Source organism: Pseudomonas sp. Irchel s3a12, assembly GCF_900187485.1.
In the GTDB taxonomy this organism is placed as follows: Bacteria; Pseudomonadota; Gammaproteobacteria; order Pseudomonadales; family Pseudomonadaceae; genus Aquipseudomonas; species Aquipseudomonas neuropathica.
Window position 1 is genome coordinate 1 of sequence record NZ_FYDN01000024.1, and the last position, 55,064, is coordinate 55,064.

The window sequence follows — 55,064 nt, forward strand, 5'->3', positions numbered from 1 at the left end:
ACCACGCAGGCGTTGGTGATGCTGGCTCGCAAACTTGCTCGGGTGGTATTCGCCTTGCTGAAAGGGCAAAGCGAATACCAGACAAAAGTCAGTTGAGGGCTTCCCCTCAACCATAGAATCTCCCACAAGGACAATACTGTACCTGTGGGAGCGAGCCTGCTCGCGAAGGGGCCAGATGATTCAGGCAAAAATCAGGAATACTGAACCTCGATCTCATCCAACTGATGATCAAAGCTTTTGAGCCGCGCGGTCCAGGTGTACACCAGCACTTCAAAGTCCCGATCGATCACCGCCCCGCCCGGCCCCTCGGCGCGCGGGTCGCAGAAATCCAGTTGATAACGCTCGCGGGCCATGGCTGTAGCGACATCGGACAATTCGCGGGCATTGTTGAGCCAGTGCCAGCCCTCGTCATCGATCTGCTTGTCGAGTTCCAGGCACTGCTTTTTCAGCGCTTCGAGACTTTTTTCCAGCGGCGTGCCGGTGAGTTCGCCCATGACTTCGGCGAAGGTGCGCCCCGGCTGCCAGTAACTGCCCCAGAAATACCGGTCGAACACGGTTTCGACCCGGCGCAGGGCGACTTTGGTGTCCCAGATCAGCACCAGGGTCTTGCCCTGTTCAAGCTGCCGCTTCTTCACGCGTTGCACCTGAACCGACGCCCAGGCGACCACGACGATGGCCATGACCGCAATCAGCGCGACGGCGCTGTCGAGGAAAACCATGGCCTTGTCGATCTGGTGGGCCAGCATGATGCCGTAGAAATAGGTCGCCGAGAGCAGCACCAGCGCTGCGATGGCGCACCAGAAGCCGAGAGCGTAAGGGTTTTTCATTATTGGTTTCCCCTAGACCAGCGCTAGCAATGTGCGCTGAAAGGGCGCCTTGCTCGGGGCGCCCCTCCAACACTTCAAAGCATAGCAACGGCCTCAGGGTTTGCTGGGGCTTGCAGCGTGCGTTCGTCCGCTTTCCCAACCGCCGCCGAGGGCGAGGAACAAATCGATCTGGCTCATGGCGACCTGGGTGTTGGCGGCGGCCAGTTGCGCGGTGACATCGGTGTAGGTGCGCGTTGCTTGCAGGTCGGCGAGGAACGACTCGCGGCCGGCCTGGAAGAAGCGGTGGGTTTGGTCCGCGGCCAGTTTCGCCGACTGCTCGGCATCGGCCAGCGCATCGCGGCGTTGCAGCAGCGCGCTGTACTGGGCCAGACCGGTCTGGGTTTCAAGAATGGCGTTGAGCACCACGCCATCGAAGTGCGCCAGTGCGCCTTGGGTCGCCGCTTCTGCCTCGCGGATTCGAGCGCGGGCGCCGTTGGTCGGCACCTTCCAGCTCAGCGACGGGCCAAAGCCCCAGCGGTTGGTCGACGGATCACCCAAGTCATCGATGAGACCAACAGTGCCGATGGTCGCGCCGATACTGATGTCCGGATACAACTCGCCCGTGGCGACGCCGATCCCGGCGGTCGAAGCGGCCAGACGACGTTCGGCCTGGCGAATGTCCGGGCGACGTTTGAGCAGCGCAGCGCCATCGCCGACTGGCACCAGTTGAGCGATTTTCGGCAGTTCTGCGCAGGTGGCGGTACCGGCCGGCAATTGATCGACCGGTTTTGCCAGCAGCATCGACAGACGGAACAGCCCGGCCTGACGCGCCGCTTCATAGCGCGGCAGGTCGGCGCGCAGGGATTTGAATTGGGTTTGCGAACGGGTGACCTGGGTTTCGTCGCCACGTCCGGCGTCACGCAAACGCTGAATCAGCGTGGTGCTTTGCGATTGCAGGTCGAGGGAGTGCTGGGCAATTTCCCGTTCTTCGTTGGCCGCGCAGACTTGGGTGTAAGCGCGAACCACGTCCGCCACCAAGGTGATACGCGCCGTATCCGCTGCGGCTTGGGTCGCATCGGCATTGGCCTTTGCGCCTTCGATGCCGCGTTGCAAAGTGCCCCACAGATCGAACTGATAAGAAGCGCTGATGCCGATGTCGCCGACGTTATCGACCGGGACTTTTTCCGGCAGCAAGAATGCCTGACCAGACTCTTGCAAACGCTGCGCGCCCATCTTCACACCTGCGCTCCAGCCGCCCGCTGCTTCGGCCTCATCGACCTGAGCTCGAGCCCGTTGCAGGTTCGCCGCCGCGACGCGCAAATCGGTGTTGGAGGCCATGGCCTGCTGTACCAGTTGATCCAGCCGCGCATCCTTATAAAGACGCCACCAATCCGCTGGCACCGGCGCCGAGACGACCGGTTTTCCGGCAACCGCCAGTTCGCCCTGAAAATCCTTGCGCTGAACCGCTGCATCCTCAGGCACCTGATAGTCCGGCCCGACCATCTGACAGGCCGAGAGCATCACGCCCAACCCGGCGATCATCAGCGCCCTGCTCATTGCGCGGGCTCCTGCTTTTTATCGTCGACCTTTGAGTCTTCGATGATCGAAACGGTGGCAGTGCGCCCGGCAATCATGCGGAAATCTTCAGGCACATCATCAAAGGCGATCCGCACTGGAATCCGCTGCGCCAGCCGCACCCAGCTGAACGCCGGGTTGACGTTCGGCAACAGATTGCTGCCGCTGGTACGGTCGCGGTCTTCGATACCGGCGACGATGCTTTCAACATGCCCGCGCAGTTTGGCGCGGTCGCCGATCACACGAATATCCACCGACTGGCCAACATGAATGCCGTCGAGTTTGGTCTCTTCGAAATAGCCGTCGATGTGAAACGAATTGCTGTCGACCACCGACAACACCGGACGCCCGGCCGTGACGAACTCCTGCGGACGCGGCGCACGGTCGTTGACGTAGCCGTCCACCGGGCTGCGGATCACCGAGCGGTCGAGGTTGAGTTGGGCGCTGTCCACGGTGACCATGGCTTCGGCCAGCGCTGATTGCGCGCGGGCGACCTTCGACTGGCTTTCTTCCAGTTGCTCGGCCGGCACGAGGTTGCCGAGGCCACGGTTACGCTTGGCTTCGCGCTGGGCTTGAGCGAGGGTTTCTTCGCGATCAGCGACAGCCGCTTTGGCCTGACGCAGAGCCAGTTTGAAACGGTCCTGATCGATGCTGAACAGCACCTGGCCGCGTTTGATCAACTGGTTGTCTTTCACCTCAACCTGCTGGATCAACCCGGACACGTCCGGAGCGATCTGGATGATGTCGGCGCGAATGTGGCCGTCACGGGTCCACGGCGCAAACATGTAATACATCACCATGCGCCAGACGAGGACAACGGCAAAAGTCACGATCAGCAGGGTCAGTACCACGCGACCGATGGTCAAAAACGGTTTTTTCATGTCATCAGGTATCGACTGAGTGAGTCCACGCCGTACAGCAGTACCGCGTAGAGGGCCACGTTGAACAATGCCCGGTGCCAGACCAGACGGTAAAAGTGCACACGCGTAAGCACGGCATGCACCAGCAAAAACAGCACATAAGTGATGCCCATCAACACCAGCAGGGTCGGCAGGAAAATGCCGCTGATGTCCAGATCACCGATCATAGGGGCGCTCCATCGGGCAGCGGTTCTTCGGAGTCGGCACTGGCGACGAATTCGACGCCGGGCAACAGCGCCAGACGCAAACCGCTCAAGGCGTGCAGCAGGTTCAGACGGGTTTCATCGTCGCCGTGGCCATTGAGTGCGCGACGAGTGCGATCGAGGGTCATCAACAGCGGCGCTGGCGCCGGCAAGCGTTCGCCAGCCTTGAGGCAGGCGCGGAAATACTCGCCGACTTCACTGACCACTTGCTGCAACAGCGCGTTCGGCGCGCCGGTCACCCGTGGGGTGTAGGCGAGCAAATCGAGCAGGTTCAGGCCCACCCGCACTTCGCGCATGGCGATGCCGGTGTCCTGGCCGGTGAGGGCCAGACGCGGCAGGTGCTGCATCAGTCGATCGAGCAACTGCACGCCCAATTTGCGGTGTTCGGCAAGGTTGGCCGGTTCGGTCATGTCGACGATGTCTTTCCAGCTGAAGCGGGTCAGGCGTTTGGCCGCCAGTTCGGCGCCGAACGGGCGTGCAACCAGCGTCCATATAAACGCGAACAACAGCCCTAACGGACCCGCCAGGTTGGAGTTCACGAAGGCAAAAAAGTCCGCGTCGTAAGCCCCCTGAATACTGATGAATGAGGAGGTGTTAACCAGCGTCAGCAGCATGCCGAGGAAGAACCGCGGCTGCACCGTCAGGGTGCCGACGCAGATGAACGGGATGGAAAACGCCAGCACCAGCATCGGGAAGTCATGCAGGTTGGGCAGAATCAAAAACAGATAAAGGCTGGCGAACAATACCGACATGCCGGTCCAGAAAAAGAACCGGTAAATCTGCGGTGCCGGGTCGTCCATCGAAGCGAAGAAGCTACAGGCCACCGCGGCGAGAATCACCGCGCTGCCGCCGTCCGGCCAGCCGAGCAGAATCCACAGCACCGAGGCGGTAATGATCGCCAGAACGGTCGAGGCCGCCGAGTAGAGCATCAGCCCACGATCAATGAACGGCGTCAGACGACCGAGGCGCCAGTGACGGTAGACCGCGCGCCAGCTGTCCTGGCGCTCGCAGAGAATCGCGTCCTGCAGACTGCGGCAGTCCTGCCATAAATCGATGAATTCGCCGAGGCGATAAATCGAGTTGGAGAACAGCAGTTGTTTGCGGTCTTGCAGTGCTTCGGCACTCGGTTGCAGGGCTTCGAGTTGATCTTTCAGCGCTTGCCAGCGGTCGAGATCGGCGTCCTGATGAGCGAGCCATTCGCGGGTTGCGGCCAGCAGCGGTTCGAACTTTTCCACCAGTTCCGGCGTGCGCCGTTCGAGGGCGTAGAGCGAATCTTCCAGCGCATCGATCACCGGTAATAGATGAATCATGCGCCCGCGCAATTCCTTGGTGTTGCGCACGGTTTGCGGTCGCGCGCCTTCGTGGGGCAACTGGCCGATCATCAATTCGAGGCTGTTGAAGTTGGCAACCATGGCCATGCGCAGCGCAGTGACTTCTTCGGGCTGCACATCGCGGCTGAGGAATTTCAGGCTATAGGTCGTTGCGTCGGCGAACCACTTGCTCACGGCATCGTTGAACACCGGGGCCAGACGACGCGGCCAGAACATCGCACCAACCACGGCGGCTACAGCGATGCCGAGGAAAATCTCTTCGGTGCGCGCCTCTGCTACGTCCCACACCGCAAGCGGGTTATCCACCACCGGCAAGGCAATCAGCGGCAGGGTGTAACCGGCGAGCATCAATGCATAGTTGTTGGCCGTGCGCAGTTGCAGGGACAGGAACAACAAAATGCCCGTCCACAGCGCGATGACTACCACCAGCACATACGGGCTCTGCACGAACATCGGCACGAAAAAAACCGCCGCCGCGGCACCGAGAAAAGTCCCGATGGCGCGGTATAAGGCCTTGGAACTGGTCGGCCCGAGAAACGGGCTGGAAACGATATACACCGTGGCCATCGCCCAATACGGACGCGGCATTTGCATGAGCAAGGCGATGTACAGCGCGATCATCGACGCTGCAAAAGTTCGCACCCCATAAAACCAGTCACGGGCCGGCGGGATGCCAGAGAAAAAACCGTTCAAGAATTGACCACCAAAGGCGGGCTGGCCGCCTCAAAAGCTCTGAGTACCCGAAGCGTAGCTTCCAGATCGCTTTGCTCGATGCCTTCGAGCACCTCATGACGCAAGCGCACCAGTTCGATCTCGACAGCCTGCACCAGTTCACGCCCGGTGTCGGTCAGGCTCAGGCATTTGGCCCGGCGATCCTGGGCATCTTCGGTGCGGCAGACGTAGCCGGAATGGCAGAGCTGATCGAGCAGACGCACCAGCGACGGACTCTCCATCCCGGCCGCCTGCGCCACTCGCACCTGGCGCACGCCCTCGCCCAAGCGGCCGATCATCAACAGCGGCACGGCGCAGGCTTCGGAGATTCCATAGTTGACCAGCGTGGTCTGGCAGATCTTCCGCCAATGCCTGGCGGCTACCACCATGGCACTGCTGATGTTCATCTGGAGAGCGTCGAGATCGTTCGGCAAGGGGAGATGCACACTGTTAGTTTGCTAACTATCAATATCGCATTGGAGGGGAATTTCAGTCAAGTTTTGAAACAAATTGCCTGTTCAGGGTTAGCCTACCGAATCGAAATCACCCGCTATCTGCTCAATGAAATCGAAAACCTCCTCCGGCACGCTGAACTGGAACTGCTTACGTCGATGCTTTGAAACTTTGTTACCGTTATCCAGACACATCATTACCAGTTTCGAGAGGTCGCTCCCCCGTACGTCAAAACGCCCATTCACCTCTTTGATGACGTAGTCGTATTTTTCAAGAAACTCGGTCTCCTCGCGCAGCTCCACTTCCAATGCTCGCAAGGCCATCTGCAAGGTAAATTCTGCACATTGAGTCCCGTCCCAGAATCGATAGATTGAGTCGTGCCCAATAAAATCGAAAGCCATCTGATCAGCGTCCAGCCAAGTGACATTCCAGAACTCTCTTGCTGGTTTCGAGAACTCCTTTAACGCTTCGAGATAGCCAGACTCTTCGTGTTTCATCGCTACGGAAACCGGTAACAACAAACCATTTTTTAGAGCGCCAGAGTGGCAAAGCGTCTGGTGAATCAGGAAACGTGAAAGTCGACCATTGCCATCCATGAACGGGTGAAGAAAGACAAACCCGAAAGCCACAACCGCTGCAGCTATCAACGGATCAACCTGCTTGGCTGAGTGATTGGCAAAACTCATCAACTCGTCCATCAACTCCCTGCACAATTGCGGTGGAGGCGGGACATAGCTGACGCCAGCTGCGCCTCTCAAGCCGTTGTGTAAATGGTTCTGTTCATGACGGAAAAGCACAGCTTTATCGAAAGGATTGGAAACCGTACTGTTCTGCAACTCGACCAAATAGTCTTCGCTCAACTCTGTTCGCTCATGGGCTTGGCGGAGAAGCCGAACAAAACGGCGCGACTTTTCTTCGTTGGGCTCTTCTTTCTCAATGGCGAAAGAATCGCGGGTCTCATGCAGATAGGCCCAATTGATTGCCCGATCCATCATTTCCGGCGGCAACGTCGCCATAAAAGCCTGGACTCGACCAAGGATGTCCAGATCAAGCAGCGCCTGCAGCTCCGTCGTACGCTCGACTGTGGCGCAGTAACGCATTGACCCCAACCCGTTAAAATCTACCCGCCAACGACTATTTCGAATTGCAGGCCCGGTGACATAACGCTTGGGATCAAACAAAGCGACAACGTTGCCCCGAACCGGTACGGAATATTCCAGCTGTTTGCCCGTGAAACTTTCCCAAAGAAAACAGGCCTTGCGGATAAATACCCCGTTAGGTGATCGGCTCAACTCACCTAGCAACTCGTCCGCTTCAACGGTTTCAAGCGCCTGAGCAAGAATGCACAGGTTTATTCCCTCATGCTTCAGAGCAAACAAGATGTGCTCAAGTGTCGAACCCTGTGCCGGCGCGACGCCGTTTGGAACCGCTAGACACTCACCGATCAAGGTAATCCGGGTAACCGGTTTGATCATCGCAATGCGCTTGGGGGCAAATGCATTAAGCTTCAGCGCATCACGCAGGTGGGCATATCCAACAGTTGGCATCGTCATCGTCCACATAAAAAATTCACTGGGACGATTAAAGCCCAGTTTTTTTTACATCGCGCATGTTTTTTTTACATTTCAGCCTTTTCCTGCAATTTTTTTTACACACTTCTGCCCTTACGCAACAACACATCCAACTGATCCACCACCTCCGCCCAGTCGGCGTCATCCAGAATCTCGTCCCGTAAAAACTCCGCTTGGCTCTTCGTCCAGAAAAACGCATCAGCCAAATGCAGTTCGGGTTTGAGCGGGGAATGGGTGGTGATGAATTGGTCGATGCTGGTCGGGTCGTTGTCCAGGCCGAGTTGTTTGAACAGGGATGGGAGGCTATGGGTTGGTTGCTCCATTGCTGAGTTCCTTCAAAAATGGGGTGTTTGGAAGATTATTCGCGAGCAGGCTCGCTCCCACAGGGGAATGCGATCAACCTGTGGGAGCGAGCCTGCTCGCGAAGGCGTCAGTGCCGGCGCCACAAAACCTAATCACTCAACTCCCGCACCTCGGCATGCGGCACCATTTTCAGAAACTCCGGCATGCTCATGTGCAGCAAGTAGTTGTGGTTGCCCGCCTCCAGATAAATATCCTTCTGCCGCGTCATCAACGGGTCGATAACCATGTCCAGCCCGTAGGAATCACCCAGCGGCGGCACCGCGCCGCGCTCACAGTCGTCGAAGATGTGCGCCAGATTGCTTTCGCGGGTCAGTTGCCATTCGCCGCTGGTGCGCACCTTGCTCAGGTCCAAGTGACGGCTGGCCGGTAGCACGGCCATCAGGTAATGCCCGTGGTGGTCGTCGAGGATGATCGATTTGGCCACGCGCTCGGCGGGCACCCCGGCGACCCGTGCGGTTTCCAGGCTGCTGGACGAGTGTCGATGGGCGACGATGTCGTATTCGCAGTGCGCCCGGTTCAGGCTGCTCTGCACCTTTTTTGCCATACGCATGATGCACCTCGGTGTTGCGCTGAACGGTGGTTGCCGTGTCTTTGAGTCTAGTTCGGCGGGTGTCTGGCGCAGGGAAATCCGCTCACCGGACATATCTGCACATTGATCAAAATTCATACAGAACAACCCTCAACTAGACTGAAAGAACCAGCCCATGACGCTCGCGGAGGGTCACGTGAACAGCCGATGTTGTGCGTTTGCCTTGCTCCTGCTGATTAGCGGCTCAGCCCTGGCTGCCGACACCCCGTTGCCGCCGATGAGTCCGGCCGGTTTGTGGCTGATTACCTTGGGCATCGTCTTTCTGATCGCCGAAGCGGCGCTGCCCAATTACGGAGTGATCGGGCTGGGCGGCATCATCATGTTCGTCATCGGTGCGCTGATTCTGAGCAACGCCGAGTTGCCAGTGCCAATGATGATCGGCCTCGGTCTGATCAGCGCCCTGCTGTTGATCGGACTGCTGATCCGCGCCCTGAAAACCCGCCCGCGCCACGCCGTCAGTGGCGACGCCGGCCTGCTCGGCAGCGTGACCGCGATCACCACGGTGCAACCGGGCGATGCCCGCAATGGTTGGGTGCAACTGCAAGGTGAACGCTGGCAAGTGCTCAGCGCCACGCCGCTGCACACCGGGCAACCGGTACGCGTGGTGGCGCGCAAGGGATTGTTGCTGCAAGTGGCCGCGACTGACGCGGCACCGCTCGGAGAGTGATCATGGGTCTGCAAATCGGTTTTGTTGCGCTGCTGTTACTGGTCATTGCCTTGGCCGGCTCGACGTTTCGCATCCTGCGCGAGTACGAACGCGGCGTGGTGTTCCAGCTCGGCCGCTTTTGGCAGGTCAAAGGCCCTGGCCTGATCCTGCTGATCCCGGTGGTGCAGCAAATGGTCCGGGTCGACCTGCGCACGGTGGTGCTCGACGTGCCGCCGCAGGACGTGATCACCCGCGACAACGTCTCGGTCAAGGTCAACGCCGTGCTGTATTTCCGCGTGCTCGATCCGCAGAAGGCGATTATTCAGGTTGAGGATTATCTTTCTGCCACCAGCCAACTGGCGCAAACCACCCTGCGCGCGGTCCTCGGCAAGCATGAACTGGATGAGCTGCTGGCCGAGCGCGAGCAGTTGAACATCGACATTCAGCAGGTGCTCGATGCTCAAACCGATGCCTGGGGCATCAAGGTCGCCAACGTCGAGATCAAGCACGTCGACCTCAACGAGTCGATGGTGCGCGCCATCGCCAAACAGGCAGAAGCCGAACGCGAGCGGCGCGCCAAAGTGATTCACGCCGAAGGCGAATTGCAGGCCTCGGAAAAACTCATGCAGGCAGCGGAAATGCTCGGTCGCCAGCCTGGCGCAATGCAGTTGCGCTATATGCAAACCTTGAGTTCGATTGCCGGGGACAAGAGTTCGACGATTGTCTTTCCGTTGCCGATTGAGTTGCTCAAGGGCATGGCGGATTTGTCCGGCAAATCCTGACCCGCCTATCCACCCGCAGGTTTGGCCACGAACAAGCGTGCTTGCATCCCGCCCGCGTGGACTTCAGCGCTGGCCTGCCAGGTTGCGGGTAGCGGTGAGAACTCTTGTGGCTCGTCGACGGTTCCGACCAGCCAGACCCGGCCTCCGGCTGAGAGCTCCGTCAGGCTGTTCAGATAGACATCACTCGTCACCAGCGTGCCGAACCCGTACTCATTTGGCCGCGTCGATTGGCCATCGGCTTTCGGTGGGGTGAAGAGGCGCACCTGCGCCCCGGTGCGATCGTAGTAGACGTAGCTCAGATACCAGAGCATGTCGCTGGTGACGATGCGGTCACCGGCAAGGAAATGCTGGTTGACGTACTTCACGACCGTGTCGAGTTGATCATGAGTGTCGACCGTGGTGTTGTTGTTTACGCCGACCAGTTCCACCGCGATCAGCGACACCAGCACCGCCAATGCCAACATCCGCACGCGGCTGTACAAACGGTCGATGGCCAACGCCGTCAGCATCGGCAGGCCGAGGGCGTAAGCCGTCAGATAACGTTCGATGAACACTGGCGTAATGAACGACACCAGATACACCAGCAACAGCGGCAGGCCGGTGTACAGCGCCAGCAGGATGCTACCGCGCGACACGCTGCGATCGCGCATCACAGCAATGACTGCCAGCCCCAGCATCGCCAGCGGCAACGCCGCGAAAATCAGCCACGGCAAACTTTCACCGTCATCCTGAATCAGCCATGACCAGATCATCGACGGCAGCGAACTCAACGTTACGGCAGGCTCCCAACCGACATCGCCACCGGCCTCGAGCTGCTGCATGTGTTGCACCAAATCAAGCAGATTGGGCAGCCAAGGCAGATACAAAGCAACGATGGCCAGGTTCGCCAGCCACCAGTTCCAGCGCTGGATATGCCGGAATCGATAACCTCGTTGTACGCGGATCGCGATCAGATAAAGCCAGTGACACAGCGCCGCGAGCACGGCGAAATAGTGGGTGTAGAGCGCGGCGCTCATCAGCAGCACGTAATACACCAGATATCGCTGGCGTTGCGGGCGCCGGATCCAGTAGGCCAGCGCTAGGCTCGCGGCAAGCAGCAGCGCCCCGAGCAGCGCGTACATGCGCACTTCCTGGCTGTAACGCACCGCAGTCGGCAGCAGCGCCAGCAACACACCGGCGATGAATGCGGCGCGGCGAGTGGCCAGGCGATCCACCAGCCACACGCCCAGCCCGACCGCCGCAATGCCGGCCAGCGCACTGAGAGAGCGGACCGCCAGAATGCCGTCCCCGAACAGTTCGACCCAGCCATGCAGCAGCATGAAGTACAGCGGCGGATGCACATCGAATGCCGCGTGCTGCCAGATTTCACTCAGCGAATAGCGCGCCAGCAGCAGACTGGAACCTTCATCGCCCCATATCGCTGCCGCGGTCAGATCATAAAAACGCACGAATGCGGCCAGCGCCAGGATCGGCCATAGCCAGTGATTTTTTATCCAGCGCACCCAGCGCAAGCTGCCGAACCAGGAGCCGGGCGCGGCAAACGGATCTTGCGTGTCGCCCATTGGCGTGACTCTGTTCGCCGCCATTGCTGCCTCTTGCCGCGCCGCAGCGCCACGAGAGTATGACGCGCCAACCTGCCCATCACTTTAGGTCAGCCACGGCAGAACCGTCGATGCCGGTTGGTGCTTTCACGACACCCGGCAACCCGACGGCGACTTTTGCCTCTGGATACACCGACTCCCAACCGCCGCCCAACGCCTTGTACAACCCGACCATCGCCAGCGAAACACCGGTCGAACTCTCCACCCACTGCTCCTGCGTCGCCAGCAGCGCGCTTTGCACGGTGAGGACGTTGACGAAATCGACCACGCCTTCGACGTATTGCTGTTGCGCAGTGCGCAGGGCGATCTGGTTCTGGCGTACGGCTTCGGCGAGGCTGTCGCGGCGGCGTTGACTGGCGTTGTAGGCGGTCAGTTGATCGTCGATTTCGTGCCAGGCACGCAGTACGGTTTGCTGGTAGGCAACGGCCGCTTCCTGCTGTTGCGCTTCGCGCAGTTGCAGCACGCCGCGCAGGCGTCCGCCGTCGAATAACGGCAAACTGAATTGCGGGCCGATGCCGAAGGCCCGCGAACCCCACGAGCCAAAGTCGCTGAGCTGCATGGCTTGCGAGCCGAGGTTGCCGGACAGGGTGATGCGCGGATAGAAATCGCCCTTGGCCACGCCGATATTGGCAGTGGCAGCGTGCAGGCGCGCTTCGGCCTGGCGGATGTCAGGGCGGCGATCGGCCAGTTGCGACGGCAGGCCGATGCCGACTTGCAGCGGCGACTGCGGCACGGCGGCGTCTGTGGATAACTCCTTGGCCAATGCCTGTGGCGGTTCGCCCATCAACAGGCTGATCGCGTTGATCAGTTGCGATTGGCGCTGTTCCAGCGCGGGCAGGCGCGACTCGATCGCGGCGACTTGCGCGGCGGCTTCGGCAACGTCGAGGTCAGTCGCCACGCCGTCGGCCAGGCGCAGTTGCGAGAGCTTGAGGCTGTGCCGGGCAACATCGAGGTTTTGCTCGGTGACCGCGCGAGTGTTCTGCACGCCGCGCAGCTGAATGTAGTTTTGTGCGGTATCGGCGAGCACGGCCAGCAACACGCCGCGACGGTCGTTTTCGGCGACTTCGAGGTTAGCATCGGCAGCTTCGGTTTCGCGGCGCACGCGGCCCCAGAAATCCAGTTCCCATGAGGCGGAGAAACCGGCGTCCCACAGGTTGAACGCGGAATCGCCGTTGCGTCCGGACGGGTCGTTCAGGCCTTCGCCGCTGTTGCGTTTGCGCGCGTAGCTGCCAGTGGCGGCGGTGTTCGGATAACGGTCGGCGGTGATCACCTGGCGAGCGGCGCGGCTTTGTTGCAGGCGGCTGCTGGCCAGTTGCAGGTCGAGGTTGCTCTTCACCGCACGTTGAGTGAGCGCGGAGAGTTGCGGGTCATTGAAGACTTCCCACCAGCGTTCGTTGAGAGGTTCGCTGACGGCTTGGCTGGGGGCGGACTTGGCGGGTTTGCTCCAGTCAGCGATTTGCGTGGTTTCGGGCTTGTGGAAGTCCGGGCCTACGGTGCAAGCAGTGAGGCTTACTGCGAGCAAGGCACTGAAGGTGAGTGGCTGCCACAGACCCCATCGCTGGCAAGCCAGCTCCCACAGGGATTGTGCAGGTTGTCCAAATTGTTGAGCCCTACCGACGGAACCTGTGGGAGCTGGCTTGCCAGCGATGAGGCCAGTCGAATTACCACCCATCATCGCTGGGTCACCTCTCGCACGGATTTCTCTGAACTGCCCGTATCAATACTCGCCTCCACCGACATCCCCACGCGCAAGCGCTCGGCCAATGGCTGACCCGGTTCCAGCATGATCTTCACCGGAATCCGCTGCACCACCTTGGTGAAATTACCCGTCGCGTTGTCCGGTTTCACCGCCGCAAAGGTCACGCCAGTTGCTGGAGCAATACTTTCGACGCGACCGCTCAATGTCTCACCGCCGAGGCTGTCGACACGCACTTGCACTTCCTGCCCAGGCTGCACGTCCGTCAGTTGCGTCTCCTGAAAATTCGCCACGACATACGCCTGCTGCAACGGCACCACCGCCAGCAGCTTGCTGCCCGGCGTCACATAGGCGCCGACGCGCACGGCGCGCTCGCCGATCATGCCGTCCTGCGGTGCGGTGATGCGCGTGTAGGAGAGTTCGAAACTGGCGATTTCCAGTGCCGCTTGTGCGTGTTTCAAACTGCCTTCGGCCGCATCTCGTTGAGCGGTAAGAATGTCGACTTGCTTGCGCTCTGCCGCCAGTTTCGCCGTGGCGGTGTCGAGATGAGCCGTGGCCTGATCGATGCGAGTGCGCGCCTGTTGCGCGTTTTGCACGGTGCCGGCGCCGACGCCCGCCAAGTGGTTGTAGCGGTTCAATTCCTGCTGGGCAAAGGCCATTTCAGCCTTGGCAGACACCACCGAGGCTTGCGCCTGGGCGATCACCGAAGTCTGGCGCTCCAGCGTCGCTTTGGCATTCTGCAACTGCGCCCGCGCGACCAGGGTTTGCGCGTCCGCTGCCTCAGCTGAAGCGCGCAAGTCGCGATCATCGATAAGCGCCAGCAACTGGCCCGCCTTCACTTGCTGGTTGTCCTCCACCAAGACTTCCTTGATAAACCCGGCCACGCGCGGCACGACGAGCGTGTAGTCGGCAGAGACAAAGGCGTCGTTGGTGTTTTGCTGGGTGCGTTTACCAAACACACCGGGGAATGCCAGGTATACCAGCACGCCGACAGCCAGCGCGGCCGCTACAGCCACTGCGAGTTTTTGCTTTGCTTGAGTCGTCATAAAAACCTTCATTGTTCAGTGCAGCAATCAGGTCGGTGCGCGGGGCGGAAAGATCCGCGTCGGCAGCCAGAAAATCAGCAGGATCAACGCCACCGCGACGCCGGCCATGCACACGTAGAGATCGGAAGAGGTCAGCACCACGGCCTGCTCGTGCAGGCGATGGGCGAGGCCCGGATCGCTGCGGTCGGCCAGCGGCGAATTGCCGAGGCTGTCGACCAACATGGTCGAGTGAAAATGCAGGCGCGCCGTGGTCAGCGCCTCAAGCGCCCCGGTGGCGACCACCGCTGCCAGACCTTTCACGGTGTTGAACCACGCCGAGGCAAACGGACCGTCCGTTGGCTGGATGCTGCCGGTCGAGAGCATCAACAGCGGCAACACTGACATCGGTTGACCAAAGATCTGCAGCCATTGCAGGACGTAGAAATTGTCGCGAATCCATTCCGCGGTCAGCAGCGAGCCACCGAGGCAGGACAGCACCAGCATGCTCAAACCGATCCCGAGCACCCAGCGGCAATCGACCCAGCGCAGGTTGCACAACGCTGCCACCAACGGCAGCGCAATCAGTTGCGGCAACGCGGCGATCAGCATGATCGGTGCGGTCTGCGCCGGGCGATAACCCTGCACCTGTGCCAGATAACTCGACGGAATCAACACCACCGCCTGCAGAACGACCAGCACACCGGCCAACGTCATCAAGGCGAACGACAGGTTACGAATACCGAGCATCTGCAATTTGAAAAACGGGATCGGCTGCGACCACTCGTTGATCAGGAACGCCACCAGCAGCAGCGAGCCGGCGCCGAGCAATCCACAGATCAGGCTCGACTCGAACCAGTCCAGCCGATTGCCCTGCAACAAACCGATCACCAACATGCAGATCGCCGGAAAGCCCAGCAGCAGGCCCTTCCAGTTGAACGATTTGAGGCGTTCCAAACGCAGCGAGTCCTGCGGAATACCCCACGCGACCATCGCCATGGCGATCAGGCACGGCACGATGATCTGCCAGAACGTCCATTGCCAACCGACGTATTCGGTCCACAAACCGGCCAGCGGCGTGCCGAGACCCGGGCCGAATGTCGCCGTCAGTGCGTAGCCGGCCAAACCGTAAAGCTTGATGTTCGCCGGCAAAAAGCGCAGGGCGACGGTCATCAGCATCGGCGGTAACGCACCGCCGGCGAGCCCCTGCAAAGTGCGCATCAGCAGCAGACTTTCGTAGTTCGGTGCAAACGGGCACAGCACGCCAAGCAAGGTGAACAGGCTGATCGTGCAGAGGGTGAAGCGGCGCAACGAGAAGGTCACCGAACACCACGGCGCGAAGGCCATGGCTGCGACCGAGGTGGCGGTGTAGCTGGCGACCAGCCAGGTGCCTTCGTCGTAACCGATGTGCAACCCGCCACGGATGTCGGCCAGGGCCACCTTGGTGACCATCTCGTTGAGGCCCGACACCAGCACCGCCAGCAGCACGCCGACCAGGCCAATGATGATCCGCGCCCCGAACACCGGTGGCGCGGCCGCCGTCGCCGGGCTGGCCGCAGCGATGGGCACCGCAGCCGACAGGGATGTCATGAATACACACTCCGGAGGGAAAAATACCGGAGCATCTTAGTCGGGCTTAGCAATGACGAAAATTGACTTATTGGCAGCTTATAAGTGCGCCGGACGCAATCATTAACCTCTGTAGGAGTGAGCCTGCTCGCGATAGCGTTGGGTCAGCCAATGTATGTGTTGACTGACACACCGCTATCGCGAGCAGGCTCACTCCTACAAGGGTTTTGTGTGGGTTCGCAGATTAAGGCTGGGCAGCCAGCCACGTTTCATCACAACAAGCCTTGAGGGTTTCGCGCAGCCAGCGGTGCGCCGGATCTTTGTCGAAACGCGGGTGCCAGGCTTGGGTCAGCATCAAGGTCGGCAATGGGATCGGCAGGTCGAACGAGCGCAGTTTCAAACCGAGCCGGCGCACGCTGAGCAACGCTTCTTTGGGCACCGGCAGGATCAGGTCGGAATCCGGCAAGGCAAACATCGCCGCATGAAAACTCGGCGCAATCACTGCCACACGGCGCTCCAGCCCCAAGGCATTCAGCGCCGTATCGATCGGGCCGCGCGCGATGCCGCGTCGCGACATGCTGATATGGGAAAACCCGGCGTAGCGCTCGGCGGTGATTTCACCGTCGAGCAATGGATGATCTTCGCGCACCAGTCCCACGAAGTGCGTCGAGAACAGGTTCTGCACTTTGACTTCCGGGGTGACGGGCCGGGTGTTGCTGACGCTCAGATCGATGCGGCCCTCGCGCAGTGCCTCATCGTCGCCATCGCCTTCCGGGACGAAACGCAATTCGCAGTGCGGCGCCAGTTGATCGAGGGTGTCGAATAGCTTGCCGCCGTAAACACCGATGAAGAAGTCATTGGCACGGATGCTGAAGCGCCGGCGCAGCGTGCCCAGTTCCACCGAGTCGGCGGAGCGGAACAGCAGCGCGGCCTGCTCGACCACATCGCGAACTTGCTCGCGTAATTCCAGGGCTTTGGGGGTTGGCACCAGGCCTCGGCCGGCACGCACCAGAATCGGATCACCGATGGCCTCGCGGATCCGCGTCAGGGTGCGACTCATGGCTGCCGGACTGAGATTCATCCGCCGAGCGGCGCCGACCACACTGCCCTCATCGAGCAAGGCGTCGAGGGCGACCAGAAGGTTCATGTCCGGGAGCTGCATACTGAGCACTCATGGCTGATCAGGATTGATCTGCGCGCAATGCTAGCAAACATCCTTTAGGTATGGAGGCGCCGGACAGGACGCCATCGCTGGCAAGCCAGCTCCCACAGTGGTTGAGGCGTTCACAACATCTGAAAACACCAAAAAACCTGTGGGAGCTGGCTTGCCAGCGATGGGGCCAGCCGTCACGCCAGAAATTACCGCTGCATCCCCCACCGCTTAACGGTCACCCGCTCCAGCGTATCGAACACCAGATTCTCCACCAGCAACCCGATCAGAATCACCACCGCCAACCCGGCAAACACCTTGTCGGTATACAGCTCATTGCGATTCTGAAAGATGTACCAACCCAGCCCACCCTTGCCGCTGGTCGCGCCAAACACTAGTTCCGCCGCGATCAACGTGCGCCAGGCAAACGCCCAGCCGATCTTCAGCCCGGCCAGAATCGACGGCAGCGCCGCCGGGATCAGGATGAACAGCACCAGCCGCAAGCCCTTCAAACCGTAATTGCGCCCGGCCATGCGCAGCGTTTCAGAAACTCCGAGAAACCCCGCGTAAGTGTTCAGTGCCAAAGCCCACAACACCGAATGCACCAGCACAAAAATCAGGCTGTTCTGCCCTAGGCCAAACCACAGCAGCGCCAGCGGCAACAGGGCAATCGCCGGCAACGGGTTGAACATCGAGGTCATCGTGCTCAGCAGATCGCGCCCCAACTGCGTCGACACCGCCAGCGTGGTCAGGGCAAACGCCAGAACGATGCCGATCAGGTAGCCCTTGATCAGGACCACCAGCGATATCCACACCTTGGCCAGCAGCTCACCACTGAGCAGCCCCTCGAACAGCGCGTGGCTGGTCTGCAAGAAACTCGGCAGCATCAGGTCATTGTTCTGGATCCGTGCGACCACTTCCCAAAGCACCGCCAGCACAATCAGGATCAGGCCTTTACGCAACCAGCCCTGTTGCCACAGCCGCGTGCCGAGCGACAACTCCCGCTCGACCGGCACTTCAGTCAGCGGCTCCAGAACAACTTCAAACTCTTCACGCACGGATGATGAATGGCTCATCGGGTAGTCCTCCTGGCCGCTCAATAGGCAATGCGAATGTCGTTGAAGTCGTGATCACGCTCGGTTTCCGGCGACTGGCCTTCGTCGAACAGCAGTCGATGAATGCGCCGCGCCGACTCCTGAAACGCCACGCCACCCAAGCTGTGCAAGTCGTATTGATGGCTGTGCACTTCGGCGCGCACTCGGCCGGGATGCGGCGACAGCAGCAGGATACGATTGCCGACCACCAACGCCTCTTCAATCGAGTGGGTGACGAACAGCAGAGTGAAGCGCACCTCTTCCCAGAGCAGCAGCAGTTCTTCCTGCATCTTGCGCCGGGTCAGCGCATCGAGTGCGGCGAATGGCTCGTCCATCAGCAGGATTTTCGGCTGCATCGCCAACGCCCGGGCAATCGCTACGCGCGCTTTCATGCCACCAGACAAAGTGTGCGGATAGGCATCGGCGAACGCCGCCAGTCCGACCTTTTCCAGATAGTGCAGCGCACGTTCTTCGGCTTCTTTTTTCTTCAGGGTGCGCGAGGCAAGCAGCGGAAACATCACGTTCTGTTTTACGGTTTTCCACGGCGGCAGCTGATCGAATTCCTGAAACACCACAATCCGGTCCGGACCCGGCGCATCGACGCGCTGACCTTGCAGACGGATCTCGCCTTCGCACGGTTGAATGAACCCGGCGACCGCTTTGAGCAAGGTGGATTTGCCGCAACCGGACGGCCCGAGCAACACGTAGCGATCGGCCGGATCGATTTCGAAACTGACCTGGTGAGTGGCGCGCACCACGCGTTGCGGGGTGCGGTATTCGAGGCTGACATGATCGACCGCCAGCAGCGCTTCGCTGCGAGCGATCGGGTTGCTGGCCGCGTGGCCTGGCAAGGGAGCGTTCATTTTTTGATCAATCTCCGGCGAATCAGAAAGGCGCATCGCCCTGAATGGTCGTGCGATACAGCTTGCGGCGCAGGTGCGCCGGGCAGCCGGCGGCGAGATGGATCAGCGAACGGTTGTCCCAGAACACCAGGTCGTGGGGCTGCCACTGATGGCGGTAGATGTTTTGCGGCAGCACGCTGTGGGCGTAAAGCTCGGTCAGCAACTGCTGGCTCTCGTCATCCGGCAGGCCGACGATGCGCGTGGTGAAACCTTCGCTGACGAACAACGCCTTGCGGCCGTTTTCCGGGTGCGTGCGCACCACCGGGTGCACCACTTCCGCGACTTGAGCCAGTTGCTCCGGGGTCAGGGTCGGGCGCCAGTTGCCTTCGAATTTGGTTTCGCTATAGCGGGCGGTGTAGGAATGCGCGGCACTGCGGCCTTCGACCGCTTTGCGCAACGCTTCGGGCAAGCTGTCCCAGGCTTTGTGCATGTCGGCGAACAGCGTGTCGCCGCCCTCCTCTGGCAACTCCTGTGCATGGAGCATCGAGCCGAGACTTGGCAACTCTTTATAGGAGAGATCGGAGTGCCAGAACTTGCCAGCATCGCCGAGGCCGATGTTCTGGCCGTTTTCGATGATGTTGGAAACAATGAGGATTTCCGGGTGATTGGCCAGCAGGAACTGCTTGAGCACGTGGATCTGCAACACGCCGAAGCGGCGGCTGAAGTCGATCTGTTGCTGTGGGGTGATTTGCTGGTCGCGGAACACCACGACGTGGTGATCCAGGTGCGCGCGATGAATGCGTGCGAAGTCCTGATCATTGATCGGCCGGGTGAGGTCAAGGCCGATGATTTCGGCGCCGACGGCACCGCTGAACGGGCGGATTTCAAAGGATTGCGGCGCGGCGGTCGCGGCGCTTGGGGAAGCAGTAGCTGCGGACATCTTTCCATCTCCCACGCACGGCGCGCTCACGGGCGCGCTCGTCGATCAGACACTCACGCTGGATTGCGTGTTGGTTCAGGTCGTGCGGCGCGCCGATTGGTCGGCAGGTACGCAGGGGGATGACTTTATAGCTATAAGAAGTGGAGATTAAATACCGTTAATGAATAACGATATGGCGATTGGTGAGGAATGGACTGGATGGTGAGTGACGGTTTTTGTCACTTACTGACAGGCATGTGGTGTTTTGGCTGCCGCCATCGCTGGCAAGCCAGCTCCCACAGGGTTCTCGGCTGGAACATCAATATGTGTCCGACACAGAAACCTGTGGGAGCTGGCTTGCCAGCGATGAGGCCGGCAAGGCCACTAGAGAATCAACGCTCGTGCAACGCCTCAGCCCGCGCGCGAATGATCGGCTTGAGCAGATAACTCAACACCGACTTCTTGCCGGTAATGATATCCACCGACGCCACCATCCCCGGGATGATCAGCAACGGTTTTTCATCCGTACCCAAGTGGCTGCGCTCAGTGCGCACCTTGATGATGTAGTAGGTGGTTTTCTTGTCTTCGTCGGTGATGGTGTCGGCACCGATCTGCTCAAGCTTGGCTTTGAGCCCGCCGTAAATGGTGTAGTCGTACGCGGTGAATTTGACGATCGCTTCCTGCCCCGGGTGCAGGAAGGCAATGTCCTGTGGACGGATCTTCGCTTCGACGAGCAAGGTGTCGTCCAGCGGTACGATTTCGACCATGTCGCTGCCCGGCTGAATAACGCCGCCGATGGTGTTGACCAGCAACTTGTTGACGATGCCGCGCACCGGCGATGTCACCAGCGTGCGGCTGACGCGGTCTTCCAGCGCCTTGCCGGTAGCGCTGGCCTTGTTCAGGTCGGTGCGCGCCTCGTTGAGTTGGGTCAGCGCTTCGCTGCGGAATTTACCGCGCGTCTCGTCGATCTTGCGCTGCACTTCCTTGATCGCCGATTCAGCGCGCGGAATCGCCAGCGTCGTTGCATCCAGCTGACCACGGGTTTCCACCTCGGCACGCTTCAGACGCAAGACCTCCACCGGGGACACCGCGCCCTGCGCCACCAGCGGCTCGGACATATTGATTTCCTGCCGCTGCAAGCCGAGCTGCTGCCGATACTGCGCTTGCTTGGAGGCGAATTCGCGCAGCTCTTGCTGACGCTGAATCAACTGCTCCTGCAAACCACCAATTTCGTCATGCAATTGCTGACGGCGGCTGATGTACAGCGATTCCTCACTTTTCGCCTGGCCCGGCACGGCCTTGAGCACGTCCTCGGGGAAATTCAGCGGACGGTCATCCACTTCGGCGCTCAGGCGCTCGACCCGCAGCAACATCGACAGGCGATCGGCTTCGGTTTCGCCGACGTTGGAGGCAAATCGCGTGTCATCGAGACGAATCAGCGGCGCACCCGCCTCGACGATCTGGCCTTCCTTGACGAACAGTTCGGAGATGATCCCGCCCTCAAGGTTCTGGATTTTCTGGATCTTCGACGACGGAATCGCTTTGCCGTCGCCCTTGGTCACTTCGTCGATCACGGCGAAGTTGGCCCACAGCAGCAGGAAGATAAAGAAGCCGATGATCGCCCAGATGGTCAGGCGCACGACGCGCGGGGCGTCTTCGATCAGCGCTTTGTTGACCTCTGGGAGGGGCTGGCCCTGCAGTGATGCCGAGCCTTTGAAGTAGCGACGGATCGAATCCTTGAAACCCGACTTAAGCAACACTGATCTGCCCCTTCTTCAACGCTTCCATCACGGCGGCTTTCGGGCCATCGGCGAGAATCTGTCCACGGTCAACCACCAGCAGGCGATCGACCAGCGACAGCAGCGACGCCCGGTGCGTCACCAGCACCACAGTCTTGTTTTCAATCACGGCGGCGAGGCGTTGCTTGAGGCGTTCTTCACCGGTGTTGTCCATGGCGCTGGTCGGCTCATCCATCAGCAGGATCGGCGGATTGAGCAACAAGGCCCGGGCCAGCGCAACGTTCTGCCGTTGACCGCCGGAGAGGTTCTGCCCGCGCTCGCCAACTTGCAGCTCATAGCCTTGCGGGTGCAGGCGGGCGAATTCGTGGACGCCGGCCAGTTCGGCCGCCTGCAGGACCAGCTCGTCTTCGACATAACGCGCGCCGGAGACGAGGTTGTCACGCAGGGTGCCGGCCAGCAGTTGGATGTCTTGCGGCACGTAGCCAATGTTGTAGCGCAGTTCGCTGACGTCGATCTGGCGGATATCCACACCGTCGACCAGCAACGCGCCATCGTCCGGCTGATACAGGCCGACCAACAGTTTGGCGAGGGAGCTTTTGCCCGAGCCGCTGCGTCCGATGATGCCGATTTTCTCGCCCGGACGGATCACTAGGTTGATGTTCTTCAGCGCCGGGTTCTGTTGTTCCGGGTAGGTAAAGCTGAGCTGGCGGCACTCGATCGCGCCTTGCAGCACCTTGCGGCTCAGCGGGCGCTCTTCGAAATTGCGCTCTTGCGGCAGCTCCATCATCTGGTCGACCGAGGTCATGGTTACCCGCGCCTGCTGATAACGGGTCAGCAGACCCGACAGCGACGCCAGCGGACTCAGTGCGCGACCGCTAAGCATGTAGCAGGCAATCAGACCGCCCATGCTCAGGTTGCCGGCGATGATCTGGTACACGCCGAAGACAATCATGATCACCCCGGCCAGTTGCTGGATCAGCAGGGTGATGTTCATTGCCAGGCCGGAAAGCATTTTCACCCGCAGCTCGAGACGGCTGAGGGTGCCGATGGTCTGTTCCCACTGGTACTGGCGTTCGCTCTCGGCGTTGTTGACCTTGACCGCGTCGAGGCCGGCGAGTGTTTCGATCAGGCTCGACTGGCGCTCGGCACCGAGGGCCATGGTGCGCTCCATGGTCGCCACCAGCGGTTTCTGCAACGCGTAGCCGATCAGCAAGGCAATCGGGAAAGCCAACACCGGAATCCACACCAAGTGCCCGCCGAGAATGGCGATAACGATAAAGATGAGGATGGTGAACGGCAGGTCGATCAGGCTGGTCAGGGTCAGCGAGGCAAGGAAGTCGCGCAGGCTCTGAAACTCGTGGATGTTCTGCGCAAAACTGCCGACCCGCGCCGGGCGGTATTTCATCGACATGCCGACGATGCGTTCGAACAGCGTCGCGGAGATGATCAGGTCGGTTTTCTTCCCGGCCAGATCCAGGCACAAACTGCGCAGGCTCTTGAGGATCAGGTCAAAGAGGTAGGCGCCGGTAATCCCGAGGGCCAGCACCCACAGGGTCGCTTCGGCCTGGTTCGGCACCACGCGGTCGTAGACGTTCATCACGAACAGCGGCGCGGCCATGGCGATGATGTTGATCAGGAAACTCGCGGCGATCGCATCGGCATACAGCCAGCGCGAGCGCTTGAGGGTGTCGCGGAACCACGAGCGAGCACGTGGAATCAGCGTGCCGTGGTTGACGTCGAATTTGTGTTGCGGCTGGGCGAAGAAGACTTTGCCGGTGTAATCGTCAGCGAGCAATTCGCGACTGACGATGGACTCGCCGCCGTCGGTTTCGCTGAGCAACACCCGCGCTTCGTGGTCACCCTGCCAGCCGAGCAGAACGGCGCTGCGGCCATTCTTGAGCAGCAACAGTGCCGGCATGGCGATCGCCGGAATTTCTTCCAGTTTGCGCTGCAGCACTCGACCTTGCAGGCCGGCGCGAGCCGCCGCGCGGGGCAGCAACTCGACACTGAGGCGTTGTTTGGGCAGCGGCAGGCCGGTGGTCAGCATCGCCGCGCTGGCGGGTTTCTGGTGGAGCATGCAAAGGGCGAGCAGGCCGTCCAGTAACGGATCGTCGTGCAACGCGCGTGGATCATGACTGAGTTGAACTCGACTGACTTCTGATTCCACGCTCGACACTCTTTGACAGTTGAAAAGGGATAACTCAATTCATCCCAGGCAGCTGGACCTTGGGCTTCACGTCGTTTTGCACAACGGATGCCAACGGTGCGACCACTCCCTGGCTTCTGAGCAACTCGCCCATGGTCGCCTTGATTCGGTACTGAGTAAATAACTGAATGTTTTTGATTTCAGCCAGACGCCGCGAAGCGGTGAACAACTCGTTTTCGCTGTCGAGCAAATCGAGCAGGGTCCGTTCGCCGAGGCTGAACTGACGCTGGTAAGCGGTGCGCACCGAGGTGCTGTGGTCGACGTATTGCTGAGCGATCGGCACCTGCGCGTTGGCGTTGTTCAAGGCGTTCCAGGCCAGACCCAGCTCTTCGTTCAACTGACGCAAAGCGTTGTTGCGGATGTCCAGCGCCTGGTTCGACAGGTACGACTTGGATTCCAGATCGGCCTTGTTGCTGCCGCCCGAATAGAGGTTGAAACGCATGCGCAGCATGGCTTGCCATTCGTTGTTGTGACCGTTCTGGCCGTCGAGGTCGTTGTCGGCGGTGCGCCCCAGTTCGGCGTCGAAACGTGGGTAGAAGGTCGACTTGGCTGTTTCGTATTGTTTCTCGGCGGCGGCGATGTCGGATTCGGCCGAACGCAGGATCGGGCTGTTTTCCAGCATCTGCTGCCGCGCTTCGTTGAGGTTGGCCGGCATCATTGCCATGAACGGCGCCGGCCGCTCGAGTTGATCGGGCATCTGGCCGACGGCGCTGAGGAAATTGGTTTCCGAGTCGGCCAGATTGGTCTGCTCGGTGATCAGGTTGTTGCGGGCCTGGGCCATCCGCGCTTCGGCCTGATCGAGGTCGGCACCGCTGCCGACGCCGCGCTGGGTGCGCAACTGGATCTGATCGTAGATGCGCTGGTGGCTCTTGAGGTTTTCTTCGGCCAGACGCACGAACTCACGACGGGTCAGCACGTCCAGATAAACCTGGGCGACGGTCAGCGCGGTGCGCTCGGAAGTACCAAGCAACGAGTACGCACGGGAGTTAACGGTGGCTTGTTGACGCCCGACTTCGCTGGACGTCGCAAAACCGTCGAAGACCATTTGCGAGAGACGTAAACTTGACTCGCTGCGGTTCAGGGTTTCCCAGTGGTTGCCGCCGCCATTGGCGCGGGTGGTGACGCTGTCGGTGCCTTCACGGCCATAACCGCCGAGCAGATCGACCTTCGGCAGGTATCCCCCTTTCGCCGCTCTTAATTGATAATCCGCCGCCAAACGACTGTTGACCCCTGCCTGGATTTCCGGATGGACATCCAGTGCCTGCTGCATGGCTTCTGGTAAGGATTGTGCTTGTACAAAAGAGGCGGCGAGAGCGAAGGGTACGGCGAAAAGCAGGGGCGAACGCATGATAGGAATTTCCCAGAACTTCTTGTCTTGAATCACAGCAAAACGTGGCGCTGCGTCGGATGATGGCAACCAGATTGACCGTATGTCGGAAAGTTCAAAACAGGAACTGGATCACACGCTAAAGGACAGGTCGCCGCGGAAATATCAATGTGACATTAGTGGGGCGATTGTTTAGGATGGCACCCAGAAGGTCAATAGTTTGGCATAAAGTTAATAGCGAAAGAATATAGCCAAATTATTGACGATTAGATGCGTCAAACTTGATTCGCAAATTTTAAAAGTACGTCCAGACTGAGTCGGCGCCAAAAGCCATCAGGTCTATGGAAGTCAACTGAACGTGACACCCCCGGAGAGTCTTCAATGAGCAGTGTTGTTGCCATCGTCAAAAGCATTGTCGGTCAGGTATTTGTAGTCTCCCCTGAGGGTGTACGTCGCGTACTCGTTGAAGGCGATCGCCTGTTCGTGGGTGACCAGATCGACACCGGCCTCTCCGGCGCCGTGTCGCTTGAGTTGGCTGATGGCCGCACCCTCGATCTGGGCCGAGAAACCCAGTGGAGCGCCAACGCGCCTGACTCCAGCACTGACCTGGCCGAGGCCACTGCGCAGGCAGCGCCGTCGGTAGCCGAACTGCAGCAAGCCATCGCCGCCGGTGTCGACCCGACCACCGCGCTGGACGCCACTGCTGCCGGCCCGAGTGCCGCAGGCACGGGCGGTGCCGCCGGTGGTGGTCACAGCTTCGTCATGCTCGACGCCACCGCTGGCCGCGTTGACCCGACCATTGGTTTCCCGACTGCAGGCATCAACGCTGGCGGACAAGCCGCGCAAAACATCACCGGCGGCCAGACCACCGACACCACCACCAACGCCTTGCGTGATTCGACCCTGAGCCTCAGCGCCACGCCGTCCATCACCGAAGCCGGCGGCGTGCTGGTGTACACCGCGACCCTGACCCAGGCGCCGCTGACCGACCTGACCATCACCCTGTCCAACGGCGCGGTGATTGTGATTCCGGCAGGCGCAACCACTGGCACCGTCAATGTGCCGCTGGCGCCGAACGACACCGTTTACAACGACCCGACCCAGATCGACGTGACCGTCACCGGCACCACCGGCGGCAATGGCATCACCGTGACCCCGCCGACCACTCCGGCCACAACCCAGGTCACTGACACCATCGACACCACCACCGTCACCCTGACGGCCGGGCCGAGTGTCACCGAAGGCGGGCAGATCACTTACACCGCGACCCTGACCAACCCGGCGCAAACCCCGGTGACCGTCACCCTGTCGAACGGCTCGACCATCACCATCGGCGCCGGCCAGACCACCGGCACGGTCAACGTGCCGACCCCGGCCAACGACGTCTATAACAATGGCAGCACCGTCACCACGACGATTACCGGTGCCAGCGGCGGTAACTTCGAAAACCTGGTGCCGAACCCGACGCCAGCGGTGACCACCATCACCGATTCGATCGACACCACCAACCTGACCCTGACCGCCACCGGCACTGTGGTCGAGGGTGGCCAGATCACTTACACCGCGACCCTGACCAACCCGGCGCAAACCCCGGTGACTGTCACCCTGTCGAACGGTTCGACCATCACCATTGAGGCTGGGCAGACCACCGGCACCGTCAACGTGCCGACTGCGGCCAATGACGTCTACAACAATGGCGGCACCGTCAGCACCACCATTACTGGCGCTACCGGCGGCAACTTCGAAAGCCTGGTGCCGAACACCACGCCTGCGACCACCACCGTTACCGACTCGATCGACACCACCAGCGTGAGCCTTACCGCCACCGGTACGGTCGTCGAAGGCGGCCAGATCACTTACACCGCGACGCTGACCAATGCTGCGCAGACTCCGGTGACGATCACCCTGTCGAACGGCTCGACCATCACCATTGACGCCGGCCAGACCACTGGCACCGTCAACGTGCCGACTGCGGCCAACGACGTTTACAACAATGGCAGCACCGTCAGCACCACCATCACCGGTGCTACCGGTGGCAATTTCGAAAATCTGGTGCCGAACACGACGCCAGCGACCACCACCATTACCGACTCGATCGACGACACCAACCTGTCGCTGACGGCAACCGGGACCGTGGCCGAAGGTGGTTCGATTGTTTACACCGCGACCCTGACCAACCCTGCCGGCACACCGGTAACCGTGACCCTGAGCAATGGCTCGGTGATCACCATCGAGGCTGGCAAAACCACTGGCACCGTGACCGTTCCGGCGCCGGCCGATGATGTCTATAAAGACTCAGGCAAAGTCGAAGTCACCATCAAGGATGCAACTGGCGGCAACTTCGAGAATCTGGTGCCTAGCACCGTTCCAGCCGTGACCGAAGTGACCGACACCATCGACACGTCGACCGTGAAACTGACGGCTGACACCTCGGTGGCTGAAGGTGGCACCGTCACTTACACCGCCACCGTCGGTGCGCCGGTGACTGGCTCGCCAGTGATCGTGACCCTGGCCAACGGTCAGAACATCACCATCGAAGTCGGCAAAACCAGCGGCACCGTGACCACCACCACCCCTAACGATGCGTTGACCGGCAATGCGCCGCTGACCAACTCGATCACCGGTGTTTCCGGTGGTAATTACGAAGATCTGGTTGCCGACAAGACCCCGGTATCGACCACTGTTACCGATGTCGCCGACACCACCGACCTGTCGCTGAGCGCCACCGGTTCCGTGGCCGAGGGTGGTTCGATCGTTTACACCGCGACGCTGACCAATCCGGCCGGCACGCCAGTCACCGTGACCCTGTCGAATGGCTCGGTGATCACCATCGAAGCGGGTAAAACCACTGGCACCGTGACCGTTCCAGCGCCATCTGATGACGTTTACAAAGACGCCGGCAAAGTCGAAGTCACCATCAAGGATGTGTCTGGCGGTAATTTCGAGAACCTGGTCCCGAGCACCACGCCAGCCGTGACCGACGTCACTGATACCATCGACACGTCGACCGTAAAGCTGACGGCTGACACCTCGGTCGCTGAAGGCGGCACCGTCACTTACACCGCCACTGTCGGCGCGCCGGTGACCGGTTCGCCTGTTGTCGTGACCTTGGCCAATGGTCAGAACATCACCATTGAAGTCGGCAAAACCACCGGCACCTTGACGACCATTGCACCGAACGATGCGTTGACCGGCCACGCGCCGATTACCAATGCGATCACGGGCGTGAGCGGCGGCAATTACGAAGACCTCGTTGCCGACAAAACCCCGGTCAGCACCACCGTCACCGACACCACTGACACCACCGACCTGACGCTGAGCGCGACGGGCACCGTGGCTGAAGGTGGCCAGATCACCTACACCGCGACCCTGACCAACGCCGCAGGTTCGCCTGTCACCGTTACCCTGTCGAACGGTTCGGTGATCACCATCGAGGCGGGTAAAACCACTGGCACCGTGACCGTTCCGGCGCCCGCCGATGACGTCTATAAAGACGCTGGCAAAGTCGAAGTCACCATCAAGGACGCGACTGGCGGCAACTTCGAAAACCTGGTGCCGAGCACCGTTCCTGCCGTCACCGACGTGACCGATACCGTTGATACCTCGACGGTGAAACTGACCGCCACCGAGACGGCCGCTGAAGGTGGCACCGTCACCTATACCGCCACTGTCGGCGCCCCAGTGACCGGCTCGCCTGTTGTCGTGAGCTTGGCCAATGGTCAAAACATCACCATTGAAGTCGGCAAAACCACCGGCACCGTGACGACCATTGCACCGAACGATGCGTTGACCGGCCACGCGCCGATTACCAATGCGATCACGGGCGTGAGCGGCGGCAATTACGAAGACCTCGTTGCCGACAAAACCCCGGTCAGCACCACCGTCACCGACACCACTGACACCACCGACCTGACGCTGAGCGCGACGGGCACCGTGGCTGAAGGTGGCCAGATCAGCTACACCGCGACCCTGACCAACGCCGCAGGCTCGCCTGTCACCGTTACCCTGTCGAACGGTTCGGTGATCACCATCGAGGCTGGCAAAACCACTGGCACCGTGACCGTCCCGGCGCCCGCCGATGACGTCTACAAAGACGCCGGCAAAGTCGAAGTCACGATCAAGGACGCGACTGGCGGCAACTTCGAGAACCTGGTGCCAAGCACCGTTCCGGCTGTCACTGACGTAACCGATACCATCGACACCTCGACGGTCAAACTGACCGCCACCGAGACTGCCGCTGAAGGTGGCACCGTCACTTACACCGCCACTGTTGGCGCACCGGTGACCGGTTCGCCGGTGGTCGTGACTCTCGCCAACGGCCAGAACATCACCATTGAAGTCGGCAAAACCACCGGCACCGTGACCACCACCGCACCTAACGATGCGCTGACTGGCCACACGCCCCTGACCAACGTGATTACTGACGTGAGCGGTGGTAACTACGAGAACCTCGTTGCCGACAAGACCCCGGTTTCGACCACTGTTACTGACACTGTCGACACCACCAACCTGTCGCTCACTGCGACTGGCACCGTGGCTGAAGGCGGTTCGATTGTTTACACCGCGACCCTGACCAACCCGGCTGGCACGCCAGTCACTGTGACCCTGAGCAACGGCTCGGTGATCACCATCGAGGCCGGCAAAACCACTGGCACCGTGACCGTTCCAGCGCCAGCTGATGACGTCTACAAAGACGCCGGCAAGGTCGAAGTCACTATCAAGGATGCTACCGGCGGCAACTTCGAGAACCTGGTGCCAAGCACCGTTCCTGCCGTCACCGACGTGACCGATACCGTTGATACCTCTACGGTCAAACTGACCGCCACCGAGACTGCCGCTGAAGGTGGCACCGTCACCTACACCGCCACTGTCGGTGCTCCAGTGACGGGTTCTCCGGTTGTAGTGACTCTGGCCAACGGCCAGAACATCACCATCGAGGTCGGCAAAACCAGCGGCACCGTGACCACCACCGCGCCAAACGATGCGCTGACTGGCCAAGCTCCGCTGACCAACTCGATCACCAACGTTTCCGGCGGCAATTACGAAAACCTCGTGGCCGACAAAACCCCGGTCAGCACCACCGTCACCGACACCACTGACACCACCGACCTGACGCTGAGCGCGACGGGCACCGTGGCTGAAGGGGGTTCAATTGTTTACACCGCGACCCTGACCAATCCGGCCGGCACGCCAGTCACTGTGACCCTGAGCAACGGCTCGGTGATCACCATCGAAGCGGGCAAAACTACCGGCACCGTGACCGTTGCGGCGCCTGCCGATGATGTCTACAAAGACGCCGGCAAGGTCGAAGTCACCATCAAGGACGCCACCGGTGGCAACTTCGAGAACCTGGTGCCAAGCACCACGCCAGCCGTGACCGAAGTCACTGACACCATCGACACCTCGACCGTGAAGCTGACGGCCGACACCACGGTCGCTGAAGGCGGCACCGTCACCTACACCGCCACTGTTGGCGCTCCGGTGACCGGTTCGCCTGTGGTCGTGACCCTGGCCAATGGTCAGAGCATTACCATCGAAGTCGGCAAGACCACCGGCACTGTGACCTTCACCGCGCCGAACGATGCGTTGACCGGTCAAGCGTCGCTGGGTAATTCGATTACGGGTGTAAGCGGCGGTAACTACGAAAACCTGGTGGCCGACAAGACCCCGGTTTCGACTTCGGTCACTGACACCGTCGACACCACTGACCTGTCGCTCAGCGCCACCAACTCGGTCGCCGAGGGCGGTTCGATCATCTACACCGCGACGCTGACCAACCCGGCTGGCTCGCCAGTGACTGTGAACCTGTCGAACGGCTCGGTCATTACCATCGAGGCCGGTAAAACCACCGGCACCGTGACTGTCGCTGCGCCAGCCGATGACGTCTACAAAGACGCCGGCAAAGTCGAAGTCACCATCAAGGACGCCACCGGCGGCGACTTCGAGAATCTGGTACCAAGCACTGTCCCGGCCGTGACCGAAGTCACTGATACCGTCGACACTACCACCGTCAAACTGACCGCCACCGAGTCAGCGGCTGAAGGTGGCACCGTTACTTACACCGCCACCGTAGGCGCTCCAGTCACCGGTTCGCCGGTCGTCGTGACCTTGGCCAACGGCCAGAACATCACCATCGAAATCGGCAAAACCATCGGCACCGTGACCACCACTGCGCCGAACGATGCGTTGAACGGCCACACCCCGCTGACCAATGCGATCACTGACGTAAGCGGCGGTAACTACGAGAATCTGGTTGCCGACAAGACTCCGGTTTCGACCACTGTTACTGACACTGTCGACACCACCAACCTGTCGCTGACTGCGACCGACACCGTGGCCGAAGGCGGTTCGATCGTTTACACCGCAACACTGACCAATCCGGCCGGCACGCCAGTCACCGTGACCCTGTCCAACGGCGCCGTGATCACCATTGAGGCGGGTAAAACCACTGGCACCGTCACCGTCGCTGCGCCCGCCGATGACGTCTATAAAGACGCCGGCAAAGTTGAAGTCACGATCAAGGACGCCACTGGCGGCAACTTCGAGAACCTCGTTCCGAGCACCAACCCAGCCGTTACCGACGTCTCTGACACCATCGACACTTCGACGGTCAAACTGACCGCCACCGAGTCGGCGGCTGAAGGTGGCACCGTCACCTACACCGCCACGGTCGGTGCGCCAGTCACTGGCTCGCCAGTTGTGGTGACCTTGGCCAACGGTCAGAACATCACCATCGAAGTGGGTAAAACCACCGGCACCGTGACCACTACCGCGCCAAACGATGCGCTCACTGGCCACGCTCCGCTGACCAACGCGATCACTGACGTTTCCGGCGGCAATTACGAAAACCTCGTGGCCGATAAAACTCCGGTCAGCACCACCGTCACCGATACTGTCGACACCACCAACCTGTCGCTGAGCGCCACCGGTTCTGTGGATGAAGGCGGCCAGATCACCTACACCGCGACCCTGACCAATGCCGCTGGCTCGCCGGTCACCGTGACTCTGTCGAACGGTGCCGTGATCACCATCGACGCCGGCAAAACCACCGGCACCGTCACCGTCGATGCGCCGAAAGATGACGTCTACAAAGATGCCGGCACCGTTGAAGCGACCATCAAAGGCGCGACCGGTGGCGACTTCGAAAACCTGGTCACCAATACCGCCCCGGCGGTCACCACCGTCAACGACACCATCGACACCTCCACCGTGTCGCTGACCGCCACGGCGAACGTCGCCGAAGGCGAAACCGTGGTCTACACCGCGACCGTGACCGCACCCGTGACGGGTTCACCGGTTGTCGTGACCCTGTCCAACGGCCAGACCATCACCATTGCCGTCGGTGAAACCACCGGCTCGGTGAACTTCGTTGCGCCGAACAGCCCATTGGCCGGCGGCAGCTCGCTGAGCGTGACCATCGACGGCGCCACTGGCGGCAACTACGAAAAACTGGCAGTCGACGGCAAGTCCGCCGACACCGCGGTTTCGGACACCACCGACACCACCAACCTGAATCTGACCGCGACCGATTCGGTGGCTGAAGGCGGGTCGATCGTTTACACCGCGACGCTGACCAACCCGGCCGGCACCCCGGTAACCGTGACGCTGTCGAACGGTTCGGTGATCACCATCGAAGCGGGCAAAACCACCGGCACCGTGACTGTTCCTGCGCCTGCCGATGACGTCTACAAAGACGCCGGCAAGGTCGAAGTGACGATCAAGGATGCAACAGGCGGTAACTTCGAGAACCTCGTTCCGAGCACCGTGCCGGCCGTGACCAACGTCACCGACACCATCGATACCACCGCCGTCAAACTCACCGCGACCGAGTCGGCGGCTGAGGGCGGTACCGTTACCTACACTGCTACCGTCGGCGCGCCAGTCACCGGTTCGCCTGTGGTTGTGACACTGGCCAACGGTCAGACCATTACCATCGGCGTCGGCCAGACCACCGGCACCGCGACCACCACCGCGCCGAACGATGCATTGACCGGCCACGCGCCGATCACCAATGCGATCACTGAGGTAAGCGGCGGCAACTTCGAAAATCTGGTGGCTGACAAAACGCCGGTTTCGACCAATGTCACCGACACCGTCGACACCACCAACCTGTCGCTCAGCGCGACCGGTTCCGTCACCGAAGGCGGTTCGATCGTTTACACCGCAACCTTGACCAACGCCGCAGGCTCACCAGTCACCGTGACCCTGTCCAACGGCGCCGTGATCACTATCGAGGCTGGTAAAACCACTGGCACCGTGACCGTTCCAGCACCGGCTGACGACGTATACAAAGACGCGGGCAAAGTTGAAGCGACGATTTCGACTGCCACCGGTGGCAACTTCGAAAATCTGGTGCCGAGCAATGTTCCGGCTGTGACCGAAGTCACCGACACCATCGACACCACCACCGTCAAACTGACCGCCACCGAGTCGGCGGCTGAAGGCGGTAATGTCGTCTACACCGCCACTGTCGGCGCGCCGGTGACCGGTTCGCCTGTGGTTGTGACCCTGGCCAACGGTCAGACCATCACCATCGGCGTCGGCCAGACCACCGGCACCGCGACCACCACCGCGCCGAACGATGCATTGACCGGCCACGCGCCGATCACCAATGCGATCACTGAGGTCAGCGGTGGCAATTACGAGAATCTGGTGGCCGACAAGACCCCGGTTTCGACCACGGTCACTGACACCGTCGACACCACCAACCTGTCGCTGACTGCGACCGGTTCTGTGGCTGAGGGCGGCTCGATCATCTACACCGCGACATTGACCAACGCTGCCGGCTCGCCAGTCACCGTGACCCTGTCGAACGGCGCGGTGATTACCATCGACGCCGGCAAAACCACTGGCACCGTGTCCGTTCCAGCACCAGCCGATGATGTCTACAAAGACGCCGGCAAGGTTGAAGCGACGATCTCGACTGCAACGGGCGGCAATTTCGAAAATCTGGTGCCGAGCACTGTTCCGGCTGTGACCGAAGTCACCGATACCATCGACACCTCAACCGTCCAACTCACGGCTGATACGTCGGTAGCTGAAGGCGGCACCGTCACTTACACCGCCACTGTCGGCGCGCCGGTGACCGGTTCGCCGGTGGTCGTGACCCTGGCAAACGGCCAGAACATCACCATCGAAGTCGGCAAAACCACCGGCACCGTAACCTTCACCGCACCGAACGATGCGCTGACCGGCCAAGCGCCGCTGACCAACTCGATCACGGGTGTCACTGGCGGCAACTACGAAAATCTCGTGGCCGACAAAACACCGGTCAGCACCACCGTGACCGACACCGTCGACACCACCAACCTGTCGCTGACTGCGACCGGTTCTGTGGCTGAGGGCGGCTCGATCATCTACACCGCGACATTGACCAACACTGCCGGCTCGCCAGTCACCGTGACCCTGTCGAACGGCGCGGTGATTACCATCGACGCCGGCAAAACCACTGGCACCGTGTCCGTTCCAGCGCCAGCCGATGATGTCTACAAAGACGCCGGCAAGGTTGAAGCGACGATCTCGACTGCAACGGGCGGCAACTTCGAGAACCTGGTGCCTAGCACCGTACCGGCAGTGACCAACGTCACCGACACCATCGACACCACCACTGTGAAACTGACGGCGACAGAGTCGGCAGCTGAAGGTGGCAACGTCACCTACACCGCGACTGTCGGCGCACCAGTCACCGGCTCGCCGGTTGTCGTTACCCTGGCCAACGGTCAGACGATCACCATCGGCGTAGGCCAGACCACCGGTACCGCGACCACCACGGCGCCAAACGACGCATTGACTGGCCACGCACCGCTGGCCAACTCGATCACTGAAGTAACAGGTGGCAACTTCGAGAACCTGGTGGCCGACAAGACCCCGGTTTCGACCAATGTCACCGACACTGTCGACACCACCAACCTGTCGCTGAGCGCGACCGGTAGCGTGGCCGAGGGTGGCTCGATTGTTTACACCGCAACGCTGACCAACGCTGCCGGCTCGCCAGTGACCGTGACGCTGAGCAACGGCGCCGTGATCACAATCGACGCCGGCAAAACCACCGGCACCGTGACCGTTCCAGCTCCTGCTGACGACGTCTACAAAGACGCCGGCAAGGTTGAGGCGACAATCTCCACCGCTACCGGTGGCAACTTCGAAAACCTGGTGCCAAGCACGACTCCGGCTATCACCAGCGTTACCGATACCATCGACACCACCACTGTGAAACTGACGGCAACGGCTACTGCGGCAGAGGGCGGCAATGTCGTCTACACCGCAACCGTCGGTGCACCAGTAACCGGTTCGCCAGTCGTGGTAACCCTGTCGAACGGTCAGACCATCACCATTGGAGTCGGCCAGACCACTGGCACCGCAACCACTACCGCACCAAACGACGTATTGACCGGTCACGCACCGCTAACCAACGCGATCACCGACGTCAGCGGCGGTAACTACGAAAACCTCGTGGCCGACAAAACCCCGGTATCGACCAACGTGACCGACACTGTCGACACGACCAATCTGTCGCTCAGCGCTACCAATTCGGTCGCTGAAGGTGGTTCGATTGTTTACACCGCAACGCTGACCAACGCGGCTGGTTCGCCAGTGACCGTGACGCTGTCGAACGGCGCCGTGATCACCATCGACGCCGGCAAAACCACCGGCACCGTGACCGTTCCAGCTCCTGCTGACGACGTCTACAAAGATGCCGGCACCGTACAAGCAACCATCAGCACCGCCACCGGTGGCAACTTCGAAAACCTGGTGCCGAGTACCACGCCGGCCGTGACGAGCGTTACCGACACGATCGACACCACCACTGTCAAACTGACAGCAACAGAGTCGACATCTGAGGGTGGCAACGTCACGTACACCGCTACTGTTGGTGCTCCGGTCACTGGTTCACCAGTTGTGGTGACCCTGGCCAACGGTCAGACCATCACCATCGGCGTAGGACAGACCATCGGCACCGCGACCACCACGGCGCCAAACGACGCACTGACTGGTCATGCGCCGCTGACCAACTCGATTACCATTGTGACTGGCGGCAACTACGAAAACCTCGTGGCCGACAAAACCCCGGTATCGACCAACGTGACCGACACTGTCGACACGACCAATCTGTCGCTCAGCGCTACCAATTCGGTCGCTGAAGGTGGTTCGATTGTTTACACCGCGACCCTGACCAATGCGGCTGGTTCGCCAGTGACCGTGACGCTGTCGAACGGCGCCGTGATCACCATCGACGCCGGCAAAACCACCGGCACCGTGACCGTTCCAGCCCCGGCCGACGACGTCTACAAAGATGCCGGCACCGTACAGGCGACGATCAGCAACGCCACTGGTGGCAGCTTCGAAAACCTGGTGCCGAGCACAACACCGGCCATCACTAGCGTTACCGATACCATCGACACCACCACTGTGAAACTGACAGCTACCGGCACAGCGACGGAAGGCGGCAACGTCGTCTACACCGCGACCGTCGGTACTCCGGTGACCGGTTCGCCTGTGGTTGTAACGCTGGCCAACGGTCAGACCATTACCATCGGCGTCGGCCAGACCACTGGCACCGCGACCACTACCGCGCCAAACGACGCACTGACTGGCCACGCACCACTGACCAACTCGATCACCAACGTGACCGGCGGCAACTACGAGAATCTGGTGGCCGACAAGACCCCGGTATCGACCACCGTCACCGATACCGTCGACACCACCAACCTGTCGCTCAGTGCGACCGGCTCTGTGGCTGAGGGCGGTTCGATTGTTTACACCGCCACGCTGACCAACGCCGCAGGTTCGCCTGTGACCGTGACCCTGTCGAACGGCGCCGTGATCACTATCGAGGCCGGCAAAACCACCGGCACCGTGACTGTTCCGGCACCGGCTGACGACGTCTATAAAGACGCCGGCACCGTCCAGGCAACGATCAGCACCGCCACCGGTGGCAACTTCGAAAACCTCGTGCCAAGCACCACGCCGGCAATCACCAGCGTTACCGATACCATCGACACCACCACGGTGAAACTGACCGCGACCGCCACTGCCGCTGAAGGCGGTAACGTCGTCTACACCGCAACTGTCGGCGCGCCAGTGACGGGCTCGCCAGTCGTGGTAAGCCTGTCGAACGGTCAGACCATCACCATCGGCGTCGGCCAGACCACGGGCACCGCGACCACCACTGCGCCTAACGACGCATTGACCGGCCATGCACCGCTGACCAACTCGATCACCAATGTGACTGGCGGCAACTACGAGAACCTCGTGGCCGACAAAACGCCGGTTTCGACCACCGTCACCGATACCGTCGACACCACCAACCTATCGCTGTCCGCGACCGGCACCGTGGCCGAAGGTGGTCAGATCACTTACACCGCTACGCTGACCAACGCCGCTGGCTCGCCAGTCACCGTGACCCTGAGCAACGGCTCGGTGATCACCATCGACGCGGGTAAAACCAGCGGCACCGTGACCGTTCCAGCACCAACTGACGACGTCTACAAAGACGCCGGCACCTTGCAGGCGACCATCACCGGTACCAGCGGCGGCAGCTTCGAAAATCTGGTGACCAGCAACACGCCAGCCGTGACCAACGTCACCGACACGGTCGACACCACCACCGTCAGCATCACTGGCAGCAGCTCGGTGACTGAAGGCCAGACCGCCAGCTACACGGTCAACCTGAACCACCCGGCGCAAACCGAAGTAACTCTGAAAATCGTCTACAGCGGCACCGCCGCCGACGGTTCGGACTTCACCGGCGTGTACACCGTGAAGATCCCGGCCGGTGCGAGCAGCGCGCAGTTCAATGTCGCGACCATCGATGACAAGATCACCGAAGGCACCGAAAACTTCGTGGTCAAGATCGATTCCGCCACCGGCGGCAACTTCGAAAACCTCGCGGTCAGCAGCACCAACGGCAGCGTCAGTACCTCGATCATCGACAACGATGCGCCGCCGGTGCTCGACCTGGATGCCAACAACTCCAGCGGCGCCACCGGTGCCGACTACAAGGTGACCTTCACCGAAAACACCCCGGGCGCGGGTGTGTCGATTGCCGACACTGACATCAGCATCACTGACCCGGACAGCACCATGCTCACCGGTGCCACTGTGGTCCTGACCAACCGTCAGGACGGCGATGCGCTGAACCTGGGCAACAGCGTCAACGGCATCACCATCAATGCCAACAGCACCAACGGCACCGTCACGCTGACGCTGTCCGGTAACGCGACGCTGGCCGACTACATGCAGGCCATCAAGAACATCAGCTTCACCAACGGCAGCGAAAACCCGAGCACCGTGCCGCGCATCATCACGGTGACCGTGACCGACGGCGGCAATTACTCCAACACCGCGACCACCACGGTCAACGTGGTGGCGGTCAACGACGCTCCGGTGGCAGCGCCAAGCAACGTCACTGGCACCGAAGACACTCCGCTGGTGCTCGGCTGGTCGACCTTCGGCGTGACCGACGTCGACAGCCCGGCCAGCAGCCTCGGCATCAAAATCACTCAGCTGCCGGGCGAAGGCAAACTGCAGTATCTGGACGGTTCGACCTGGAAAGACGTCGCCAACAACCAGACCTTCAGCAAGGCTGACATCGACGCGGGCAAGCTGCGCTTCCTGCCGGATGCCAACGAGTCGGGGGTCAACGGTTACGGCGGCAGCGGTCTGGGCAACAACCAGGCGGACTACGCACAGATCAAATTCCAGCCAACCGACGGCCAACTGCTGGGCAACACCGGCACCGTGAAGATCGACATCACGCCAGTGGCGGACGCGCCGACCGTGAGCGTGGCCGACAACAGCGTGAAGTCCACCGGGCTGATCAAGGAAGTCTGGACCGGCTTGGCGGGTCTGGGCACCAACGGCAATGGCGCGGATTCGACCACGTTGAAAAACGTCATCGACGGCGCCGGCAAACCGAACTCCAGCGGCTCGGTGACCAATGTGCAGTCCGACGGTAGCGTTGCGGCGGGCACGGCATCGAAGACGTCAGGCCTGATTTATCTGGAAGCCGGCAAAACCTACACCTTCAGCGGTATTGCCGATGACAGTTTGTTGATCACGATCGGCGGCAAGAGTGTGGCTTCGGGTACCTGGGGCGCGGGCGGCGCCATCAATGGCTCGTTCACCCCTACCACCAGCGGCTACTACACCCTGGACATCTACCACCACAACCAGAGCGGCCCGGGCAGCTACGACGTCAACCTGTCGGTCAATGGCAGCACGCCGATCGACCTGAGCAGCGCCGGCGTGCCGATCTACACCGGCGTGCAGGATCTGATCAATTCGGGCGTGACCGTCTCCGATCTGCACGGCAGCAACGGCGAAGGCTATTACGACGGCTACAAACTCAACACCGGCGCCGAAGGCACCACGGTGAAACTCTCGGCGATCACCACCGCCCTGACCGACACCGACGGCTCGGAAACCCTGAGCGTGAAGATCAGCGGCGCACCGGTCGGCTCGGTGCTCAGCGATGGCGCGGGTCACACCTTCACCGTCACTGCCAGCAGCGGCGACGCCAACGTCACTGGCTGGAACCTCGGCAGCCTGACCGTAACGCCACCGCCGTACTACAACGGCCAATTCAACCTGACCGTGACCTCGACCTCCACCGAGATGGTCGGCGGTTCTGCCAGCAGCACCGCGACCATTCCGGTCAGCGTGGTGCCGGCGGTCTACAACGCCGTGGTTGCGACGTCGGGCGACGACACCGTCACCGGCACCGATGGCAACGACATAATCGTCGCCGACATCGGCGGCCTGACCGTGGTCCCGGGCACCAACTACAACATCGCGTTCATGGTCGACAGCTCCGGCAGCATGAGCAGTTCGTCGCTCAACGCCGCCAAAGACTCGCTGACCTCGGTGTTCAACAGCCTCAAGCAGAGCCTGGGCGGCAGCAATTCGGGTACGGTGAACATTTTCCTCGTCGACTTCGATACCCAGGTCAACAAGTCGGTGTCGGTGAACCTCAACGACCCGAACGCGCTGACCCAGCTCAAAGCGGTACTGGACTCGATGGCCTCCGGTGGCGGTACCAACTATGAGGACGTGTTCAAAACCACGGCCAACTGGTTCCAGAGCGCTGACGCGGTGGCCAACAGCGGGGCGAAGAACCTCACGTACTTCATCACCGACGGCCAGCCGACCTACTACCAGAGCGGCGAGCAGACCAACCCGACGCTGTACGGCAACGTGAAGCTCGACGATGTGGTGAAAACCAGCAACTACAAGCCGGGCGACACCTTCAGCACTTACATCGACAATACCCACGCGTTGACGATCAACAGCGCCGGCACCGTGACCCTGCAAACCTACACTTCGTGGTGGGGCTGGAGCAGCTCTAATCTGGGCACCATCCACGCGCAGGGCGACGGCACTTATGAGTTGTCGAGTCTGGCGGGTACCGGTAACAGCACCAACTCGTCAACGACCAGCAACTCGACCAGTGGTTTTGCCTTGCTCAACGGTCTGTCGAACGTCGAGGCTATCGGACTGAACAACGATGTCAGCCTCAACGATCTGAAGCCGTACGATACGGATAAAACGCCGCAGACCAACATTGATCCGAAGGATCTGGCCAACTCGATCATCGGCCACACCGAAGCGACGCTGCCAGGCAACGACACCGTCAGCGGTGGCGACGGCAATGACATCCTGTTCGGCGATCTGGTCAGCTTCAACGGCATTGCCGGCGAGGGTTATCAGGCGATGCAGGCGTTCGTTGCCAAAGAAACCGGGGTCGATGTCAGCAAAGTCACCACCAGCAACGTGCACCAGTACATCACCGAGCACTATCAGGCGTTCGATGTCTCCGGCGCGCACGATGGTAACGACACCCTGCTGGGCGGCGCGGGCAATGACATCCTGTTCGGCTCGGGCGGCAACGATTTGCTCGATGGCGGCAAAGGTAATGACATCCTGCTCGGCGGCACCGGCAACGACACGCTGATCGGCGGTCAGGGTAATGACATCCTCATCGGTGGTTCGGGTGCCGACACCTTCGTCTGGAAGGCGGGCGACACCGGCAACGACGTGATCAAGGACTTCAAGGCCAGCGAAGGTGACCGCATCGATCTGCGTGATCTGCTGCAGGGCGAGACCGGCAGCACCATCGACAACTTCCTGAAGATCACCACGGTCGACGGCACGTCGTCGCTGCAAGTCAGCTCGGCGGGCAAGTTCAACTCCGGCGACGCTGCGGCGGCAACCCCGGACGTGACGATCAAACTGGAAGGCAACAACTGGTCGAGCGCCAACATTCACAACCTGATTGCCGGCAGCGACCCGACCATCAAGGTCGACCACAACAACAGCTGATAGTGAACAAAACGGCCGCCCCGATGGGGCGGCCGTCACGTTTGTGCTGACCGGACCGGTGACGATCGCGTCGCCGCACCGCATACTCGCGCACAGTTGGCTATGCTGCTGACAGCATGACGCTGGTTCATTTCTGAGGGATGCTCAATGTTTTACGTGCAACGCGATGCGCAAGGTCTGTTGATTCGCGTGGAAGCCGCGGCCTACGCCGAGGCCACGGAAACGCTGCCGGCCGACAGCCATGAAATCCAGGCCTGGTTCGCCAATGAAGTGGTGGAAACCAGCCTGAAACAGCTCAAGCAGAGCGACTTCGAAATGATTCGGGTACTCGACGACCTGATTCAGGTGCTGACCCAGAAGGGCGTGATCCGCGTCACCGACCTGCCGCCGGCGGCTCAGGCCAAGTTGATGGACCGGACCCAGGCGCGTGAGGCGTTGGGCGGGTTGAGCCAGTTGATCGATGAGGATGAGGGCGGGTTGATCTGATCCACCCGGTATCAAAAGCCTACCCTCACCCCAGCCCTCTCCCCGAGGGAGAGGGGGCCGACCGAGGTGTCTGGCGTCATACATCGACCTGAAAAACCGGGTCGATTATGGATTCAGCGCAAATCGCTCACGTCGGCGTATTTCCCGAATATCCCCCAATCAGTCCCCTCTCCCTGACCGAGAGGGGTCGACCGAGGAGTCTGGCGCTATACATCGACCTGAGAAATCGAGTCGATTATGGATTCAGCGCAAATCGTTCACGTCGGCGTATTACATCAATATCCCACGATCAGTCCCCTCTCCCTCTGGGAGAGGGCTAGGGTGAGGATGGCTTTTGCAATCTCACCGCCAAGGCCGAGGCTCACCAAACAACTGCCCCTGAACCCCATACAAGCCCATCTCGCGAATCACCGACAACTCCCCTTCCGTCTCGACCCGCTCGGCAATCAGCGGCAGATCAATGCTGTGCGCCGCACGCTGGATCGCCTCGATAAACAGACGCTTGTCACTCTCCTGATCAATCGCACGAATGTAACTGCCATCGATCTTCAAGTACGCCAGCCCCAGCCGCGCCAGGTTGCCGATCATGCTGAAGCGACCACCAAAGCGTTGCAGGCTCAGAGAGAAACCGAGTTCGCGCAGGCGCCGGGTCAACTGCTCCAGCACCGCTTGTTCGGGCAATTGCTCCTCGCCGATTTCCAGGGTCAAGCGCTCGCCCAGGTTGGAATGCGCGCGCAGAATCTCGAAGACTTTGTTCAGTGCCTGCGGATCAGCCAGGGTCGCCGAGGACAAGTTCAGCGCCAGCGAATCTTCGTGCCCTTTCATCTGCTCCAGCACGCGTTCGAGCATCAAGCGGTCAAGCCGTGCAGTCCAGCCGAAGCGTTCCAGCCACGGCAGGAAGCGCCCGGCCGGGATGGTCTTGCCCTGATCATCGAGCAGGCGCGAGAGCACTTTGTAATGCAGCACCAGCTGCGTGTCTGCAGCGGCAACCACTGGCTGGAAATACAGCTCGAAACGCTGCTGACTCAAGGCCTGATCGAGCAAGCGATGCCAGGCATGGTGATCGTCGCCGACATCCGCCGTCAGGCTCTGATCGATGCACGCCCAATTCTGCTCGCCCTGACCTTCAGCTTGCGCCAGCGCCTGATCGCCGAGCGTCAGTACTTGTTGCGGTGAATCACCGTGGGTGAACGGCGCCAGGCCGATCGACGCCACGGCAGCCACGTCGGTCGCCCCGGTGGCGTGCAGACTGCTCAAAGCGCTGTCGAGGTTCTGCGCCAGTTGCAGCGCTTCCTCACGGACCAGCCCCGGCGCCAGCACGGCAAACTCACCGCCACGAATACGGGTGACGAGGTTCTGGGTTTCCGGGTATTTGGCGCATTCGCGGGACAGTTGTTCGCCAACAGCCTTCAACAATTCATCGGTGCGCTGACCGCCCAAGCGCTGGTTGAGCCCGGCCAGATCCTTGACCCGCAACAGCAGCAGATAACCGGAACTGGCCTGCTCCGGGTTGCTCACCCGGTTGTGCAGCTGCATCTCGAAATAACGTCGGTTGGCCAGCCCGGTGAGATTGTCCTGATAGGACTCGGCGCGCAGTTTTTCGCTACGTTCGGCCTGCTCCTGGAACAGCGCCTTGAGCTTCTCGACCATCTGGTTCATCGCCTGCACCACGCGGCGCAATTCAGGTGTGCGCGGCAATTCCGGCAGGCTGAGGAATTCGCGACGGGCGATGGCGTGGGACTGCTTGACCATGTAATCCAGTGGCTTCAATTGCCGACGCAGTAGCAGCGCGCCAAGCACGGCACTGATCGCCCCGCAGATCAGCAGCCAGCCAAGGCTACCCAATGCGCTCTGCCACAATTTGGCCACAGCAAACATCGGATGGCTGACTACCTCGACCCGCGCCGCCTGCTCCCAGCCACGGCTGACCAGCGCGTCGCCACCGGCCGGCTCCAGCCCGATCAGCTTGACGAACCAGTCCGGCACATTGGTGACGGCCGGAATGCCGTTGCGCTCAACAATCGTCTGGTCAGTCTTCAGATCGACCACGCGGATGCTCGCGTAATAACCGCTGTCGAAAATCGAGCTGACCAGCAACTCGACCATGGCGGGGTCGTCGATATTCGGCGTCAGCGACAACGCCAGCGCCGTCGCGGCGTCCTGGGCGTGGGAACGCAACTGGTTGACGTACTGGGTGCGCGAGCTCTCCAGACTGACCATGAAGCTGCCGGTGAAGGCGACCACCAGGAACAGACAGATAGCGATCAACAGCTGTTTGAACAAAGACATCTGAGCGCATGCTCCTAGTTAGTCGTTTCGACCGGGAAACCTTCGGCCTGCATTTTCTTCAACACATCCTGCCAGCGTGACAGGCGTTTGGTATCTCCGACCTTCTTGTTGCCCTTGGCGCCTGGCAGGTACAACCCTTCAGCATTAAAAGAGTAGACCGGCAGCAAATCGGTTCGCTGCGACGCCGGCTGGATCGGGTCGATCAGGCTGTCGAGCACCAGAGGCATGGCATCGGGGGTGGCATAGTAAGTCAGGACCATATGCGCGCGGTTCTGGCGCAACGCTTTGACATAAGTAATGCGCAGCTTGTCACTGGAAACCCCAAGGTGACGCAAGCTGAAATACTTGGCGATCGCATAGTCTTCGCAGTCGCCGGCGCCCTTCCACAGCGCCTCGATCGGCGTTTCCCAGTAATCGACCTCGTGCCACAGATCGATGTCTTCGACATAGCGCACCTGTTTGTTGAAGAACAGGTTCACCACTTTGAGCTTTTCCATCTCGCTGACCTGTTTCTGCGTAGCCAACAGATTCTGCCAGGCATCGATACGCTGTTGCCCGGCACCCAGCGGCCCGTAAAGTGCCGTGGCTTTGCGGCTGATCGTGGAAAAATCCCAATCGGCATGCAGACCGCCCAGCATGACGCCGGCCAGCAGCAGTGCGCAGCCTAGCCAGCGCAGTGTCCGGGGGATCGCGAAACATACCGCCACAGCAGGATTCCGGGGGGCAGGAAGGAAAGCGTTTGATGGTGAAGCTTAGCCGGCGAAAAAACAATGGCACCATGAGATCATCGCCGGCGCGCTAAACTTCAGTTGCCAGCGCATTGTTTTACAAGGTTTGACAACCTGTAGAGCAATCACTAGTGTCATTTGGATCCAAATCAGGCCGACATACAGGGTGCGTAGTCGTGACACAGAAGCCCAAACCGCTGCATAGCATTAAAGTCGATGGACCGATTCCTGCGCATCTGGCCCGTTCGGTGATCGAAGAAACCCTGCGCTCAGCAATCCTCGACGGTCGTCTGCCCTGTGGCACGGCGCTGCGCCAGCAGGATCTGGCCGACCTTTTCGGTGTCAGCCGCATGCCGGTGCGCGAAGCGTTGCGCCAGCTCGAAGCCCAAGAACTGCTGAGCGTTACTACGCATAAAGGTGCAGTGGTTGCGCCATTGATTCAGGGTGATGCTACCGAAACCTACGAGCTGCGCATCCTGCTCGAATCCGAAGCCATGCGGCAATCGATTCCGCTGCTGACCGCTGCCGACCACGCACGCGCAGCCGGGTACATCGAAGAGCTCGAGGCGCAACACGACTACACGGAAATCGGCCGACTCAACCGTTTGTTCCACATGGCCCTGTACAGCAAGGCGCCCAACCAACGCTTACTGCGACTGGTTGAAGACGGGCTAAACGAAGAGGAGCGTTTTCTGCGCTTCAACCTTGAGGCCATGGGCCTGGGCAAATTGTCCCAGGACGATCATCGGGCGATGTTGCAAGCCGTGCTGGATCGCGACACTGAACTGTCGATCAAACTCCTCGAGCAGCACCTCAATCGCGGTGTCGAAGTGATTACTCGTTATCTCGCTACCCCTGCCGCGCAAAACCGCCAAGCTGCGCGCTGAGCGCGCACCGCCCCGCGAATCACCCGCTTACAAATCCCCAAGCGATCCGCCAGCCCTCTGCTGGGCGGATCCACATGTCCGCTCTAACCTCCCTGCGCCGTTCAGTCCGATATTTGCAAGTTACCGCTGATGAATCGGTCATAGCCGTGGCGCAAATTTACCCGCACTCTTGAGCCGCCACCCCATAAAGAACGGGCGACGCGCCGCCCTGCCGGCGCAGTCCCCGCACCAGGAACCTACGGAAGGAGCCTTGCCACGGGAAAAAGGAAGTCATGGCGCGGGGTCACGGCCAACTTCCGCCCCTTTTAAATCATTCAACTCTTATTACTGGAAAGTTGCTTCGAGTGAGGCATTCACTCTTCTTGAGCAATTTTGGCCGTTATTCGCCGAAAGGAGCAACTACGCCCAAATAAAACTTTATTTGAAAGTTTTATTGGAACAACTCAACTTCAAAAAACAGCTAACTTAAAATAATTAAAAATATACTTGTTAAACACTTTGTCGGTGTATTAGCTTTTCTTCGCCAAGTTTGAACTTCACCCTTCACCTCGGCAGCAGCCCAATGCCTGCGGAGCAGCAGCAGCGCTTTATGGGCAGACATGAAGTCATGTCAAAGGTATATCGATCCGCACTTACCTATCAGGAAGGAAGGCTGTCGTCCGTCGACAGAAAACAAGTAAGTCGTAATTCCATTGATTGCGCAGTTGCAGAGCAGTTCCATTTAATATCAACGATAAAGGACATCATGATGCCCACTAAGCACCAACTCACCCTGAAGAAAGCCGAACTTAGCATTCACCCGATCTTTTCCGAGATCACGTCGTTATCGGTATTGCGTCGTTTCATGGAAACCCATGTATTTGCCGTGTGGGATTTCATGTCGCTGACCAAACGCCTGCAGCAGGAACTGACCTGCACGCGTTTGCCCTGGCTACCGCCGCGTGACCCTCACGCCGCGCGGTTGATCAACGAGATCGTTCTCGGTGAAGAATCGGATGATCGCCTGACCGAGGGGCATTACAGCCATTTCGAGTTGTACTTGGATGCGATGCGCGAAATCGGCGCGAGTACCACCGCCGTAGAGCGCTTTGTCGCCCTGCAACAGGAAGGCGTGAGCTATGACGTCGCGCTGCAAAGCGTCGAGGTTGATCCGGCTGCCGCGCAGTTTGTCCGCGATACTTTGCGTACCGCCCTGCATGCTCCGGGACACAGCGTGGCGGCGGCGTTTCTGCATGGTCGCGAGAGCGTGATCCCGACCATGTTCCAGCGCATTCTTGACGACTGGGGCATCGGTATCGAACAGGCGCCGACCTTTCGCTATTACCTGGAACGGCACATCGAGGTCGACTCCGAAGACCACGGCCCGGCGGCCGAACACCTGCTCGAGCGCCTGGTCGACGGCGACCCGCAACGTGAAGCCGAGGTCTACGCCAGCGCCATTGCCGCCGTGGAAAGCCGTATCGCCTTGTGGGACGGCCTGCGCGTAAGCATGCGCGAGCCGTTGGCAGAGGTGACCCAATGAACGCTGCTGACTATCAATCCTTTGCCGACGCCTGGGAGAATCGCGCGACCATCCGCACCCGCCCGCGACGCGTACTCGAAGACGACGAACGGCTGATCTATCCGCTCAGTCGTCAGCCGCTGGTACTCAGCGAAACCTTCCTGCGCGAGTGCCCGCAACAGCGTGATTTCGCCTTGGTACAGACGCTGTACAAATTCATCAACGACGTGGTGATTTTCGAGACCGAGATCGTCGACAAGACCGCGCGCAGCATCGCCAAGAATCGCTTCGCCGTGGCCTTCCCGTTTGCCTGTCGTTACGACGCGATGACCGTGGTGGTCGACGAGGATTACCACGCCCTCGTGGCGATGGATTTCATGCAGCAAACAGTGGCGATGACCGGCATCGAACCGATTCAGCTCCCCGATGAAATCGAACTGAGCCGGGCGATTCCTGCGGCAGTAGCGCTGGCGCCAGAGCACCTGCGCAGCGCGGTCGAATTGATCTGCGTGGCCATCGCCGAAAACACCGTGACCGGTGATGTCGCGGCGTTCGCACGCGACGACACGGTCAAGCCGTCGATCAAAGGCCTGATGGCCGATCACTTGCTCGATGAAGGTCGCCATTCGAGTTTCTGGGCGCGGATGGTGCGCATCTATTGGCACACCGCCAACGCGGCGGATCGCGAAACCATCGCGCAGATTCTGCCGGTGTTCATCGGCCATTACCTGACCAACGACATCCAGAAAGCCTTCGACCTGCGCCTGATCGACGCACTGCCGGTCAGCGAGACCACCCGCCGCTCGCTCAGGGACGAGATGGCCGGGCTCGCGTTCCCGATCAATCGCCACCATCCGCTGGTGGGCAACATCGTCAAGTTCTTCCACAACAGCTCGCTGCTCGACACGCCGTGCGTGCAGCACGCGTTACGCGATTACCTGGTTTGATGAGGAGGCCGACATGAAACGTCTCGACATTTTGCTGATTGGCACCAGCCAGGCGATGACCGACCTGGCGCAGGAACTGGAACAACACGGTCACTCATTGCAGCGCAGCGCTGCCGTTGCAGCGACGGTGGATCTGATCATCGACGATGGTTTTATCGGCGCCGGCGATTTCTGCTCGATCCCGCACCTGCATCTGCGTTTGGGTGTCGGCGTGCAGAGCCATGCCGGTTTGCCGACACTCGATTTGCTGTGTTTCCTTGGCTCGTCACTGATCAGCCGCGTGCCGATTGGCGATGAGCCGTCCGGCAATGGGCAGGCGCTGCGGCAACGGGTGCTGACGCAGGTGGTCGATGAAGTGGCGTTGCTGGTCAGCCGCTTCTCCCGTGATGCTGACTATCTGCAGCAGGCCGCGTCAGTGACTGCGCCGGATTTCGAGAGAATGGAAAACCTGCTGTTCCTCGACAGCCTGGCTTACGTCCATCGCCGCAACGACACGACCAATCTCACACTGCTGGAAGAGGCGCAGATCCCGGTGATCGAGCGCCTGCAACGAAGCTTGATCCACCACGCTGAACGCCCGGCGCTACACATCGCCGAACAGTCGATCAGCTATCGCCAACTGCACGCTCACAGTCGTGCGCTTCAGCAGCGGTTGCTGCCCTTGCTCGAGCAACAGCCAAAACCGTGGGTGGTCGGCATTTGCCTGCCAAAAAGCCCGGCGTTGTTTGCCTCGATTCTGGCGATCCTCGGCAGCGGCGCGGTGTATCTTCCGCTGGAGCCGAGTCATCCGTTACAGCGTCAGCAATACATTCTGCAAAATGCTGGCGCGCTGCTGTTGCTGCATGATGGCGAGCATCCGCTCAGCGCATCCATGGCGGGGCTGGACGTCAGCCGCATCGACAGCTCAGAGGCAGATCTCAGCCAACCGCTAATGCGCCGCCGTCCCGACCTTGATGCACCGTGCATGGCGCTCTATACCTCGGGCACCACCGGACATCCGAAAGGCGTGTTGCTCAGTCAGGCCAACCTCGCGCACTTCACCGCGTGGTACGCCGATTACGTGCAATTGCAGGCCGAGAGTCGGGTCTTGCAGTTCTCGTCGCTGAGCTTCGATTCGTCACTGATCGACATCTTCCCGACCCTGCTGGAAGGTGCCGAACTGGTGGTGCCGGACGACACGCAACGGCGCGATCCATTGCAACTGGTCGCGTTGATCCGCCGCCGACACCTGACCCACGCATTCCTGCCACCGGCGCTGTTGAGCATCCTGCCGCTGGAGCAACTGGAAGGCGTGCAAGTGATGACCGGCGGCGATGTCTGCGAGCCGTTTGTCATTGAGCAACTGACCCGTCAAGGCACACTGCACAACCTTTACGGCCCGACCGAAGCCACCGTACTGATCACCGCGCGCCAGCTCAAACCGGGCGACAGTAACCGCACCCTCGGGGCACCAATCGCCAACAGCCAAGTGCTGATTCTCGATGACGATTTGCAACCGGTGGCGGAGCACACCGTCGGCGAATTGTTCATCATCGGCCCCGGTGTTTGCCTCGGTTATCTGAACAATCCGCAGCAGACCGCCGAGCGTTATCTGACCCTGCAATTGCCGGACGGCCAAACGCTGCGCGCCTACCGCAGCGGCGACATGGCCAGGTGGGGCGAGCACGGTATCGAACTGTGCGGGCGGCGCGACAATCAGGTAAAAATCCGTGGCTTCCGGGTCGAGCCGGAAGAGATCGAGCGCTGCCTGCGCGAGAGCCAGTTGTACCGGCAAATGGCGGTGGTGATCGACAGTCAGCGGCGCATTCTCGCGTTCCTCGCACAAGCGCAATCGGACACCGCACGCGACGCGCTGAAAGCCCACGCCAGACAGTTTTTGCCGGACTACATGCAACCGGTGGCGTGGACCGAGCTGGCGAGCATGCCGTTCGCCAGCAACGGCAAAGTCGATCGCAAAGCACTGCTGGAACTGCCAGTGAGCGTGCAGGACAACGGGCCGAAATGCCTGCCGGTGAATGCCGATGAAGCGCTGTTGCTGGAGATCTGGGCGGAGTTGCTGGAGCTGCCGAGCAGCGACATTTCCACTGACGAAAGCTTCTTCAATCTTGGTGGCCACTCGATTCTGCTCTCGCGCATGTTGCTGCGTTTGCGTGAGGAGTTCGGGCGTAGCATTTCGATCAACCGCTTCATCGAACTGCCGACCATCATCAAACTGGCAACGCTGGTACGCGGCACCGATGACAGCGCCGTACTCAGCGCCCAGGCCATGGCCGACGCCGAGCGTGCACTGGAAATCGAGCCACTGCCGATCAGCCACATGGGCGATGTGCATAAAGTCATCGTAACCGGCGCCAATAGTTTTGTCGGCGTGCACATCGTTGAGGCGCTGCTCGGTTGGGGCGCCAGCGAAGTGGCGTGTCTGGTGCGCGACGGCGGCGGTAAAACTGCGGTGCAACGCTTTGCCGAGTCACTGCGTGAAAACCGCCTGGAGCATCTGGATCTGAGTCGCGTGCGGGTTTACGCGGCGGATATTACGCGCCCGCAGTTGGGCCTGAATGACGACGACTATCAGCGCCTGGATCGCGAGTTCGGCGCACTGGTGCACAACGCCGCTAACGTCAATCACGTACTCGATTACGAGTCGCTGGCGGCGGACAACGTCGAACCGATTTTCGCCCTGCTGCGCTTGTGCGAAGGGCAGAGCAAAAAGGTTTTCAACTTCGTCTCGACGCTGTCGGCTTCCAGCACGGTGGACGATGCTGGACGGGTGCTGGAACTGCCAGCCGCCACGACCCCACCGATCTATATTCGCAACGGCTACAACCTGTCGAAATGGGTCGGCGAACGCATCCTCGAACGGGCGCGGGAACGCGGTGTACGGGTCAATCTGTATCGCCCCGGCAACATTAGTTTCAACAGCCTCAGCGGTGTTTGTCAGCCGCACAAAAACCGTTTGATGCTGATGCTCAAAGGCTCGATCCAGCTCGGCCAGGTGCCGGCCTTCGCGCTGAATTTCGACCTGATGCCAGTGGACTTTCTTGCCCGCTTCATTGCCTTCCACGCCAGCCGTTATTCACCCGAACGTGCAGTGTTCAACCTGCATAACCCCGAGCCATTGAGCTGGGATGCCTACGTCGCTTCGTTCCGCGAAACCGGCAGCAAGTTCGCACTGGTCAGCGTCGCCGACTGGCAGCAGCAGCTCGGGCGTGTCGATGCCGACAACGCGCTGTTCGGCGTGCTCGGTTTCTACCTCAACGGCTTCGAAGAAGACATCGGCGACATCTCCCTGATTGGCCATGCCAACGCTGAGGCCGGCGTGCAGTTGATGGGCGCGCACTACCCACAGAAATCCCCGGCACTGCTGCGTCGTGGCTGCGATTACCTGAAAGAAATTAACTTCATCTGATCCATCAAACAGGAGCAACACCATGAGCACTCTGCAACCCGACACCCTGATCAAAAACCCGCATGGCTACCACGTTGCGTCTTCGGTAGAAGTGCCGGCAGACGCGGCGCAGGTCTGGGCAGTGGTCGGCCAATTCGGCGGTTTCGACCGCTTCATTCCGGCGCTGTCGCACATCGAAACAATCGGCGAGGGTGTGTCCTCGCTGCGCAAAAAATGCTTCAAGGATGGCAACGTGGTGGTCGAGCAACTCAACTCCCGCGATGAGCAGGCCCGATGCATGACCTGGACGACGATTTACAACACGTTGGGGGTGGCGAATCTGTGGGCGGCGATGAATGTAGAATCGCTGGGCGCGGGTAAGTCTCGGGCGACGTGGACGATCATTGCCGAGCCGGCTGCGGGCGGTGAAGAGGCACTGCCAGGGTTCAAGGATTTTGTGCAGGGGTTTGCGGATGATGCGATGGGGAATGTGCTGAAGCTGTTTGTTTAAGGCTTGAGCTTGGCGGGGAGTTCTAGACCGCTATCGCGAGCAGGCTCACTCCTACAGTTGATCGGGTTCCTTCAGATGGAGCCCGGTTAATTTGTAGGAGTGAGCCTGCTCGCGATGAACGATAACGCGGTCTGACTTCAGGTCAGATCTTGAAGCTGTCGACCAACTGCTTCAGACGATTGGCCTGCTGCGACAACGCATCACAATCCTTCAACGTTTCATTGAGGTTGGCGACGCTCTGCTGGTTCAGCAGGTTGATCTGGTTAACGTCGACGTTGAGGGTTTCCACAACCGCGGTCTGCTCTTCAGTGGCCGCTGCCACCGATTGGTTCATGCCGTCGATTTCACCGATACGTTGAGTCACGCTGACCAGACGCAAACCGGCCTGATTGGCCACTTCCACGCTCTGCTCGCTGGACACCTGACTGGCGTTCATCGTGGTCACCGCTTCCCGCGAACCAATCTGCAACGACGTGATCATTTTGTGGATCTCTTCCGCCGACTCCTGGGTGCGATGGGCAAGGTTTCGCACCTCGTCCGCCACCACGGCAAAACCACGTCCGGCTTCACCGGCACGCGCCGCTTCGATTGCGGCGTTAAGTGCCAGCAGGTTGGTCTGCTGCGAAATCCCTTTGATCACATCGAGGATGTGGCCGATGTTGTCGGTGCTGGCGTTCAGGGTTTCGATCTGCGTGCACGACAGGCTGATCTTCTGCGACAACTCTGTCATCGCTTGAATCGTCTGCTCGACCACCTGACGACCGTCATCAGCCTGCTCGCTGGCGCCGCTGGCGTGTTGCGAAGCATCGGCGGCGTTGCGCGCAATTTCCTGAGTGGCGGCGCCCAGCTCGTTAATAGCGGCAGCCACGCTGTTGGTGCGCGCGCTTTGTTCGTCAGAACCGACGATCGAAGCGTTGGACGACGCCATCACGCGCTGCGACAAGTCATGCACGTGGCGGGTTGCCGAGGACACTTCGGAAATCGACGCGTGAATCCGTTCAACGAACTGGTTGAATGCGCTGCCCAATTCACCGAATTCGTCTTTGCTCTCAACCACCAGACGACGGGTCAGATCGCCTTCACCCTGAGCGATGTCCTGCATCGCACGACCCATGGTGGTCAGCGGACGCATCAACACATTGATCAACAGGCTCAGCAGCAGCGCAATCGCAGCCACAGCAACAAACATCGCGATCAGCGCCGAGGTGCGGAATTGGCTGAGTGCGGCGTAGGCTTTATCGCGATCGATCGACAGACCGATGTACCACTGCGCATTCGGCAGATCGCTGACCGGGGTAAACGACAGAATACGTTCCTGACCGTTGAGCACGACGTTCTGGTTGCCCTTCTCGATGCGCACGCTGGTGTTCGGGTAGATGTCTTTCAGGTTTTTCATGACCTGATCTTTGTCCGGGCTGACGATCACCTGACCGTCGGCGCTGACCAGAAACGCATGGCCAAGGCCACCGAAGTCCACCGAGTTGATGATCTTCACCAGGGTTTCCAGGCTCAGGTCACCACCGACGACGCCGAGCAGTTCGCCGTTCTTTTTCACCGGCATGGCGATGGTTACCACCAAGCCACCGACGGCCGCCATGTACGGCGGCGTCAGCATGGTTTTGTCGGCAGCGACTGCTTGCTTGTACCAAGGGCGCTGACGCGGGTCATAGCCGTCCGGCATCTTCGCGTCAGGGCGCTGGGTGAACACACCGTTGGCCTGACCGACATAGGTGAACTGGAAGTTCGAGGTGAACGCTGGTTGATCGACCAGGCCCGGGAAATCCGCGTCCTTGCCCTGATGGGCAACGTTCTGCGCGAGGTTTTCCAGCACCAGAATCCGCCCGCTCATCCAGTTCTGCACGCTGCTGGCGGTCAGATCACCGGCCTGCTGCACGGAAGACTGGAGGTTCTGGCGAATGGTGTTTCGCTGCAGATAGTCGTTGTAGAGGGTGAACAGCGCGAACGCCAGGACCACGACGCCCGAGGCGGCCAACAGGATTTTATGGCTGAACTTGAGATTCATTTCATGGGACTTCTTATGCCAAAAGTGGGGATGCGTTCCGGATGCAACATTCCATGTACAGTGCAGGCAGCGTTCTACTAGCCGCTCTACTTTGGTGCACGCATGTCTCACCAGTCTGTCGGCACGTGTCGGAGAAATCTTAGGGCCACACAGGAAATGGATGGTATTTCTGCCAGATTCCCGCCCAACGGCGTGCCAGAGCGTTCGTCACGGTGTTTTTCACGAGCAATGTTGGAGCGGCAATTGCAAATTCTGGTTGTGATTTCATGGTACGGACGGGCGCTTGTCAGGGCAGGAGATTGCTGGGCAGGGGACGTTGGGAGAGCAGTTTTACCGGTTGCAGGTGCCGTTACATGGAGGTCGAATCATTGGTGTTAAGGGGTAAGTGATGATCACGGTGCTAGCCGCTTTGATTGCAGACTTGTCGGGGACTGGCGTCTACATCTGGTGGCGCAAATGGCAGGCCCGACGTATCAGCAAGACACGTAAAGCTTTCTGATCATCGGTTTTGCAGGCCCTGAAATGACAAAACCCCTGTCTGCGTTAGCAGACAGGGGTTTCGGAATTTAATCTTGACGATGACCTACTCTCACATGGGGAAACCCCACACTACCATCGGCGATGCATCGTTTCACTGCTGAGTTCGGGATGGGATCAGGTGGTTCCAACGCTCTATGGTCGTCAAGAAATTCTTTATCTGGCCCGTCAACACGGTAACGAGCCAGCAAAAACAGTTACTTCTACTAAAACAAAACCCCAACTGCTTTCGCAATTGGGGTTTCGGAATTTAATCTTGACGATGACCTACTCTCACATGGGGAAACCCCACACTACCATCGGCGATGCATCGTTTCACTGCTGAGTTCGGGATG

Annotated in this window: 32 protein-coding genes, 1 rRNA gene and 2 pseudogenes; 11 read left to right on the forward strand and 24 right to left on the reverse strand. The window is 60.3% G+C overall.

Annotated features, from left to right (window positions below; translation table 11 throughout):
* Window positions 1–96, forward strand: a pseudogene (locus tag CKW14_RS28445) (IS110 family transposase); the annotation flags it as partial.
* Window positions 97–191: 95 nt separating this feature from the next.
* Here CKW14_RS28445 and CKW14_RS28450 read toward each other — a convergent pair.
* The 9 genes from CKW14_RS28450 to CKW14_RS28490 form a co-directional block, all read right to left on the reverse strand.
* Window positions 192–827 carry an NADH:ubiquinone oxidoreductase subunit N gene (locus CKW14_RS28450; protein WP_095126610.1) on the reverse strand — a complete coding sequence of 212 codons (636 nt, stop codon included), beginning with the start codon at window positions 825–827 and terminating at the stop codon, window positions 192–194.
* 93 nt (window positions 828–920) lie between these two features.
* The gene (locus CKW14_RS28455) at window positions 921–2,363 is read right to left on the reverse strand and encodes an efflux transporter outer membrane subunit (protein ID WP_095126611.1); all 1,443 of its coding nucleotides are present in this window, start codon (window positions 2,361–2,363) and stop codon (window positions 921–923) included.
* Window positions 2,360–3,262, reverse strand: a complete 903-nt coding sequence (locus tag CKW14_RS28460) for an HlyD family secretion protein (protein WP_064389057.1) — start codon at window positions 3,260–3,262, stop codon at window positions 2,360–2,362. The genes CKW14_RS28455 and CKW14_RS28460 overlap by 4 nt, the downstream gene beginning before the upstream one ends.
* Entirely contained in the window at window positions 3,259–3,468 is a 210-nt protein-coding gene (locus CKW14_RS28465; protein ID WP_007917703.1) for a DUF1656 domain-containing protein, read from the reverse strand. Before CKW14_RS28465 ends, CKW14_RS28460 begins: the two co-directional genes overlap by 4 nt.
* On the reverse strand, window positions 3,465–5,528 hold the full coding sequence (locus CKW14_RS28470; RefSeq protein WP_095047036.1) for an FUSC family protein: 2,064 nt from the start codon (window positions 5,526–5,528) through the stop codon (window positions 3,465–3,467). Before CKW14_RS28470 ends, CKW14_RS28465 begins: the two co-directional genes overlap by 4 nt.
* Window positions 5,525–5,953, reverse strand: coding sequence for a MarR family winged helix-turn-helix transcriptional regulator (locus CKW14_RS28475; RefSeq protein WP_093440308.1), 429 nt, complete (start codon window positions 5,951–5,953; stop codon window positions 5,525–5,527). The genes CKW14_RS28470 and CKW14_RS28475 overlap by 4 nt, the downstream gene beginning before the upstream one ends.
* A 117-nt stretch (window positions 5,954–6,070) precedes the next feature.
* Window positions 6,071–7,561 carry a Fic family protein gene (locus CKW14_RS28480; RefSeq protein ID WP_095047035.1) on the reverse strand — a complete coding sequence of 497 codons (1,491 nt, stop codon included), beginning with the start codon at window positions 7,559–7,561 and terminating at the stop codon, window positions 6,071–6,073.
* A gap of 86 nt (window positions 7,562–7,647) precedes the next feature.
* The gene (locus CKW14_RS28485; RefSeq protein WP_095047034.1) at window positions 7,648–7,893 is read right to left on the reverse strand and encodes a DUF2789 domain-containing protein; all 246 of its coding nucleotides are present in this window, start codon (window positions 7,891–7,893) and stop codon (window positions 7,648–7,650) included.
* A gap of 128 nt (window positions 7,894–8,021) precedes the next feature.
* Entirely contained in the window at window positions 8,022–8,483 is a 462-nt protein-coding gene (locus CKW14_RS28490; protein WP_095126612.1) for an aminoacyl-tRNA deacylase, read from the reverse strand.
* Between the two features lie 154 nt (window positions 8,484–8,637).
* Here CKW14_RS28490 and CKW14_RS28495 point away from each other — a divergent pair, with 154 nt between their 5' ends.
* Together CKW14_RS28495 and CKW14_RS28500 are read left to right on the forward strand one after the other, a co-directional pair.
* Window positions 8,638–9,189, forward strand: coding sequence for an NfeD family protein (locus CKW14_RS28495; RefSeq protein WP_095047032.1), 552 nt, complete (start codon window positions 8,638–8,640; stop codon window positions 9,187–9,189).
* 2 nt (window positions 9,190–9,191) lie between these two features.
* Window positions 9,192–9,950 (forward strand): slipin family protein, encoded by a 759-nt coding sequence (locus tag CKW14_RS28500; RefSeq protein ID WP_007917711.1) that lies wholly within the window; start codon window positions 9,192–9,194, stop codon window positions 9,948–9,950.
* Between the two features lie 5 nt (window positions 9,951–9,955).
* Here CKW14_RS28500 and CKW14_RS28505 read toward each other — a convergent pair whose 3' ends face one another.
* The 11 genes from CKW14_RS28505 to CKW14_RS28555 form a co-directional block, all read right to left on the reverse strand.
* Complete coding sequence (locus CKW14_RS28505) at window positions 9,956–11,536, reverse strand: glycosyltransferase family 39 protein (protein ID WP_095047031.1); 1,581 nt, start codon at window positions 11,534–11,536, stop codon at window positions 9,956–9,958.
* 55 nt (window positions 11,537–11,591) lie between these two features.
* Window positions 11,592–13,226, reverse strand: a complete 1,635-nt coding sequence (locus tag CKW14_RS28510; RefSeq protein ID WP_256587313.1) for an efflux transporter outer membrane subunit — start codon at window positions 13,224–13,226, stop codon at window positions 11,592–11,594.
* Window positions 13,223–14,293: an HlyD family secretion protein gene (locus tag CKW14_RS28515; RefSeq protein ID WP_095047030.1), complete on the reverse strand. Its 1,071-nt coding sequence runs from the start codon at window positions 14,291–14,293 to the stop codon at window positions 13,223–13,225. The genes CKW14_RS28510 and CKW14_RS28515 overlap by 4 nt, the downstream gene beginning before the upstream one ends.
* A 27-nt stretch (window positions 14,294–14,320) precedes the next feature.
* A complete protein-coding gene (locus tag CKW14_RS28520; RefSeq protein ID WP_095126613.1) occupies window positions 14,321–15,859 on the reverse strand; it encodes an MFS transporter in 1,539 nt (512 codons plus the stop codon).
* A 223-nt stretch (window positions 15,860–16,082) separates the two neighbouring features.
* Window positions 16,083–17,000: a LysR family transcriptional regulator gene (locus CKW14_RS28525; RefSeq protein WP_016985559.1), complete on the reverse strand. Its 918-nt coding sequence runs from the start codon at window positions 16,998–17,000 to the stop codon at window positions 16,083–16,085.
* 197 nt (window positions 17,001–17,197) lie between these two features.
* On the reverse strand, window positions 17,198–18,064 hold the full coding sequence (locus CKW14_RS28530; RefSeq protein ID WP_016985558.1) for an ABC transporter permease: 867 nt from the start codon (window positions 18,062–18,064) through the stop codon (window positions 17,198–17,200).
* A gap of 20 nt (window positions 18,065–18,084) precedes the next feature.
* Window positions 18,085–18,945 carry an ABC transporter ATP-binding protein gene (locus CKW14_RS28535; RefSeq protein ID WP_016985557.1) on the reverse strand — a complete coding sequence of 287 codons (861 nt, stop codon included), beginning with the start codon at window positions 18,943–18,945 and terminating at the stop codon, window positions 18,085–18,087.
* A 22-nt stretch (window positions 18,946–18,967) separates the two neighbouring features.
* Window positions 18,968–19,864 carry a TauD/TfdA family dioxygenase gene (locus tag CKW14_RS28540; protein ID WP_095047028.1) on the reverse strand — a complete coding sequence of 299 codons (897 nt, stop codon included), beginning with the start codon at window positions 19,862–19,864 and terminating at the stop codon, window positions 18,968–18,970.
* 371 nt (window positions 19,865–20,235) lie between these two features.
* Complete coding sequence (locus tag CKW14_RS28545; protein ID WP_007918311.1) at window positions 20,236–21,603, reverse strand: HlyD family type I secretion periplasmic adaptor subunit; 1,368 nt, start codon at window positions 21,601–21,603, stop codon at window positions 20,236–20,238.
* Window positions 21,593–23,749: a type I secretion system permease/ATPase gene (locus CKW14_RS28550; RefSeq protein WP_095126614.1), complete on the reverse strand. Its 2,157-nt coding sequence runs from the start codon at window positions 23,747–23,749 to the stop codon at window positions 21,593–21,595. Before CKW14_RS28550 ends, CKW14_RS28545 begins: the two co-directional genes overlap by 11 nt.
* Window positions 23,750–23,783: 34 nt before the next feature.
* Entirely contained in the window at window positions 23,784–25,136 is a 1,353-nt protein-coding gene (locus CKW14_RS28555; RefSeq protein WP_095047026.1) for a TolC family outer membrane protein, read from the reverse strand.
* A gap of 360 nt (window positions 25,137–25,496) precedes the next feature.
* Between CKW14_RS28555 and CKW14_RS28560 the strand changes: the two genes are divergently transcribed.
* Entirely contained in the window at window positions 25,497–41,435 is a 15,939-nt protein-coding gene (locus tag CKW14_RS28560; protein ID WP_095126615.1) for a LapA family giant adhesin, read from the forward strand.
* 147 nt (window positions 41,436–41,582) lie between these two features.
* Entirely contained in the window at window positions 41,583–41,921 is a 339-nt protein-coding gene (locus CKW14_RS28565) for a hypothetical protein (RefSeq protein ID WP_007918987.1), read from the forward strand.
* A gap of 342 nt (window positions 41,922–42,263) precedes the next feature.
* Here CKW14_RS28565 and lapD read toward each other — a convergent pair whose 3' ends face one another.
* Together lapD and lapG are read right to left on the reverse strand one after the other, a co-directional pair.
* Complete coding sequence (lapD, locus tag CKW14_RS28570) at window positions 42,264–44,210, reverse strand: cyclic di-GMP receptor LapD (protein ID WP_095051123.1); 1,947 nt, start codon at window positions 44,208–44,210, stop codon at window positions 42,264–42,266.
* 14 nt (window positions 44,211–44,224) lie between these two features.
* Window positions 44,225–44,917, reverse strand: a complete 693-nt coding sequence (lapG, locus tag CKW14_RS28575; protein ID WP_038369141.1) for a cysteine protease LapG — start codon at window positions 44,915–44,917, stop codon at window positions 44,225–44,227.
* 197 nt (window positions 44,918–45,114) lie between these two features.
* Between lapG and CKW14_RS28580 the strand changes: the two genes are divergently transcribed.
* The 5 genes from CKW14_RS28580 to CKW14_RS28600 all read left to right on the forward strand — a co-directional run bounded on the left by CKW14_RS28580 (window position 45,115) and on the right by CKW14_RS28600 (window position 52,169).
* Window positions 45,115–45,825 carry a GntR family transcriptional regulator gene (locus CKW14_RS28580; RefSeq protein ID WP_095126616.1) on the forward strand — a complete coding sequence of 237 codons (711 nt, stop codon included), beginning with the start codon at window positions 45,115–45,117 and terminating at the stop codon, window positions 45,823–45,825.
* A 745-nt stretch (window positions 45,826–46,570) separates the two neighbouring features.
* Window positions 46,571–47,347, forward strand: coding sequence for a DUF3050 domain-containing protein (locus CKW14_RS28585; protein ID WP_095051121.1), 777 nt, complete (start codon window positions 46,571–46,573; stop codon window positions 47,345–47,347).
* Window positions 47,344–48,273, forward strand: a complete 930-nt coding sequence (locus tag CKW14_RS28590; protein WP_095126617.1) for a diiron oxygenase — start codon at window positions 47,344–47,346, stop codon at window positions 48,271–48,273. Before CKW14_RS28585 ends, CKW14_RS28590 begins: the two co-directional genes overlap by 4 nt.
* Before the next feature lie 13 nt (window positions 48,274–48,286).
* The gene (locus tag CKW14_RS28595; protein ID WP_095126618.1) at window positions 48,287–51,679 is read left to right on the forward strand and encodes an amino acid adenylation domain-containing protein; all 3,393 of its coding nucleotides are present in this window, start codon (window positions 48,287–48,289) and stop codon (window positions 51,677–51,679) included.
* 22 nt (window positions 51,680–51,701) lie between these two features.
* Window positions 51,702–52,169, forward strand: a complete 468-nt coding sequence (locus CKW14_RS28600) for an SRPBCC family protein (protein WP_095126619.1) — start codon at window positions 51,702–51,704, stop codon at window positions 52,167–52,169.
* A 142-nt stretch (window positions 52,170–52,311) separates the two neighbouring features.
* Here CKW14_RS28600 and CKW14_RS28605 read toward each other — a convergent pair whose 3' ends face one another.
* Window positions 52,312–54,192 carry a methyl-accepting chemotaxis protein gene (locus CKW14_RS28605; protein WP_095051117.1) on the reverse strand — a complete coding sequence of 627 codons (1,881 nt, stop codon included), beginning with the start codon at window positions 54,190–54,192 and terminating at the stop codon, window positions 52,312–52,314.
* A 262-nt stretch (window positions 54,193–54,454) separates the two neighbouring features.
* On the opposite strand from CKW14_RS28605, the pseudogene CKW14_RS30305 reads away from it, so the two are divergent.
* Window positions 54,455–54,691 (forward strand): annotated as a pseudogene (locus CKW14_RS30305) (PepSY domain-containing protein); the annotation flags it as partial.
* A gap of 71 nt (window positions 54,692–54,762) precedes the next feature.
* Here the strand turns inward: CKW14_RS30305 and rrf are convergent.
* Window positions 54,763–54,878: ribosomal RNA gene (gene rrf / locus CKW14_RS28615) — 5S ribosomal RNA — on the reverse strand.
* Window positions 54,879–55,064: the final 186 nt, after the last annotated feature.

Coding starts and splice junctions, on each gene's coding strand:
- CKW14_RS28450 (WP_095126610.1), bottom strand. CDS start 827: ATGAAAAACCCTTACGCTCTCGGCTTCTGGTGCGCCATCGCAGCGCTG.
- CKW14_RS28455 (WP_095126611.1), bottom strand. CDS start 2,363: ATGAGCAGGGCGCTGATGATCGCCGGGTTGGGCGTGATGCTCTCGGCC.
- CKW14_RS28460 (WP_064389057.1), bottom strand. CDS start 3,262: ATGAAAAAACCGTTTTTGACCATCGGTCGCGTGGTACTGACCCTGCTG.
- CKW14_RS28465 (WP_007917703.1), bottom strand. CDS start 3,468: ATGATCGGTGATCTGGACATCAGCGGCATTTTCCTGCCGACCCTGCTG.
- CKW14_RS28475 (WP_093440308.1), bottom strand. CDS start 5,953: ATGAACATCAGCAGTGCCATGGTGGTAGCCGCCAGGCATTGGCGGAAG.
- CKW14_RS28480 (WP_095047035.1), bottom strand. CDS start 7,561: ATGTGGACGATGACGATGCCAACTGTTGGATATGCCCACCTGCGTGAT.
- CKW14_RS28485 (WP_095047034.1), bottom strand. CDS start 7,893: ATGGAGCAACCAACCCATAGCCTCCCATCCCTGTTCAAACAACTCGGC.
- CKW14_RS28490 (WP_095126612.1), bottom strand. CDS start 8,483: ATGCGTATGGCAAAAAAGGTGCAGAGCAGCCTGAACCGGGCGCACTGC.
- CKW14_RS28495 (WP_095047032.1), top strand. CDS start 8,638: ATGACGCTCGCGGAGGGTCACGTGAACAGCCGATGTTGTGCGTTTGCC.
- CKW14_RS28500 (WP_007917711.1), top strand. CDS start 9,192: ATGGGTCTGCAAATCGGTTTTGTTGCGCTGCTGTTACTGGTCATTGCC.
- CKW14_RS28505 (WP_095047031.1), bottom strand. CDS start 11,536: ATGGCGGCGAACAGAGTCACGCCAATGGGCGACACGCAAGATCCGTTT.
- CKW14_RS28510 (WP_256587313.1), bottom strand. CDS start 13,226: ATGATGGGTGGTAATTCGACTGGCCTCATCGCTGGCAAGCCAGCTCCC.
- CKW14_RS28515 (WP_095047030.1), bottom strand. CDS start 14,293: ATGACGACTCAAGCAAAGCAAAAACTCGCAGTGGCTGTAGCGGCCGCG.
- CKW14_RS28520 (WP_095126613.1), bottom strand. CDS start 15,859: ATGACATCCCTGTCGGCTGCGGTGCCCATCGCTGCGGCCAGCCCGGCG.
- CKW14_RS28525 (WP_016985559.1), bottom strand. CDS start 17,000: ATGCAGCTCCCGGACATGAACCTTCTGGTCGCCCTCGACGCCTTGCTC.
- CKW14_RS28530 (WP_016985558.1), bottom strand. CDS start 18,064: ATGAGCCATTCATCATCCGTGCGTGAAGAGTTTGAAGTTGTTCTGGAG.
- CKW14_RS28535 (WP_016985557.1), bottom strand. CDS start 18,945: ATGAACGCTCCCTTGCCAGGCCACGCGGCCAGCAACCCGATCGCTCGC.
- CKW14_RS28540 (WP_095047028.1), bottom strand. CDS start 19,864: ATGTCCGCAGCTACTGCTTCCCCAAGCGCCGCGACCGCCGCGCCGCAA.
- CKW14_RS28555 (WP_095047026.1), bottom strand. CDS start 25,136: ATGCGTTCGCCCCTGCTTTTCGCCGTACCCTTCGCTCTCGCCGCCTCT.
- CKW14_RS28560 (WP_095126615.1), top strand. CDS start 25,497: ATGAGCAGTGTTGTTGCCATCGTCAAAAGCATTGTCGGTCAGGTATTT.
- CKW14_RS28565 (WP_007918987.1), top strand. CDS start 41,583: ATGTTTTACGTGCAACGCGATGCGCAAGGTCTGTTGATTCGCGTGGAA.
- lapD (WP_095051123.1), bottom strand. CDS start 44,210: ATGTCTTTGTTCAAACAGCTGTTGATCGCTATCTGTCTGTTCCTGGTG.
- CKW14_RS28585 (WP_095051121.1), top strand. CDS start 46,571: ATGATGCCCACTAAGCACCAACTCACCCTGAAGAAAGCCGAACTTAGC.
- CKW14_RS28590 (WP_095126617.1), top strand. CDS start 47,344: ATGAACGCTGCTGACTATCAATCCTTTGCCGACGCCTGGGAGAATCGC.
- CKW14_RS28595 (WP_095126618.1), top strand. CDS start 48,287: ATGAAACGTCTCGACATTTTGCTGATTGGCACCAGCCAGGCGATGACC.
- CKW14_RS28600 (WP_095126619.1), top strand. CDS start 51,702: ATGAGCACTCTGCAACCCGACACCCTGATCAAAAACCCGCATGGCTAC.
- CKW14_RS28605 (WP_095051117.1), bottom strand. CDS start 54,192: ATGAATCTCAAGTTCAGCCATAAAATCCTGTTGGCCGCCTCGGGCGTC.